At 72.1% G+C, this 56,533-nt stretch carries 49 protein-coding genes (1 of these 49 cut by a window edge); 24 read left to right on the top strand and 25 right to left on the bottom strand.

Going from position 1 to position 56,533, the window contains the following annotated elements; genetic code table 11:
- The 3 genes in view from ACXR8F_RS20285 to ACXR8F_RS20275 are tightly spaced (each overlapping or abutting the next) and all read right to left on the bottom strand, a layout consistent with a single transcriptional unit that may run on beyond the window.
- Window positions 1–863 carry the 5' portion of a glycosyltransferase gene (locus ACXR8F_RS20285; protein ID WP_458803265.1) on the bottom strand. The gene continues 433 nt to the left of window position 1, outside the view, so 863 of the gene's 1,296 nt are visible here — the first part of the coding sequence; it begins with the start codon at window positions 861–863; its stop codon lies off the left edge, out of view.
- Window positions 860–2,668, bottom strand: coding sequence for an ABC transporter ATP-binding protein (locus tag ACXR8F_RS20280; protein ID WP_458803263.1), 1,809 nt, complete (start codon window positions 2,666–2,668; stop codon window positions 860–862). Before ACXR8F_RS20280 ends, ACXR8F_RS20285 begins: the two co-directional genes overlap by 4 nt.
- The gene (locus tag ACXR8F_RS20275) at window positions 2,665–3,783 is read right to left on the bottom strand and encodes a glycosyltransferase family protein (RefSeq protein ID WP_458803261.1); all 1,119 of its coding nucleotides are present in this window, start codon (window positions 3,781–3,783) and stop codon (window positions 2,665–2,667) included. Before ACXR8F_RS20275 ends, ACXR8F_RS20280 begins: the two co-directional genes overlap by 4 nt.
- Before the next feature lie 159 nt (window positions 3,784–3,942).
- Between ACXR8F_RS20275 and ACXR8F_RS20270 the strand changes: the two genes are divergently transcribed.
- Window positions 3,943–4,737 (top strand): SDR family NAD(P)-dependent oxidoreductase, encoded by a 795-nt coding sequence (locus ACXR8F_RS20270; protein ID WP_458803260.1) that lies wholly within the window; start codon window positions 3,943–3,945, stop codon window positions 4,735–4,737.
- 4 nt (window positions 4,738–4,741) lie between these two features.
- On the opposite strand, the gene ACXR8F_RS20265 is transcribed toward ACXR8F_RS20270, so the two are convergent.
- On the bottom strand, window positions 4,742–5,227 hold the full coding sequence (locus tag ACXR8F_RS20265) for a hypothetical protein (RefSeq protein ID WP_458803258.1): 486 nt from the start codon (window positions 5,225–5,227) through the stop codon (window positions 4,742–4,744).
- Window positions 5,224–5,766: an acyl-CoA thioesterase gene (locus ACXR8F_RS20260; protein ID WP_458803256.1), complete on the bottom strand. Its 543-nt coding sequence runs from the start codon at window positions 5,764–5,766 to the stop codon at window positions 5,224–5,226. Before ACXR8F_RS20260 ends, ACXR8F_RS20265 begins: the two co-directional genes overlap by 4 nt.
- A gap of 68 nt (window positions 5,767–5,834) precedes the next feature.
- Here ACXR8F_RS20260 and ACXR8F_RS20255 point away from each other — a divergent pair, with 68 nt between their 5' ends.
- The 3 genes from ACXR8F_RS20255 (at window position 5,835) to ACXR8F_RS20245 (ending at window position 10,555) form a co-directional block, all read left to right on the top strand.
- Window positions 5,835–9,278 carry a DEAD/DEAH box helicase gene (locus tag ACXR8F_RS20255; protein WP_458803254.1) on the top strand — a complete coding sequence of 1,148 codons (3,444 nt, stop codon included), beginning with the start codon at window positions 5,835–5,837 and terminating at the stop codon, window positions 9,276–9,278.
- A 33-nt stretch (window positions 9,279–9,311) separates the two neighbouring features.
- The gene (locus ACXR8F_RS20250; protein WP_458803252.1) at window positions 9,312–9,782 is read left to right on the top strand and encodes a heme-degrading domain-containing protein; all 471 of its coding nucleotides are present in this window, start codon (window positions 9,312–9,314) and stop codon (window positions 9,780–9,782) included.
- A 152-nt stretch (window positions 9,783–9,934) separates the two neighbouring features.
- Window positions 9,935–10,555, top strand: coding sequence for a superoxide dismutase (locus ACXR8F_RS20245; RefSeq protein WP_458803250.1), 621 nt, complete (start codon window positions 9,935–9,937; stop codon window positions 10,553–10,555).
- Between the two features lie 57 nt (window positions 10,556–10,612).
- Here the strand turns inward: ACXR8F_RS20245 and galK are convergent, their stop codons facing one another.
- Genes galK through ACXR8F_RS20225 form a run of 4 tightly spaced genes read right to left on the bottom strand, consistent with a single transcriptional unit; the run spans window position 10,613 to window position 15,682 of the window.
- Window positions 10,613–11,770, bottom strand: a complete 1,158-nt coding sequence (gene galK / locus ACXR8F_RS20240; protein ID WP_458803282.1) for a galactokinase — start codon at window positions 11,768–11,770, stop codon at window positions 10,613–10,615.
- Window positions 11,770–12,909 carry a galactose-1-phosphate uridylyltransferase gene (gene galT / locus ACXR8F_RS20235; RefSeq protein ID WP_458803248.1) on the bottom strand — a complete coding sequence of 380 codons (1,140 nt, stop codon included), beginning with the start codon at window positions 12,907–12,909 and terminating at the stop codon, window positions 11,770–11,772. The genes galK and galT overlap by 1 nt, the downstream gene beginning before the upstream one ends.
- Window positions 12,906–13,685, bottom strand: a complete 780-nt coding sequence (locus tag ACXR8F_RS20230; RefSeq protein ID WP_458803246.1) for a DeoR/GlpR family DNA-binding transcription regulator — start codon at window positions 13,683–13,685, stop codon at window positions 12,906–12,908. The genes galT and ACXR8F_RS20230 overlap by 4 nt, the downstream gene beginning before the upstream one ends.
- Window positions 13,686–13,687: 2 nt before the next feature.
- Window positions 13,688–15,682, bottom strand: coding sequence for a beta-galactosidase (locus tag ACXR8F_RS20225; protein WP_458803244.1), 1,995 nt, complete (start codon window positions 15,680–15,682; stop codon window positions 13,688–13,690).
- 336 nt (window positions 15,683–16,018) lie between these two features.
- Between ACXR8F_RS20225 and ACXR8F_RS20220 the strand changes: the two genes are divergently transcribed.
- The 3 genes from ACXR8F_RS20220 (at window position 16,019) to ACXR8F_RS20210 (ending at window position 19,360) form a co-directional block, all read left to right on the top strand.
- Entirely contained in the window at window positions 16,019–17,434 is a 1,416-nt protein-coding gene (locus tag ACXR8F_RS20220; RefSeq protein ID WP_458803242.1) for an ABC transporter substrate-binding protein, read from the top strand.
- A 76-nt stretch (window positions 17,435–17,510) separates the two neighbouring features.
- Window positions 17,511–18,473 (top strand): carbohydrate ABC transporter permease, encoded by a 963-nt coding sequence (locus ACXR8F_RS20215; protein WP_082080929.1) that lies wholly within the window; start codon window positions 17,511–17,513, stop codon window positions 18,471–18,473.
- Window positions 18,470–19,360: a carbohydrate ABC transporter permease gene (locus ACXR8F_RS20210; protein WP_045191146.1), complete on the top strand. Its 891-nt coding sequence runs from the start codon at window positions 18,470–18,472 to the stop codon at window positions 19,358–19,360. Before ACXR8F_RS20215 ends, ACXR8F_RS20210 begins: the two co-directional genes overlap by 4 nt.
- A gap of 4 nt (window positions 19,361–19,364) precedes the next feature.
- Here the strand turns inward: ACXR8F_RS20210 and ACXR8F_RS20205 are convergent, their stop codons facing one another.
- Window positions 19,365–20,120: a helix-turn-helix domain-containing protein gene (locus tag ACXR8F_RS20205; RefSeq protein ID WP_458803239.1), complete on the bottom strand. Its 756-nt coding sequence runs from the start codon at window positions 20,118–20,120 to the stop codon at window positions 19,365–19,367.
- A 127-nt stretch (window positions 20,121–20,247) separates the two neighbouring features.
- Between ACXR8F_RS20205 and ACXR8F_RS20200 the strand changes: the two genes are divergently transcribed.
- Entirely contained in the window at window positions 20,248–21,147 is a 900-nt protein-coding gene (locus ACXR8F_RS20200; RefSeq protein ID WP_458803237.1) for a phytanoyl-CoA dioxygenase family protein, read from the top strand.
- Between the two features lie 48 nt (window positions 21,148–21,195).
- Window positions 21,196–23,388, top strand: coding sequence for an alpha-galactosidase (locus ACXR8F_RS20195; RefSeq protein WP_458803235.1), 2,193 nt, complete (start codon window positions 21,196–21,198; stop codon window positions 23,386–23,388).
- Window positions 23,389–23,390: 2 nt separating this feature from the next.
- Here ACXR8F_RS20195 and ACXR8F_RS20190 read toward each other — a convergent pair whose 3' ends face one another.
- The 4 genes from ACXR8F_RS20190 to ACXR8F_RS20175 are packed head-to-tail and all read right to left on the bottom strand — an operon-like array spanning window position 23,391 to window position 28,903.
- Window positions 23,391–23,867, bottom strand: coding sequence for a Fur family transcriptional regulator (locus ACXR8F_RS20190; RefSeq protein WP_045191149.1), 477 nt, complete (start codon window positions 23,865–23,867; stop codon window positions 23,391–23,393).
- 19 nt (window positions 23,868–23,886) lie between these two features.
- Entirely contained in the window at window positions 23,887–24,576 is a 690-nt protein-coding gene (locus ACXR8F_RS20185; RefSeq protein WP_458803233.1) for a response regulator transcription factor, read from the bottom strand.
- On the bottom strand, window positions 24,573–26,393 hold the full coding sequence (locus ACXR8F_RS20180; RefSeq protein WP_458803232.1) for a sensor histidine kinase: 1,821 nt from the start codon (window positions 26,391–26,393) through the stop codon (window positions 24,573–24,575). Before ACXR8F_RS20180 ends, ACXR8F_RS20185 begins: the two co-directional genes overlap by 4 nt.
- Complete coding sequence (locus ACXR8F_RS20175; protein WP_458803230.1) at window positions 26,390–28,903, bottom strand: hypothetical protein; 2,514 nt, start codon at window positions 28,901–28,903, stop codon at window positions 26,390–26,392. The genes ACXR8F_RS20180 and ACXR8F_RS20175 overlap by 4 nt, the downstream gene beginning before the upstream one ends.
- A 194-nt stretch (window positions 28,904–29,097) precedes the next feature.
- On the opposite strand from ACXR8F_RS20175, the gene tdh reads away from it, so the two are divergent.
- The gene (gene tdh / locus ACXR8F_RS20170) at window positions 29,098–30,135 is read left to right on the top strand and encodes an L-threonine 3-dehydrogenase (RefSeq protein WP_045191151.1); all 1,038 of its coding nucleotides are present in this window, start codon (window positions 29,098–29,100) and stop codon (window positions 30,133–30,135) included.
- 11 nt (window positions 30,136–30,146) lie between these two features.
- Window positions 30,147–30,818 carry an alpha/beta fold hydrolase gene (locus ACXR8F_RS20165; RefSeq protein ID WP_458803228.1) on the top strand — a complete coding sequence of 224 codons (672 nt, stop codon included), beginning with the start codon at window positions 30,147–30,149 and terminating at the stop codon, window positions 30,816–30,818.
- A gap of 7 nt (window positions 30,819–30,825) precedes the next feature.
- Here ACXR8F_RS20165 and ACXR8F_RS20160 read toward each other — a convergent pair whose 3' ends face one another.
- Entirely contained in the window at window positions 30,826–31,203 is a 378-nt protein-coding gene (locus tag ACXR8F_RS20160; RefSeq protein WP_045191153.1) for a hypothetical protein, read from the bottom strand.
- A 143-nt stretch (window positions 31,204–31,346) separates the two neighbouring features.
- On the opposite strand from ACXR8F_RS20160, the gene ACXR8F_RS20155 reads away from it, so the two are divergent.
- Window positions 31,347–31,901, top strand: coding sequence for a dihydrofolate reductase family protein (locus ACXR8F_RS20155; protein WP_458803225.1), 555 nt, complete (start codon window positions 31,347–31,349; stop codon window positions 31,899–31,901).
- Here ACXR8F_RS20155 and ACXR8F_RS20150 read toward each other — a convergent pair.
- The 3 genes from ACXR8F_RS20150 to ACXR8F_RS20140 are packed head-to-tail and all read right to left on the bottom strand — an operon-like array spanning window position 31,891 to window position 33,146.
- Entirely contained in the window at window positions 31,891–32,358 is a 468-nt protein-coding gene (locus ACXR8F_RS20150; protein WP_458803223.1) for a TIGR03668 family PPOX class F420-dependent oxidoreductase, read from the bottom strand. The genes ACXR8F_RS20155 and ACXR8F_RS20150 overlap by 11 nt on opposite strands.
- A gap of 9 nt (window positions 32,359–32,367) precedes the next feature.
- Entirely contained in the window at window positions 32,368–32,862 is a 495-nt protein-coding gene (locus tag ACXR8F_RS20145) for a pyridoxamine 5'-phosphate oxidase family protein (RefSeq protein WP_458803221.1), read from the bottom strand.
- Window positions 32,863–32,897: 35 nt separating this feature from the next.
- Complete coding sequence (locus tag ACXR8F_RS20140) at window positions 32,898–33,146, bottom strand: SCO4226 family nickel-binding protein (protein ID WP_045191157.1); 249 nt, start codon at window positions 33,144–33,146, stop codon at window positions 32,898–32,900.
- A gap of 195 nt (window positions 33,147–33,341) precedes the next feature.
- Between ACXR8F_RS20140 and ACXR8F_RS20135 the strand changes: the two genes are divergently transcribed.
- Entirely contained in the window at window positions 33,342–34,535 is a 1,194-nt protein-coding gene (locus ACXR8F_RS20135) for a glycine C-acetyltransferase (protein WP_458803219.1), read from the top strand.
- Between the two features lie 44 nt (window positions 34,536–34,579).
- Here the strand turns inward: ACXR8F_RS20135 and ACXR8F_RS20130 are convergent, their stop codons facing one another.
- The gene (locus ACXR8F_RS20130; protein ID WP_045191159.1) at window positions 34,580–35,038 is read right to left on the bottom strand and encodes a pyridoxamine 5'-phosphate oxidase family protein; all 459 of its coding nucleotides are present in this window, start codon (window positions 35,036–35,038) and stop codon (window positions 34,580–34,582) included.
- Window positions 35,039–35,184: 146 nt separating this feature from the next.
- On the opposite strand from ACXR8F_RS20130, the gene ACXR8F_RS20125 reads away from it, so the two are divergent.
- Window positions 35,185–37,227 carry an NAD(+) synthase gene (locus tag ACXR8F_RS20125; RefSeq protein ID WP_458803217.1) on the top strand — a complete coding sequence of 681 codons (2,043 nt, stop codon included), beginning with the start codon at window positions 35,185–35,187 and terminating at the stop codon, window positions 37,225–37,227.
- Between the two features lie 10 nt (window positions 37,228–37,237).
- The gene (locus ACXR8F_RS20120; RefSeq protein ID WP_458803215.1) at window positions 37,238–37,738 is read left to right on the top strand and encodes an N-acetyltransferase family protein; all 501 of its coding nucleotides are present in this window, start codon (window positions 37,238–37,240) and stop codon (window positions 37,736–37,738) included.
- Window positions 37,739–37,759: 21 nt separating this feature from the next.
- On the opposite strand, the gene ACXR8F_RS20115 is transcribed toward ACXR8F_RS20120, so the two are convergent.
- From ACXR8F_RS20115 to ACXR8F_RS20105, 3 genes are all read right to left on the bottom strand, one after another.
- Window positions 37,760–38,800 (bottom strand): zinc-dependent alcohol dehydrogenase family protein, encoded by a 1,041-nt coding sequence (locus ACXR8F_RS20115; protein WP_045191290.1) that lies wholly within the window; start codon window positions 38,798–38,800, stop codon window positions 37,760–37,762.
- A gap of 97 nt (window positions 38,801–38,897) precedes the next feature.
- The gene (locus ACXR8F_RS20110; protein ID WP_045191162.1) at window positions 38,898–41,051 is read right to left on the bottom strand and encodes a DEAD/DEAH box helicase; all 2,154 of its coding nucleotides are present in this window, start codon (window positions 41,049–41,051) and stop codon (window positions 38,898–38,900) included.
- 265 nt (window positions 41,052–41,316) lie between these two features.
- The gene (locus ACXR8F_RS20105) at window positions 41,317–42,042 is read right to left on the bottom strand and encodes a VIT1/CCC1 transporter family protein (RefSeq protein WP_045191163.1); all 726 of its coding nucleotides are present in this window, start codon (window positions 42,040–42,042) and stop codon (window positions 41,317–41,319) included.
- Between the two features lie 93 nt (window positions 42,043–42,135).
- Between ACXR8F_RS20105 and ACXR8F_RS20100 the strand changes: the two genes are divergently transcribed.
- A complete protein-coding gene (locus ACXR8F_RS20100) occupies window positions 42,136–45,366 on the top strand; it encodes a response regulator (RefSeq protein ID WP_458803213.1) in 3,231 nt (1,076 codons plus the stop codon).
- A gap of 23 nt (window positions 45,367–45,389) precedes the next feature.
- Here the strand turns inward: ACXR8F_RS20100 and ACXR8F_RS20095 are convergent, their stop codons facing one another.
- The gene (locus ACXR8F_RS20095; protein ID WP_458803211.1) at window positions 45,390–46,043 is read right to left on the bottom strand and encodes a hypothetical protein; all 654 of its coding nucleotides are present in this window, start codon (window positions 46,041–46,043) and stop codon (window positions 45,390–45,392) included.
- A gap of 140 nt (window positions 46,044–46,183) precedes the next feature.
- On the opposite strand from ACXR8F_RS20095, the gene ACXR8F_RS20090 reads away from it, so the two are divergent.
- The 4 genes from ACXR8F_RS20090 to ACXR8F_RS20075 all read left to right on the top strand — a co-directional run bounded on the left by ACXR8F_RS20090 (window position 46,184) and on the right by ACXR8F_RS20075 (window position 51,229).
- Window positions 46,184–46,921 carry a response regulator transcription factor gene (locus ACXR8F_RS20090; protein ID WP_045191165.1) on the top strand — a complete coding sequence of 246 codons (738 nt, stop codon included), beginning with the start codon at window positions 46,184–46,186 and terminating at the stop codon, window positions 46,919–46,921.
- Window positions 46,899–48,656 (top strand): sensor histidine kinase, encoded by a 1,758-nt coding sequence (locus ACXR8F_RS20085; RefSeq protein ID WP_458803210.1) that lies wholly within the window; start codon window positions 46,899–46,901, stop codon window positions 48,654–48,656. The genes ACXR8F_RS20090 and ACXR8F_RS20085 overlap by 23 nt, the downstream gene beginning before the upstream one ends.
- A 90-nt stretch (window positions 48,657–48,746) precedes the next feature.
- Entirely contained in the window at window positions 48,747–50,750 is a 2,004-nt protein-coding gene (locus ACXR8F_RS20080) for an ArnT family glycosyltransferase (protein ID WP_458803208.1), read from the top strand.
- 8 nt (window positions 50,751–50,758) lie between these two features.
- Window positions 50,759–51,229: a GtrA family protein gene (locus ACXR8F_RS20075; protein WP_458803207.1), complete on the top strand. Its 471-nt coding sequence runs from the start codon at window positions 50,759–50,761 to the stop codon at window positions 51,227–51,229.
- Between the two features lie 8 nt (window positions 51,230–51,237).
- On the opposite strand, the gene ACXR8F_RS20070 is transcribed toward ACXR8F_RS20075, so the two are convergent.
- Window positions 51,238–52,335, bottom strand: a complete 1,098-nt coding sequence (locus ACXR8F_RS20070) for an MBL fold metallo-hydrolase (protein ID WP_458803205.1) — start codon at window positions 52,333–52,335, stop codon at window positions 51,238–51,240.
- A gap of 125 nt (window positions 52,336–52,460) precedes the next feature.
- Window positions 52,461–53,777, bottom strand: a complete 1,317-nt coding sequence (locus ACXR8F_RS20065) for an MBL fold metallo-hydrolase (protein ID WP_458803203.1) — start codon at window positions 53,775–53,777, stop codon at window positions 52,461–52,463.
- A 117-nt stretch (window positions 53,778–53,894) separates the two neighbouring features.
- Here ACXR8F_RS20065 and ACXR8F_RS20060 point away from each other — a divergent pair, with 117 nt between their 5' ends.
- The 4 genes from ACXR8F_RS20060 to ACXR8F_RS20045 all read left to right on the top strand — a co-directional run bounded on the left by ACXR8F_RS20060 (window position 53,895) and on the right by ACXR8F_RS20045 (window position 56,417).
- On the top strand, window positions 53,895–54,452 hold the full coding sequence (locus ACXR8F_RS20060) for a toxin-antitoxin system HicB family antitoxin (protein WP_458803202.1): 558 nt from the start codon (window positions 53,895–53,897) through the stop codon (window positions 54,450–54,452).
- A gap of 76 nt (window positions 54,453–54,528) precedes the next feature.
- Entirely contained in the window at window positions 54,529–55,395 is an 867-nt protein-coding gene (locus ACXR8F_RS20055; RefSeq protein ID WP_045191170.1) for a DUF4097 family beta strand repeat-containing protein, read from the top strand.
- Window positions 55,392–55,706 carry a hypothetical protein gene (locus ACXR8F_RS20050; protein WP_458803201.1) on the top strand — a complete coding sequence of 105 codons (315 nt, stop codon included), beginning with the start codon at window positions 55,392–55,394 and terminating at the stop codon, window positions 55,704–55,706. The genes ACXR8F_RS20055 and ACXR8F_RS20050 overlap by 4 nt, the downstream gene beginning before the upstream one ends.
- Window positions 55,707–55,793: 87 nt before the next feature.
- Window positions 55,794–56,417 carry an FMN-binding negative transcriptional regulator gene (locus ACXR8F_RS20045; RefSeq protein WP_458803200.1) on the top strand — a complete coding sequence of 208 codons (624 nt, stop codon included), beginning with the start codon at window positions 55,794–55,796 and terminating at the stop codon, window positions 56,415–56,417.
- Window positions 56,418–56,533 lie beyond the last annotated feature (116 nt).

Raw genomic sequence — 56,533 nt, 5'->3', positions numbered from 1 at the left:
GAGGCCAGCTCGGGCCGCAGTGGCCCGTCGCCGATGACGTCGACGACGAGGCCCGGGTGCCTCTCGGTGAGAAGCGCGGCCGCGCGGACGAGCAGGTCGACGCCCTTCTTCGGCACCAGCCGTGCCACGCACAGCAGTGACGTGCTGGCTGCCGGGTCGGCGACCGGTCCGACGCCGACGCCGTTGGCGACGTGCCGCACTGAGGCCCGTATGCCGCCCTCCCGCACGACCGACTCGAGGTGGGTGACGTTGTGGCCCGAGACCGTGACGACGGTGTCGACCCTCGACAGCCGCCGGGCCAGGTGAGGTGCGTTGTCGTGGTGGTAGATGTCCTTCGCGTGGGCCGTCACCGAGCAGGTCACTCCGGCAAGGGCGGCCGCGACGACGGCGACCTCCGACGACGCGGTGGCGAAGTGCGCGTGCACGTGGGTCACGCCCTCACGGCATACGCGGTCGGCGACGATGCCGCCCTGGACGAAACGCCGCCACGTGCCGTCACGTCGCGCCCGCAGCGCCAGCGTCGACCACCGCACGGGGCGCCGGAGCGCCAGCCCGAGGTGGGCGCGCAGGGTCGCGGGGTCGCGCAACCGGGCGTGCCTCGGCACGTACCGCACCTCGGCGCGGACGGCTTCGAGCTCGGGGTGGGTCGGGGAGTCCTCCGGCGGCAGCAGCGCGTCGACGAGCACCCGGACCCCGGCGGCCTCCAGACCGAGAACCTCGCGGAGCACGAACGTCTCCGACAGCCGCGGAAACCGCTTGAGCACGTAGAGGACCGGGCCGACGGGGGCGGAGGGGCCAGGTGCCGCGGCCACCCACCCGGCCGCGGGGGCGGCGACCGGGGTGGTGACTGCTGCCTGGCTCATCGCCGACCCCCGTCGGCCGGTAGTGCGGTGTCGGTGACGAACAGCCCCTCGCCGGCTCCGGCGAGCCGGGCGAAGTGTCCACCACCACGCAGGAGCCACTCGGGGGCTCCCTGTTCGACGAGACGTCCGCTCTCCATGACGGCAACCCGGTCGGCGCGGCGCACCGTCGAGAGCCGGTGCGCGATGACGAGCATCGTGCGGTCGCGCGGCAGGCCCTCGAGGGCCTGCACGATGAGCTGCTCCGACTGGACGTCGAGGGCGCTCGTGGGTTCGTCGAGAACGAGGACCGGGGTGTCGCGCAGGATCGCCCGGGCGATGGCGATGCGCTGGCGCTGGCCGCCGGAGAGCATCACGCCGCGTTCGCCGACCGGGGTGTCGAGGCCGCGGGGCAGCCGGTGCGCGAACTCGTCGACGAGCGCGAGCTTCGCCGCGCGCATCACCTCGGTCTGGGTCGCGCCCGGCCGGCCGCACGCGATGTTGTCGTAGAGGGTGCCGTGGAGCAGCACGCAGTCCTGGAGCACCAGCGAGACCTGGGACCGGAGGCTCGCGAGCTCGAGCGAGCGCACGTCGCGTCCGTCGTGCATGACCCGGCCCGACTGCACGTCCATGAGACGCGGCACGAGTGCAGCCACCGTGCTCTTGCCGGCACCCGTGCGCCCGACGAGCGCGAGCGTCTCGCCGGCGTCGACGTGCAGGGTCAGGTCGCGCAGCACCGGCTCGCGGCCGTAGCTGAAGGTCACGTCGACGAGGTCGATGCGGCCGGTGAGCCGCCCGGCAAGGACGGCGTCGGGGGCGCTCCGCACCGCCGGGACGAGGCTGAGCACGTCGGCCACCCGCTCGGCGGCCGCGGTGCCCTTCGAGGTGATGGTCGACAGCTTGGCGAGGGCCTTGAGCGGCTTGTAGAGGCTGGAGACGTAGCCGAGGAAGACGAGCAGCACCGCGACGCCGAGCCGCCCCTCGAGCACCCGCCACGAGCCGACGGCGAGGACGACCGCGATGGACGCTGCGCTCGCCACGTCGACGACCGGGCTGAACCGGGCCTGCAGTCGCGTCGCCTCGAGGCCCTGGTGCAGGCTCGTCTCGGACAGCGACTCCATGCGGTCGCGCATCCGCTCCTCGAGCGCCGACGCCTGCACGAGCGGCATGACGGACAGGCCCTCCGCGGCGGCTGCTGCCACCTGTCCGTCAGCCGTCCGAGCCCTGCGCGCCGCGGACTTGAGCGCCCGCGTCGACCGGAAGACCACGTACGCCAGCACCGGGGTCGCGAGGAAGGCGACGAGGGCGAAGGTCGGGTCGAGCAGCACCATGACGGTCGCCATGCCGACGACGAGCATCGAGTTCGGCAGCAGCACCGCGAGCGTCTGCACGAGCAGGTCCTGCATGCGGTCGACGTCGGAGGTGACGCGGGAGGTGAGGTCCCCGACGCGCTGGTGGGCGTGGTACTGCAGCGACTGCCGCTGCAGATGGGTGTAGACGTCGACCCGCACGTCCGCGGCCATCCGCAGCCCGGTCGACGAGAGCAGCCGAGTCGACCAGTAGTCGACGACGGCGGCGAGCACGTGGACGACGACGAGGGAGGCGACACCCAGGGCGACGGCGACCGCGGGGGAGAGGCCGCGGGCGATGCCCGAGGTGCCTCCCGAGCCGTCGGCCGCGCGGGTGAGCACGTCGCCGACGAGCAGCGACACCGGCCACGGCTGGGCCAGCCCGACGAGCACCTCGACCACGGCGAGCAGCGCACCGAGGGCGAGAGCGCGACGGTGCCGGGCGGCATACGGCCGCAGCAGACGGAGGGTCTGGATCATGCGACGGCCTCCAGCGCGCGGGAGGTCACGGCCCTGGCGGCCATGGCCGCTCCGTCGAAGGAGATGCCGGCCCGGGCACAGGCGGCCGGGGCGAGCCGCCGGGGCTGGTCGAGCAGCCAGGCGACCTCCTCCGGGGTGGCCGTCTCGTCGAGCACGTCGGCGAGGCCCAGCGACGCCAGTCGGCCGGCGCGGATGGCCTGCTCGCGGCGTGGGGCGCGGCGGGGCACGAGGACGGCCCGCTGACCGGCCGCCAGGGCCTCGACGGTGCTGTTGTAGCCGCACATCTGCACGACGGCGCCCGCGCCGGCGAAGAGGTCGACCGTCGAGCCGCCCCCGTGACGCACCTCGAGCCGGGCCTCCAGCTCGCGGTCGTCACCGACGATCCGGCGCAGCCAGTCACCGGCGTACGGGCCCGCCGTCACCACGCCGCGCAGGCCCGGGCGGCGCCGCAGCGCCTCGACCCCCAGGCGGAAGAGGGTCTCTCCGTCACCGCCCCCACCAGCGCTGACGACGACCAGGTCCTTGTCGCGGACGCGGCGGGACGGGCGCTCGACCACCCACCCGCAGTAGCGGACCGGGAACGGCAGACCGTAGTCGCGCTCGTGGTCGCACAGCAGCGGGCTGCCGAAGACGAGCAGCTCGTCGTAGACGTCGCGCACGCCCCTCCAGCCGGGGCCGTCGAGCTCACGGCGGACGGTCGGGGTGTCGTCGAGCACGTCGCGCAGGCCGAGGAGGATCGTGGCGCCCTGCCGGCGGGCCTCGGCCAGACCGGGTCGCAGCTCGCCGGCGGTCCCGAAGGGGTGCCGGTCGACGACCACGACGTCGGGCCGCAGGTCCGCGACGAGAGAGCCGAAGACGCGGGCCCGCTCGGCGACCGCCGCCTCGAGTCCCATGCCGTCGCAGCCGTAGCGCCCGGTCTGGTCCTTGAGGAGGGACGGGACACGCACGACGGAGAACCGCGGGTCGTCGAGCCACTCCGGCAGGCGCTGCACCCCGGTGACGAGGACGATCTCGGCGGTCGGGTCGAGCCGGGCGACCTCGCGGGCGATGAGCGCGTTGCGGCGGGTGTGCCCCAGGCCGAACCCGTCATGCGACGAGAACACGTAGCGACCCATGATGCCTCCTTGCCGACGGGGGAACGCGAGGTGAACGGCTGAAGAACGTGCGCGCCAGTCTCATCGCGGCTCGGACGTAGCGACCATCGGACGTTGGTGCTAGTACCGGTTCGCGGGCACCGGTGGGCGTGCCGGAGCGCACCCCCTAGGGTCGGCCGTATGCCGTCTCGCCCTCCCCGTCGCGTCCTCGTCACCGGTGCCGCTTCCGGTCTCGGACTCTCGCTCGTGCGCGCCCTCGTCGCCCGCGGTGACCACGTGCTCGCGACCGACGTGCAGCCCGAGCGGCCCGCGGTGCTGCCGGCAGCCGCCGACTACCTCGCGCTCGACGTGCGCAGCGACGACGCGTGGGCCGCGGCACTCGCCCACGTGCGCGAGACGTGGGGCGGCCTCGACCTGCTCGTCAACAACGCCGGTGTCGCCGCCGGCGGCCGCATCGACGTCGCGAGCATGGACGAGTGGCACTGGATCGTCGACATCAACCTGCTCGGCGTCGTGCGCGGCTGCCGCACGTTCACGCCGCTCTTCAAGGAGCAGCACAGCGGCCACATCGTCAACACCGCCTCGCTCGCCGGGCTCGTGCACGCGCCCGGCATGTCGGCCTACAACACGGTCAAGGCCGGCGTCGTCGCGCTGAGCGAGACCCTGTCGCACGAGCTGGCGCCGCACGGTGTCACGGTCTCGGTCGTCTGCCCGTCGTTCTTCCGGACCAACCTCGGGACGTCCTTCCAGGGCGCCGACACCGAGATGGAGGACGCCGGCAAGAAGATGGTGAGCGGCTCGAACCGCTCGGCCGACGAGGTCGCGGCCACGGTGGGGCGCGGCATCGACGCGCGCAAGGAGATCATCCTCACCGACCGCGACGGTCAGATCGCTTGGCGGGCAAAGCGATTCGCGCGACCGGCCTACACCGCGGTCATGAAACGGGCGGCTCGTCGCGTCGCCCGGGGACGGTGACGCGCTAGCGCCGGGTCGCGCGCCGGACGTCGACCTCTGCCGGTGAGCCGGCACCCAGCACGCCCTCGAGGCTCGCCCGGAGCAGCTGCGCCGCGGCGAGGCCGTCCACGTCGAACGTGCGGCTGAGGTCCGGCTCGTCGTCGAGCTCCCAGCCGAGTGCGAGGAGGGCCTGCTGCTGCTCGCCCGTCAGGTCGGTGAGCCCCTCGAACTGCGTGTCGGCGATGCACTCCAGCGCGATGACCGACCCGAGGCGCCGGGCCTGCACGAAGACGTCGGGGACGTGGGCCGGGTGGTCGGCCGGCGGGCGCGTGCGTCGCCACCCGCGGTGACGCGCAGGGGCCCGCTCGGCGGCATACGCACTCGAGGCGCGCGACTGCACGTGGACGGTGAACGTCACCCAGTCCTCGTCGGCGAGGGCGGCGAGGTCGGCGGCGACGCGGGCGGTCCACGCCTCCCACGTCTCGTCGAGGGGGTCCAGCGGGTCGCTCATGCCGGCACCGGCACCACCGCCGTCTCCATGAGGCGGCGCAGGTGGTCGGGGATCGGGGTCGAGCGACGCGTCACGGAGTCGATCTCGACGTGCACCCAGTGGCCGAGGGCCTTGATGGCCGGGTCTGACGTCTCGGGGCCGCTCGTGCCGGCCCGGTGCGGGGCGTCGGGGTCGACGAAGAGACCGAGCTGGTAGGTGACGCTGCTCGTGCCGATGCGCGTCACCCGGATGCCGACGACGAGCGGGGTCGGGAAGGCGACCTCGGCGTAGAAGGCGCACCCCGACTCGGCGACGACGCCCTGCGTCGCGTCGGTGAGCGGGTCGACCGTCACGTGCTCGGCCTGCCAGCCGTTGATGGCCGAGTCGAACAGCTCGTAGTACACGGCGTTGTTGAGGTGGCCGTACATGTCGTTGTCGGACCACCGCGTCGTGACCCGACGGTGGACGGGGAAGTCCGCGAGGGTCAGGTCCCGTGGGTCCTGCGGGTCGTGCGGGACTCGTGGGTCTTCGGGGCCGCTCAGGTCGGGAGTGCCGGGCATGGGGCCCATCCTGCCCGAGCCTGTGGACGAGGCCCGGCGGTGTCGGCGCCCGAACGTAGAGTTCAGAGGTGGCGTGGAGCGTGGGGCGGGCGACGTGGGTCGGTGAGGTCACCGACCCCGACATCTCGCAGCAGGTCGGCACGCGCACCTTCGACCGCGGCCTGGCCTACGCCGCCGAGCGCCGGGTGCGCTCGCTCGCCACGCGCCCCGACGGACTGATGCTCCTCGGCACCATCGAGGGCAGCGCGTCCGACACCTACCAGACGATCATCGAGGCGCGGCCGCATCCCAAGGGCCGCGCCCACCTCTGGCACGGTCGGTGCAGCTGCCCGGTGGGCACCGACTGCAAGCACGTCGTCGCGCTGATGCTGACCGCCCGCGACGTCGCGCGCGGCGTCACGCTCGGCCCGCCCGACGAGGACGACACAGCGGCGGCCGGTGACGCAGCGGCAGCGGTGCAGGCGGTCAGCTCTCCCGGTCTCGTCGTGCCGCCCCACTGGGCCGACGTGCTCGGGCACATCCGGCCTCGCCCGGCCGAGGTCGCCCCCACCGCGTCGCGCCCCGAGCCGCGCGGCGACCTCATGCCCGCCGGGCTCTTCGTCGACACGGTCTACCGCGACCAGCGGGGGCGCCGCGGGGTGCCCGAGCTGAGCTACGGGCTGCGCCCCACGCGGTGGACCCGCGCCGGCACGTGGCACCGCACCCTGTCCTGGCACGACGCCCTGCCGCAGTGGCGGCCGGGCATCCGCTTCCTGCCCGAGCACGAGCGCATCATGGGCCGGCTGCACGACGTCGCCCGGCACGGCTCGGGCGGCACGACGTACTTCTCCGCGACGCCGCCGCTCTCGCTCGACGCGAGCGCCGAGGTGTGGCCGCTGCTGCGCGAGGCCCGCGCCGTGGGCATCGAGATCCTGCCGGGCGAGGGCGTCACGGGGCCGGTCCACGTCGTCGACGAGCCCGCCACCCTCGTGCTCCACGTGAGGCGAGCCGCCGACGGCACGGGCGACCTCGACCTCGACGTCGAGCTCGACGGGTTGCCACCCGAAGCGACCGGCGAGCGGCTGCTGCTCGGCGACCCGGTGCACGCCGTGGCCGTCGAGTCCGACGACGGTGCCCTGTCGTTCGTGCCGCTCGACCAGGAGCTCGACCTCGGGCCGGCCGCCCTCGAGTCGGCGCTCGCCGGCCTGCGCGTGCCCGCCGACGAGCGGGCCCGCTTCCTGCGGTCCGTCGTGCCCGGCCTGCGGCAGCGGCTGCGCATCCGGTCCGAGGTGCCGCTGCCGGCGCCCGAGGTGGCCGAGGCCGCCGCCCCCGAGCGAGTCACCGTGCACGTGCGCGTCGTCAGCGACGTGCCCGGCGAGGTGCGCCTCGACCTGGGCCACGCCTACGACGGGCGCCCGCGCCCCTTCACGACCGCCCGGTTCGGCACGGTGGGAGGTCGCGACCGCGACGCCGAGGCCGCCGCGGTGCGGGCGGCGACCTCGCTGCGCCGGGTGCCGGGGGCGTTGCGCTCCGACCTCGGCGGTCACCCGTACCTCGTGCCGCGAGTCGTGCTGACCGGGCTTCACGCCGCGCGCTTCGTCGGCGACACCCTCGCCGAGCTCGAGTCCGACGAGCACGTCACCGTCGAGGTCGACGGCGAGCTGCCGCCCTACGAGGAGGTCACCTCCGCGCCGGTCGTGCGCCTCGGCACGGGCGAGCGGCAGCGGGCCCCCGAGCAGGAGCGGGGCTCCGACGCCGGCGACTGGTTCGACCTGCACGTCTCGGTCGAGGTCGACGGCGAGGAGGTGCCGTTCGAGCCGCTCTTCGCCGCGATCGCCCGCGGCGACGAGATCATGCTCCTCGACTCCGGCTCCTTCTTCCGCCTCGACCGCCCCGAGCTGCTGCGGCTGCGCGACCTCATCGAGGAGGCCCGCGAGATCGCCGACCCCGAGACGGGCGAGCTGCGGCTCAGCGCCCACCACGCCGACCTCTGGGACGAGCTGGTCGCGCTCGGCGTCGTCGACGAGCAGAGCGCCCGGTGGGCCGCGAGCGTCGAGGCCCTCGGATCGCTCGAGTCGGGCCCGGTCGCAGAGGTGCCGCCCGACCTCAGGGCGACCCTCCGGCCCTACCAGCTCGACGGCTTCCGCTGGCTCTCCCGCCTCTGGGACGCCCGCATCGGCGGCATCCTCGCCGACGACATGGGCCTCGGCAAGACGCTGCAGGTCATCGCGACGCTGGTGCGGGCCCACGACCGCGGCGAGCTCGGGTCGGCGGGCGCCGACGCCCGCGGGCCGGTGCTCGTCGTCGCGCCCACGAGCGTCGTCGGCACGTGGATGGGCGAGCTCGAGACGTTCGCGCCGCACCTCGCGGCCGTGGCCGTCACCGCCACCGAGCGCAAGCGCGGGGTGCCGCTCGCCGACGTCGTCGCGGGCACCGAGGTCGTCATCACCTCGTATGCCGTCCTGCGCCTCGACGAGGAGGCGTTCCGGGGTGTGCGGTGGGGCGGCGTCGTGCTCGACGAGGCCCAGTTCGTCAAGAACCGCCAGGCCAAGACCCACGTCGCCGCGCGACGCCTCGGCGCCCCGTTCACCATCGCGGTCACCGGCACGCCGCTCGAGAACTCCCTCATGGACCTCTGGTCACTGCTGTCCCTCACGGCCCCGGGCCTCTACCCGCGCCCCGACGTCTTCACGAAGAGCTACCGCAAGCCCATCGAGTCGGGTGAACGGCCCGAGCTGCTCGACCTGCTGCGCCGGCGCATCCGGCCGCTGATGCTCCGCCGCACCAAGGAGCAGGTCGCGATCGACCTGCCGCCCAAGCAGATCCAGGTCGTGGCGCTCGACCCGCACCCGGTCCACCGGCACATCTACGACCAGCACCTGCAGCGCGAGCGGCAGCGCGTGCTCGGCCTGCTCGACGACCCCGACGCCAACCGCGTCGCGATCCTCGCGGCCCTCACCCGACTGCGGCAGCTCGCCCTCGACCCCGTGCTCGTCGACGAGGTGCACGCCGGCAAGGGCACCGCGTCGAAGATCGAGTTCCTCGTCGACCAGCTGCGCGAGCTCGCCGCCGAGGGGCACCGGGCGCTCGTCTTCAGCCAGTTCACGGGCTTCCTGCGCATCGTCGAGAGCGCGCTGACCCGGGCAGGCATCGACACGGCCTACCTCGACGGGTCGACGACCGACCGGCAGGCCGTCGTGCGCGGCTTCCGCGAGGGCGACGCGACGGCGTTCCTCATCAGCCTCAAGGCAGGGGGTTTCGGGCTCACCCTCACCGAGGCCGACTACGTCTACGTGCTCGACCCGTGGTGGAACCCTGCCGCCGAGGCCCAGGCCATCGACCGGGCCCACCGCATCGGCCAGAACCGCCCCGTCACCGTCTACCGCCTCGTGTCGGCGGCGACCATCGAGGAGAAGGTCGTCGCCCTGCAGGAGCGCAAGCGCGACCTCTTCCAGCGCGTCGTCGACGAGGGTGGCTCCCTCTCCGGTGCCATCACCGCCGACGACGTGCGCGACCTGCTCGGCCTGCCCTGACCCGGCTGCCGGCGAGCGTGGAGAATGGGGCTCGTGACCCAGAACTTCACCCTCGACGAGCTGGCCGCCCACGAGTCCGAGCTCGTCTTCGACCGGTTCGACGACGACACGGCCTGGCGCGTCGGTGTCGCCCTGCGCGAGGCGGCCCGTTCGGCGGGTCACCCCGTCGCGATCTCGATCCGCCGCAACGGCCAGCGCCTCTTCCATGCCGCCCTGCCCGGAGCCTCTGCCGACAACGACGGCTGGCTCGAGCGCAAGAGCGCGGTGGTCGACCGCTACGGCCAGTCGTCGCTGCGTGTCGGCGAGGGTTTCCGCGCGAGGGGCAAGTCGTTCGAGGGCGACTCGCGCCTCGACCCGATGACGCATGCCGCCCACGGCGGGGCCTTCCCCGTGACGGTGCGCGACGTCGGCTGCGTCGGAACGATCGCCGTCTCGGGCCTGCCGCAGGTCGAGGACCACCGCCTCGTCGTCGACGTGCTGCGCGCGTTCCTCGAGAACGGTTGAGCCGCAAGGATTTGACCTCAAGCAGGGTTGAGGTCTGAGAGTGGCGGAGTGGGTACGTGACCCACAGCCCGTGCCCACGGACACCCTGTCGACGGCGGTTTGCCCCGGCATAGAGTGGGCGGAGCCGGATGGTCTCCAGAAAGGAACGACAAGTGGCTTACACGCTTCCCGATCTCGACTACGACTACGCAGCCCTCGAGCCCCACATCAGCGCTCGCATCATGGAGCTGCACCACAGCAAGCACCACAAGGCCTACGTCGACGGTGCGAACGCCGCGGTCGCCAAGCTCGAGGAGCTTCGCGAGTCGGGTGACTACGCCTCCGTCAACGGCGTCGAGAAGAACCTCGCCTTCCACCTCGGCGGTCACACGAACCACTCCGTCTTCTGGAAGAACATGAGCCCCGACGGCGGTGGCCAGCCCGAGGGTGAGGTCAAGGCCGCGATCGACGAGTACTTCGGCGGCTTCGAGAAGTTCCAGGCGCACTTCAACGCCAACGCCAACGCGATCCAGGGCTCCGGCTGGTCCATCTGGGCCTGGGACACCATCGCGCAGCGGCCGCACATCATGCAGCTGTTCGACCAGCAGGGCAACATTCCCGTCGGCCAGATCCCGCTGCTCCAGCTCGACATGTGGGAGCACGCGTTCTACCTGCAGTACGAGAACGTCAAGGCCGACTACGTCAAGGCCTGGTGGAACGTCGTCAACTGGGAGGACGTCGCCGCCCGCCTCGAGCGCGCGAAGGCCACCACGGGCCTCATCATCCCGGCCTGAGCACGACACACCTGAGGAGGGCGGTCACCCCGGTGGGGTGGCCGCCCTCCGTCGTGCTCAGGCGTCGCGGTGTGCGGGGCCGGAGGCGGTCACCGTGAAGGACTGCGGCGCGGTGAAACCCGCGTCGGCGAACGCCACCTCGATGGCCGACGCGACGGTGTCGGCGTCGTGGGCCGGGACGATGGCGATGCACGACCCGCCGAACCCTCCGCCGGTCATCCGGGCGCCGAGCGCCCCGTGGGCGCGGGCCGTCTCGGTGGCGACGTCGAGCTCCTCGCACGACACCTCGTAGTCGTCGCGCAAGGAGGCGTGCGAGGCGTCGAACAGGCGACCGACCTCGCGGAGGTCGTCGGACTCGAGGGCGCGGACCGCGGCCTCCACGCGCTCGATCTCCGTGACGACGTGGCGCACTCGGCGGCGCACCTCGTCGGAGTCGAGCCGCGCGAGCGCATCGTCGAGCCCCGACGGGTCGATCTCACGCAACGTGTCGACACCGAGCTCGCGGGCGGCCTGCTCGCACGCCTCCCGCCGGGCGGCGTACTGGCCGTCCACGAGAGCGTGCTCGGCGCGGGTGTCGGTGACGAGCAGCACGTGCCCCTCGCCGCCGAGGTCGAACGGCACCTGGCGGGTGTCGCCCGAGCGACAGTCGAGCAGCAGCGCCGACCGCTCGTCGCAGAGCAGCGACGCCGACTGGTCCATGCCACCGGTGGGTGCGCCCGCGATGGTGTTCTCCGCCTCGACGCAGCGCGCCGCGAGGCGGGCCCGGCCCTCCGCCGACTCGAGCAGCCCGAGCGCGAAGAGGTCGCTGGCCGCAGCGGCCACGGCGCACTCGAGGGCGGCCGAGCTGGAGAGCCCCGCCCCGAGCGGCACCGTCGAGTCGACGAGGACGTCGAGGCCGCCGACCTCGTGGCCCTCCTTCGCGAGAGCCCACAGCACGCCGGCGACGTACGCGCTCCAGCCGCCGGGGCGCTCGGGCGAGATCTCGTCGAGCGATACCTCGACGAGCCCGTCCTGCTGCGCCGACGCCATGCGGAGCACGCCGTCGTCGCGACGGGACACGGCGGCATACGTTCTCTGCGGCAAGGCGATCGGCAGGCACAGGCCACCGTTGTAGTCGGTGTGCTCACCGATGAGGTTGACCCTGCCGGGCGCCGACCAGACGCCGGTCGGGGCCGCGCCGAAGGTGTGCTCGAACGCTGCCGTCAGCTCGTCGATCACGACGCCACCTCGCGCAGTCGGGCCGCCGCCCGCTCGGGTGCGACGTCGTTGACCCAGCCACCGACGCCCGACTCGGAGCCGGCGAGGTACTTCAGCCGGCCCGGTCCGCGGAGCACCGACATCAGCTGCAGGTGCAGGCGCGACACGTCACGACCCGTCTTGGCCGGGGCCTGCTGCCACGCCGCGATGTAGGGCAGCGTGACCGGCGACCCGTCCTCGGCGACGTAGTAGCGGTCGAGCCGGCCGAGCAGGTCGCGGTAGACGACGGCGAGCTCGTCGCGCTCCTCGTCGTCGAGCGCCACGAGGTCGGGCACGTCGCGGTGCGGTGCGAGGTGCACCTCGACGGGCCAGCGGGCCGCGAAGGGCACGTAGGCCGTCCAGTGCTTGCCCGAGCTGACCACCCTGGAGCCGTCGGCCTGCTCGGCGGCGAGGATGTCGGCCCCGAGCAGCCGGCCGGTGCGCTCGTGGTGGCGGCGGGCCGCCTCGAGCAGCGCCTTGGTGCGGTCGGGCACGTAGGGGTAGGCGTAGATCTGGCCGTGCGGGTGCGGGAGCGTCACGCCGATCTCACGGCCGCGGTTCTCGAACGCGAAGACCTGCTCCACCTCGGGGATGGCGCCGAGCGCCTCGGTGCGCTGCGCCCACGTGTCGATGACCGTGCGCACCCGTTCGACGGGCAGGTCCTTGAACGACGCCTCGTGGTCGCTCGTGAAGCAGACGACCTCGCAGCGTCCGACGGCAGGGCGGGTCCCGAAGATGCCGGACGGGTCGGGCACGTCGGCACCGAGTGAGGTGACGGCATACGACGGGAAGCGGTTCTCGAAGACGACGACCTGGTAGTCGCTCTCGGGGATCTCCGACGGCACCGAGCCGTGCCCGGCGGGGCAGAGCGGGCACTCGTCCTTGGGCGGCATGAAGGTGCGGTGCTGGCGGTGCGCCGCGACGGCGACCCAGTCGTCGACCAGGGCGTCGTGGCGCACCTCGCCCGACTGCACCCGCGGCTCCACCGGACGCTGGTCGTCGGCCGTGCGCTCGGGGGTGCCCGGCTCGTCGACGTAGATGATCTCGCGGCCGTCGGCGAGGTGCCTCGTCGTCATGCGGCTCCTCGTGCTGCTCGGGGCGCGGCTCGGGGTGGTCATGATGCCTCCACGGTCTCGAGGGAGCCGACCGACTCGCGCAGGGTCTCGCGGGCCCGTCCGGGCAGCCCCACGTCGGTCACGAACAGGTCGACCTCGGTGAGGTCGGCGAAGGTGCTGAGGCCCACGGTGCCCCACTTCGACGAGTCGGCGAGCACGCAGACGTGCCGGGCGGACGAGACGAGCGCCCGGTTGGTCTCGGACTCGACGAGGTTCGGGGTGGTCAGGCCGCTGCGGTCGTCGACGCCGTGGGCGCCGAGGAAGAGCAGGTCGACGTGGAGCGAGCGCAGCGCCGCGACGGCGACGGGTCCGACGAGCGCGTCGGACGGCGTGCGCACGCCGCCGGTGAGGATGACGGTCTGGCCGGGAGCGCCGGACTCGTGGAGCAGCTGAGCGACGGGCACTGAGTTCGTGACGACGGTCAGCTGCGGCACGTCCTTGACGGCGCGGGCCAGCTCGTACGTCGTGGTGCCGGCCGAGATCCCGATCGCGCTGCCGGCCTCGACACGCCGGGCCGCGGCCCTGGCGATCGCCTGCTTCTGCGCGAGCTGGAGCAGCGACTTGGCGGAGAACCCGGGCTCCTCGCTGCTCCGCGAGTCGTTGAGGGCGAGCGCACCGCCGTGCACGCGCTCGAGGAGCCCGTCGCTCGACAGCCGTTCGATGTCGCGGCGGATCGTCATGTCGGAGACGCCCAGGCGTTCGACGAGGTCGGAGACCTTGACCGCCCCCGACTCCTCGACGAGCTCGAGGATGACCGAGCGGCGTTGACTGGCAAGCATGTTCACTCCTGCCTGATGACGGCGGTGGCGCCGGCGGCGAGCCGGACGGAGCCGTCGACGACGGCCCCGGTGACGAGGTCGTACCCACTGGCCGACACGACCTGCTCGACGTCGGTGTGGTTGAGCAGGAAGAGCCAGGACCGCGAGCCGTCGCTGCGCCGGACCGCCTCGACACCACGGGGGAGGCCTGCCACGGCCGGGTCGACGGAGGCTGCTGCCAGGACGTTGTCGAGCAGCCGCCCGAGGGTGGCGTCGTCCGGCAGCGTGCTGAGGTACCAGGCAGCGCCGCCGCCGTCGACGTCGCGACGCGTGACCGCCGGTCGTCCCGCGAGCGGTCCGGCGGCATACGTGGTCAGCACCTCGGTGCCCTCGAGCGCCGTGACGTCCTCGCTCCACCACGTCCCCGTTCCGTCGGCGAGGGCGACCTCGCCACCGGGACCCAGCGGGAAGAACTCCTCGACCCTCACGCCGAGCAGGTCGCGGAACGCGCCGGGGTAGCCGCCGAGGCGCACGTGGTCGTTCTCGTCGCTGATGCCGGAGAAGTACGTGACGACGACCTGGGCGCCTGCCTCCGCGGCAGCGGCCACGGCGGCTGCGTGCGCGTCGGTGACGAGGTAGAGCTGCGGCACCACCACGACGGAGTATGCCGTCAGGTCGGCCGACGGGTGCACGACGTCAGCCGTCACGCCGCGGTCGTGGAGCAGGCGGTGGATCGTGGACGCCGCCTGCAGCGCGTCGAGCTCGGAGCTCGGCATGCACGGGCCCTCCGCGGCCCAGATCGCCTGGTAGTCATGGAGAACCGCGACCCTGGCCTCGACTCGGCTGCCGACGAGCTCACCGAGACGGCCGGCGATGCGGCCGAGCTCCTCGACCTCGCGGAACCGGGCGCTGTCGGCGCCGGCGTGGGGCACGACCGCGCTGTGGAACTTCTCGGACCCGGCCCGGGACTGGCGCCACTGGAACCAGCCGATGGTGTCGGCGCCGCGCGCGACGTGGGCGACGGCGTCGCGGATCGTCTGCCCGGGAGCCTTGGCGTGGTTGGTCGGCTGCCAGTTCACGGCGCTCGTCGAGTGCTCCATGAGCATCCACGGCGCGCCGCCGGCGAGGCCGCGGGTCAGGTCACCGCTGTACGCGAGCTCGGACCGCGGGTGCTCGAGGGCGTCGACGATGTAGTGGTCGGTGCTGACGACGTCGACCAGCGGGGTCCACTGCGAGTAGTCGAGGTGGCGGAAGTGGTCGAGCGTCATGAAGTTGGTCGTCACGGGAACGCCCGGCGACAGCTCGGCGAGCACGCTCGTCTCGGCGCGCAGGTGGTCGAGCAGCGCATCGGAGGAGAAGCGCTTGTAGTCGAGCACGTGGGTCGGGTTGTTGAAGGTCGTCGAGCGGCGCGGCGGCAGCACCTGGTCCCACGCCGTGTAGCGCTGGCTCCAGAAGGCCGTCCCCCAGGCGTCGTTGAGCGCGTCGAGGCTCGTGTAGCGGCGCTCGAGCCAGGTGCGGAAGTGGCGCGCGCACTCGTCGCAGTAGCAGGGCAGGTTGTGGCACGCGTACTCGTTGGAGACGTGCCACATCGCCAGCGCCGGGTGGTCGTGGTAGCGCGTCGCCATCTGCCGGGTCAGGGCGACGGCGTACTCGCGGAAGACCGGCGACGTGGGGCACCACGCCTGCCGGCTGCCCGGCCACAGCGTTTGGCCGTCGACGTCGACGGGCAGGATCTCGGGGTGCGCGGCCGAGAGCCACGGGGGAGGGGTGGCCGTAGCGGTCGCGAGGTCGACGGCGATGCCACCCGCGTGCAGCTTGTCCATGACGGTGTCGAGCCACTCGAACTCGTACTCGCCCTTGGCGGGCTCGAGCCAGCTCCACGAGAAGATCCCGAGGCTGACGAACGAGATGTTCGCGCGCTGCATGAGCTCCACGTCCTCGTCCCACACGGATCTGGGCCACTGCTCGGGGTTGTAGTCGCCACCGAGTGCGAGGGTCTTCGTCGGCCATGAGCGCATGGCACACAGAGTGTCGGCCCGCGACGCCCGATGTCAACAATTTCGAACACCCCGACCAGTGGCCAATCCGGTCGTGCCCAGAGGCGGGTTGCGCCTGATTGGGGCGCTTCGTCCTGGTCGGCCGTGCTCCTCGAATCCCTTTACAACGGTGTAAAATTGCACGTCAGACGGCTTTTCGGGGTCTCGGTTCCATCTCGGATGCCGCGACCCTGAACCGATCCCTTGACACGGCGCTGTCCAGTGGACATCCTCTGTTTGTTGTTGGAGGTTTCTGGTCGGCGTTGTTCGAAACCGTCACCTCCGGCACATCCCGGCACTGTGTCAAAGGAGACCGCAATGATCCACCCCCGCCGTGGGCCCTCACCGGCCCAGCAGGTGACCCCGTCCACCCCCCGAGGCCGCCGCCGCGTCGTGCGACTTGCGGCCCTTCTCGTCGCGCCGGCCATGCTCGCCGCGGCGTGCTCCAGCAGCAGCGGATCCGACTCCGGCTCGACGGGCGCGGGCGCCGGCGGCCAGACCAGCGCGGCAGCCTGCGCACCCACGGGTGGCAAGGTCTCCCTCCAGTTCTGGACCTGGGTCCCCGGCATGGACGCGGTCGTGGCCAAGTGGAACGCCAAGAACCCCGACATCCAGGTGGCGGTCAAGAACACGCCGGCCGGCAACGCCGGTACGTACCAGAACATGTTCAACTCGCTCAAGGCCGGAACAGCCCCCGACCTCGGCCAGGTCGAGTACGACACGCTGTCGAGCTTCCGCCTGCAGGACGGTCTCAAGGACATCAGCGGCTGCCCGGGTGTCTCCGACGCCAAGGCCAACTTCGTCGACTGGTCCTGGGCCCAGGCCCAGGTCGGCGGACCCGGCGTCTACGCCATCCCGCAGGACACCGGCCCGATGGCGCTCTTCTACCGCAAGGACATCTTCGAGGCCAACGGCATCTCCGTCCCCACGACGTGGGACGAGTACGCGGCCGCAGCGGCCAAGCTCAAGGCCAAGGGCATCGCCATCACGCACTTCCCGCAGCAGGACGCGAACTGGTTCGACGGCCTGCTCTGGCAGGCGGGCGCGAAGCTCTTCGACACCTCGGGTGACCAGGTCAAGGTCTCGCTGACCGACGCCAAGGCCAAGCAGGTCGCCGACTACTGGCAGAAGCTGATCGACGGCAAGCTCGTCGCGACCAACCTCCAGGGCTTCTCGCCCGACCTCTACAAGGCCTGGAACGAGGGCAAGGTCGCGACCTGGATCTCGGCGGCCTGGGGCTACTCGACGATCCGCGACAACGCCAAGGCCACCGCCGGCAAGTGGGCCGTGGCGCCCATGCCGCAGTGGAGCGCAGGCAGCAAGGCAGCCGGCAACTGGGGCGGTTCGACGACCGCCGTCCTCTCCTCGAGCAAGCACCCTGCCGAGGCCGCCAAGTTCGCCCTGTGGCTCAACAGCGACCCCGAGGCGCTGGCCCTCGCCAACGAGAAGGGCGGCCTCTACCCCGCCAACAAGGCCGGCCTCGAGCTGCCCGCCCTCACGAAGGGCGTGGACTTCTACGGCGGCCAGAAGGTGTTCGACGTGTTCAAGGAGGCCTCCGGCAACGTCGACACCAACTTCACCTGGGGCCCGATCATGACCGACACCAACCGGTTCCTCAGCGACGGGTTCACCAAGGCGCTCAACGGCCAGGGCACCCTCGGCCAGACGCTGGACTCCGCCCAGACGCAGACCGTGTCCGCTCTCAAGTCGCAGGGCATCAACGTCGCCCCGTGACCGCCCGGCCGTGGGCGTCGCTCCGGCGGCGCCCACGGCCCCGCGCCCCTTCTCTCGAGCGTGACCGGAGGCTCCCATGTCCACCCCGTCAGCAACCGACGCCATCGAGACCGGCAGCGGTGACCGAACACCAGCCCGACTGGAGACCGACCCGGGCAAGGCGCGGCAGCGCCGTCCATGGCTCTGGTTCCTGCTGCCCTTCCTCGTGCCCTTCGTGCTCTTCTACCTGCTGCCCATCGGGTACGCGGTCTACCAGAGCCTGTTCAAGATCCAGCGGACCGGCGGCCTGTTCGGCAAGAGCGAGCAGGTCTTCGCCGGGTTCGCCCAGTACGCCGACGTCTTCGCCGACGAGACCTTCCGGCAGGGTGTGCTCCGCGTCCTGCTCTTCGGCATCGTCCAGGTGCCGGTGATGCTCGGGCTCGCCCTCCTCACGGCGCTGCTGCTCGACTCCGCGGTGGCGCGGCTCAAGCGCTTCTTCCGCATCGCGTTCTTCGTGCCCTACGGCATACCCGGGGTCATCGCGGCACTGATGTGGGCCTTCCTCTACAGCCCGCAGCTCTCGCCGATCGTCTCGTTGCTCAACGACGTCGGCACCGCTCCCGACTTCCTCGGCAGCAGCCTCATCCTGTGGTCCATGGCGAACGTCACGACGTGGACCTACACGGGCTACAACATGCTCATCATCTTCGCCGCGTTGCAGGCGCTGCCCCAGGAGATCTTCGAGGCGAGCCGCATCGACGGGGCCGGAGGCGTCCGGACGGCGGTGTCGATCAAGATCCCGCTCGTCTTCCCGGCGCTGGTGCTCACGACGGTGTTCTCCATCATCGGAACCCTCCAGCTGTTCACCGAGCCGGTCGTCTTCCAGACCATCTCGACGAACGTGACCAGCGGCTACACGCCGAACATGCAGGCGTATGCCGTCGCCGCCTCGAACAACTACTCCTTCTCCGCAGCCCTGTCGGTCGTGCTCGCCGTGGCGACCTTCATCCTGTCCTTCGGGTTCCTGCGGTTCACCCAGCGACGAGGGGAGGCGCTGTGAGCGCTTCGACGCACACCGGTTCCCGACCAGCCAGCACGCGCGGTCCGCGTGAGGTCTCCCGGCTCTCGGTCGTCATCGCCATGGTCTTCCTCGTGGCGCTCGCCGTGTACTTCCTGCTGCCGGTCTACTGGCTCGTCGTCAACGCGACGAAGACCCAGAGCGACCTCGTGACGAGCAACGGCTTCTGGTTCGCCGACTGGGCGCTGTGGGACAACCTCAAGGGACTCTTCACGCGCGACGACGGCGTCTTCATCCGCTGGGTCCTCAACTCGGTGCTGTACGCCGGCATCGGCGCCGCGGTCGGCACGCTCCTGGCGGCCATGGCCGGGTTCGCCCTCGCCAAGTACCGTTTCCGCGGTCGCGAGGCGATCTTCTCGGTGATCCTCGGGGGCGTCCTCGTGCCGGCGACCGCCCTGGCACTGCCGCTCTTCCTGCTGTTTGCGAAGGCGTCGCAGACCGACACCATCTGGGCGGTGTTCCTCCCGAGCATCGTGAGCCCGTTCGGCGTCTACCTGTCGCGCATCTTCGCGGCGTCGGCGGTGCCGGACGAGATCATCGAGGCGGCCCGCATCGACGGGGCGACCGAGCGGCGCATCTTCTTCGGCATCGCCGCGCGGCTCATGGCCCCTGCTCTCGTGACGATCTTCCTGTTCCAGTTCATCGCCATCTGGAACAACTTCCTCCTGCCGAGGGTCATGCTCAACGACGCGAAGCTGTACCCGCTGACCTACGGGCTCTTCTACTGGCAGACGCAGATCTCGCGCGACCCGCAGCTGCAGACGCTCGTCATCGTCGGGTCCCTCGTGTCGGTGGTGCCGCTCATCGTGGTCTTCCTCAGCCTCCAGCGGTTCTGGCAGGCCGGCCTGGCTGCCGGGTCCGTCAAGTAGGTCGTCAGCGCATCCGCCGGCGGTACGCCGCCGGCGGCATGCCGACGTCCTGGACGAACCGCGCGTAGAACCGGCTCGTCGACCCGAAGCCGGCTCGCACGGCGACCTCGTCGGTGGTCAGGTCGCTCGACATCAGCAGGCGCTGCGCCTCGGCCGTCCGGCACTGGGCGAGGTACTCCGTGATGGTGACCCCGAGCTCGCGCCGGAAGGCCGCACGAGCAGTGCTGGGGTGCAGGTGGGCGACGGCCGCGACGTCTGCGACGGCGACGGGCTCGCGGAAGTGCCGGGCGACCCACGAGGCCATCGTTCGGGCGGACCGCGAACCGGGTTCCGGCGCCCGCCCGCCCGCTGCGGCCCGGGCGCCGTGGGCGGCCCGCAGCAGCCACGCCTCGGCTTCACGCCGAGCCGCGGCCCTCGGCACCGGTCCGGCGTCGATCTCCTCGGCCAGCAACGACATCGCCGGCGCGATCGTGGGCGGCGCGGCGAACGTGGCGACGGTGCCCCGGAGCAGCTGCGAGACGAAGTCGGGCGGCACGCTGCTCCACGACAGCACGTCGACGAGCGGGACCGTCAGCCAGGCGACGGCGGTCCCGGCCTCCTCCTGCCGCCCGACCTCGGCGAGCCGGTGGGGCACCCCTGCCCAGAAGACGGCACACCGGCCTTCGTCGACGGCATACGGGGTGCCGGCCACCTCCATGACCGCCGAGCCCCCGCGCGGGAGTGCAAGCTCGACGTCGTCGTGCCGGTGGGCGCGTGCCATGACCGGCAACATGCTCAGTCCGCAGGCGAAGCCGAAGTTCTCCACCAGCGGACGGCTCGCTCGGATAGAGGAAGAACCGGCGCTCATGTCGGAAGTATGCCGGGATACGCGTCCCTAGGCTCGCTGCATGACCACGCAGACCGTCTCTCCCTGGTCGCTCAGCGACGAACAGATCCGCTTCTTCGACGAGCACGGCTACCTCGTGCTCCGGGGGCGCATCGCCCCAGACCGCCTAGAGAGGCTCCGCCGCGCGTCGGAGCAGTGGATGGCCGACGGGCTCGACCCCGACCGTGAGCGCCCGGGCGACTGGCTCTTCGCCGACCGCCCGTCCGGCCGGGTCATGTACCGGGTCGACTACCTCCACGACAAGGGCCAGCCGGCCTCGCTCGAGCTGCTCGGCTCACCGGAGGTGCTCGGGATCGCCGAGAGCCTCGCCGGCCCGGACTTCGTGCCGACCTACGAGTCGATGGTGTTCAAGTCCGCCGGGGACGGCGCGCCGATCCCGTGGCACCAGGACGCGGTCCACAGCCGCCGGCACCGCATCTTCAACGTCGACGTCTACCTCGACGCCTCGCTCTCGGGGCACGGGGCGCTCTTCGTCGTGCCCGGTTCGCAGGGCCGACGCACGGACGCCTGTGCGCTGGCCGACGTCCACGGCTGGCAGCTGCCCGGCGCCATCGAGGTCGAGATGCAGCCCGGCGACGTGCTCGTCCACGACGACATGGTCGTCCACGGCTCACCGCCGTCTGTCGGCAACGCCCTCCGGCGCACGATCTACTTCGAGTTCCGCTCTGCCCAGAGCGTTTTCGAGGACGGTCCGTGGTCTCGGGACTGGGTCGAGCGGCGTCTGCGTCTGGTTCCGTTGGCGCTCGACGCGCACGCTCGCTGGGCTGCTCCGGCGGACCGCTTCGACTGGCGGGTGCCTGCCGACCTGCGTCCGGCGCCGAGCTCGGACGTGGAGTCGGAGCTGCGCATCGTGCACGAGGTGCACACCCCTGGCGAGTGGTGCAGCCCGGGGGTCGGCTGACCCGTGGACGAGCCGACGACGACCCCTCCCGGCTGGCAGGATCTTCACATGGCCCACCACCCCGTGCACCCACCGATCGTCGTCGAGTCCGCCGGGACCGCGCTCGTGCTGCAACCGCGCGCCGACGGCTCGGGACTCCCCGAGGTGCTGCACTGGGGGCCCGCCCTCCCCGGCGGCGGCGACACGTATGCCGTCCTGGCCCAGGTCACCGCGCCGCCCGCCCCGCCGAGCGCCCTCGACGAGCCGTGGCCGCTCACGCTGCTCCCGGGCGAGGCCGACGGCTGGGCGGGCACACCCGGCTGGGCAGGACACCGAGCGGGCGGTTCTGGCGCGGTGCGCTGGGTCGACGTCACGTGCGAGGCGGAGGGCGCGACGGCCGTCACCCGCGCGACCTCGCCTGACGGCATACGCCTCGAGCTGCGGCACGCCCTCGACGAGCACGGGGTACTGCGCGTCGACGCCTCTGTCACAAGCGTTTCGCACGACGCGGCGCCGCTCGACGTGGCCGCCCTGCGCGCGATCCTGCCCCTGCCGCTGCGCGCCGACGAGGTGCTCGACCTCACCGGGCGGTGGTGCCGGGAGCGGTCGCCGCAGCGCAGCCGGCTCGACCACGGCACCCACCTGCGGGCCTCACGCCGCGGCCGCACCGGTCACGACGCGACCCTGCTGATGATGGCCGGGACGCGCGGGTTCGACTGGCGCACAGGCGAGGTCTGGGCCGTGCACACCGCGTGGAGCGGCAACCACGAGCACCTCGTCGAGTCGCTGCCCGAGGGCGCCGGTCGCCACCACGCCGTGATCGGCGGCGGCGAGCTGCTCGCGCCCGGCGAGGTGCGGCTGGCCGCGGGCGAGACGTATGCCGCCCCGACGGTCGTCTTCGTCCACTCGACCGAGGGCCTCGACGGGCTCTCGCGCCGCCTCCATCGCAGCCTGCGCGCCCGCGCCGGGCACCCGTCGCGACCGCGGCCGGTGGTTCTCAACACGTGGGAAGCCGTCTACTTCGACACCGACCTCGACCACCTGAAGTCCTTGGCCGACACGGCTGCTCGCATCGGAGTCGAGCGCTTCGTCCTCGACGACGGCTGGTTCGGGGGCCGCCGCCACGACCGTGCCGGACTCGGCGACTGGGTGGTCTCGCGTGACGTCTGGCCCGACGGCATGGCACCGCTCGTCGACCACGTCAAGGGCCTCGGCCTCGAGTTCGGCCTGTGGTTCGAGCCCGAGATGGTCAACGAGGACAGCGACCTCGTGCGCGAGCACCCCGAGTGGGTGCTGGGGCCGGCCCAAGGAGCGCCCCGCGAGTGGCGCTGGCAGCAGCTGCTCGACCTCACGAACGACGCGGCATACGGGCAGCTGCTCGAGCGCATCAGCACACTCGTCGCGGAGTACGGCATCGACTACATCAAGTGGGACCACAACCGCGACCTCCTCGAGGCCGTGCACACGGTGGACTCCGGCGCCGGCCGGCGCGTCGACGCCCCTGCGGTCCACGAGCACACGCTCGCCTACTACCGGCTGCTCGACGACCTGCGCGGCCGTCACCCCGGGCTGGAGATCGAGTCGTGCAGCAGCGGCGGCGCGCGCGTCGACCTCGAGGTGCTCGACCACACCGACCGCATCTGGACGAGCGACTGCAACGACGCGCTCGAGCGGGCGAGCATCCAGCGCTGGACGAGCCTGCTCGTGCCGGCGGAGCTGATGGGCACACACATCGGTCCGGCCGGTGCGCACACGACGCACCGCACGGTCGACCTCGGTTTCCGCATGCTCACCGCGCTGCAGGGCCACCCCGGGCTCGAGTGGGACATCACGAAGTGCTCCGACGACGAGCTCGAGGCGCTGACGCGCTGGACGGCCCTCGCCCGTGAGCTGCGAGCGCTGCTGCACTCGGGCGACCTCGTGCGTTCCGAGACGCCGGACGGCACGGTGCTCGTCACGGGAACCGTCGACGCCGAGCGCGGCCGCGCGGCCTACTCGGTGGCACGGCTCGTGACCGGTCGTGACGCGGTGACCGGGTCGGTGCCGCTGCCGGGGCTCGACCCCGAGCGCACGTATGCCGTCCGCGTCCGCCCCGAGGCCGGCCTGCCTGCGGTCGTGCAGAACACCTACCCGGCCTGGTGGGAGCGGGCGCTCGACGGCGACGGCCTCACCGTGCCGGGCGCGGTGCTCACCGAGGTCGGGCTGCCGGTGCCGGTGATCGGCCCCGCCCAGGGCTACCTCCTCGACGTCCGCGCCGTCTGACGTCAGGGGGTCGTGGCGCAGTCGCGGCAGGTGCCGAGCAGGGCCGCGTGGCCGGTGTCGAGGACGAAGCCGAGGTCGGTCCGCAGCCTGGCGGCCACCTCGTCGAAGACGTCGGGCGGCACGTCCAGCACCGTGCCGCACACGTGGCACTGGACGTGCGCGTGGTGCCCGTGCTGGTGCACCGCGGCCGTCTCGGCGGTGAGGTGGTAGACGGTCGCTGCGCCGCCGAGGTGCACGTGGGAGAGCACACCGGAGTCGACGAGCGAGGTGAGCGTGCGGTAGACGGTGGCGCGGTGCACGGCCGGCTCGAGGTCGGCGACGCGGGCGCCGATGTCGTCGGCCGTGAGGTGCTCGTCCGTTCGGTCAGCGGCGTCGACGACCCGCAGGACGGCATACCTCGCCGGGGTGAGGCGCTCGCCGGCAGCGCGCAGCCGCTCGACGGCGTGCTCGACGCGCGCGCTGTCGGGTGGGTTCGTCACGGTCACATCCTCGCAGCGGTCAGCTCTCGCCCGCGCCGCTGCGCAGGAAGGCGAGCACGGCGAGCACCCGCCGGTTCGTCGTGTTGTCGTCGGACTCGAGCGGCAGCTTGCTGAAGATCGCCGCGATGTGGGCCTCGACGGTGCGCGGCGAGAGGAAGAGGCGCTCGCCGATGCCCACGTTCGACCGGCCCTCCGCCATGAGGGCCAGCACGTCGCGCTCGCGCTCGGTCAACGGGTCGAGCACGGACGTCTGGCGCCGGGTGGTGCTCATCAGCCGGTCGACGACCTCGGGGTCGACCACCGTGCCGCCGCGCGCCACCGCATGGATGCCGTCGACGAGCGAGTCGACGTCGTCGACCCGGTCCTTGAGCAGGTAGCCGAGACCGGACGAGCCGTCGCGGAAGAGCTGCTGGGCCCATGTCGACTCGACGTAGGTGCTGAGCACGAGCACGCCCACGTCGGCGTGCGCGGCCCGAGTCGCGAGGGCCGCCCGGATTCCCTCGTCGCTGTGGTCGGGCGGCAGCCGCACGTCCTGGACGACGACATGGGGACGGTGCTGCTCGATGGCCGCCGCGAGCCCGGTCGCGTCGGGCAGCTCGGCCACGACCTCGAGCCCGCAGGCCGCGAGCAGGGCGGCCAGCCCGCTGCGGAAGAGGGCCGAGTCGTCGACGAGCACCACGCGCAGCGGCCCGTCGGCCGGGGCCGTCATCGCGCCTGCTCCTCGTCGAGCGGGATCCGCGCCACGACCTCGCTGCCGTGCCGGTCTGGGTGCTCTGGGCACGGGTCGCTGTGCACCTCGAGCGAGCCGTGGAGCGCCGTGAGCCGGTCGCGCAGCCCGACCAGTCCGCCCCCGGGCGCCAGGCGTGCGCCGCCCACGCCGTCGTCGCCGACCCTCACGACGAGGGAGCCGTCACGCCGACGTATGCCGACGCGTACGCGGGTCGCGCGCGCGTGCTTCGCGGCGTTGGCGAGGGCCTCGGCGGTGGCGAAGTAGGCGGCCGCCTCGACCGCAGCCCCCGGTCGGGTCGCGGCCGTCACCTCGTCGACGTCGAGGTCGACCCGGAAGGGTGCCGCTTCGCGCAGCGTGTGGACCGCGGGCACCAGGCCGCCCTGGGCGAGAGCCGCCGGATGGATGCCGTGTGCGAGCCGACGCAGCTCGGCGAGCGCGTCGCGCAGCTGGTGACGGGCCTCGCCGATGATGGTGCGGGCCTCGACCGTCTCGACGAGGTCGGCGCGCGCGAGCAGCGCTGCGACGGCGAGGAACTGCTGCTGGGCGCCGTCATGAAGGTTGCGCTCCATTCGCCGGCGCTCGTCGAGGGTGGCGGTGACGATGCGCGCGTTGGCCTCGGTGAGGGCGGCGAGGTTGGCGCGCAGCTCGGCGTTGAGGCGGGTGTTCTCGAGTCCGACGCGCGAGGCCTCGAGGGCAGAGCGCAGCAGGGCCTCGTCGCCGATCGCCCTGGGGTTGTAGTCGACCCGGATGAGGGCGCGGCCGGCGTCGTCGGTCACGACCGCCCGGGCCCGGTCGGCTGACGGCTGTTCGGCGGGGCGCGGGCCCGGCTCCTCGGGCAGGCCGACGACGAGTGAGGGGTCGGCGAGCGCGCTGCGCAGGGCCGACTGGAGCTCCAGGGAGTCACCGGAGCGGGCAGCGGCGACGACGCGTTCGGCGATGATCGTTCCGGCGGTGCGACGGCGGAGCAGGTCGGCGAGCAGCGCCACGGGGATCATCGCCGCGCTGAGGTCGCGGGCGAGGGCTGCGTTGGTGTCGGGGATGAGCTGCGCCCAGTAGGCCTGGTCGAACGCCGCGGCGAACGAGCAGATGGCGGTGACGACGGCCAGCGGCGCGATCGACTGGCGGTTGAGGCCGATGGAGCTCGCCGCCCGCCACATGAGGATCACGCCGGTGAGCACCAGCAGGGCGGCGATGGCGCCCCGCCCGGCACGCACGAACACGACGTCGTGCCAGAACGGGTCGAGCGCCAGGGTCGGGAACCCGTCGGGCCGGTGGAACCCGTCCTTGACCACCCCGGCGGTGAACATCGCTCCGGCCCGGCTGACGACGGTCGCCGCGAGCATCAGGAGCACGACGACCCGCTCGCGGCTGCGCAGCCGGCGCCGCGGGTAGCGCAGCACCAGGGCGACGGCCGCCGGCAGGTAGACGGGCTCGAGGAGGAAGCCGAGCGGCGACCAGCCGGACTGCGCGAAGTGCGGGTCGTTGAGGTCGCCCGGCACGATCGCCCAGGCGACGACCAGGCAGGCCCAACCGTTGACGCGGGGCAGGCCCGACGACAGCAGCGTCAGCCCGATGACGACGAACGAGAGCGTCGTCAGCCAGGTGATCGCGACGGCCGGCGCCTCGGTCGAGAGCCGCGGCGCGGACGTGGCGATCTTGACGACGAGGGCGGTCGTGCCGAAGAGCACCGCTCGCGTCGGTGTGAGCCGCAGGTACACGAGCGATTGTCCCGCGCGGCGCAGCGCAGGGCCACCGACTTCAGGCAGTCTCGCCGAGATGAGCACGACCGCGTTCACGGGCGGGGGCTCGTTCGCCGGATGTCGTGCATCGCCCGTCGCGCCACGAGGTCACCCAGCTCCCGGTAGGCCTCGAAGTCGAACTCGTCGAACATCTCGAACCGTTGGAGGGTGGAGGGATAGTCGGGGTTGCGCAGCTTGAACGACGTCAGGTCCCACGACGACTGCGCCGGCAGCACGCAGCGCAGGTACACGATCTGCGTGGACTCGGTGCCCTCGTCCCCGTAGCGCGCCTTTCCGACGATGTGACTCTCACGCGGGTGGTCACGGTCCCCCCGGCACAACGGCGCCGGGTTGAGGTCCACCGTCACGTTCTGGTCCATGCGCGCGGTCGCGATGACGTCGCCGAGCACCGGGAACTGGTCCTCGGCGTCGCCCGTGCCGTCGAGCACGATGATCTGCTTCGGACGAAGGCGCAGGCACTCGGCCAGGCCGAGGTTGTCGTAGTGGCCGCCGTCGCTGACGTAGAGGAACGGGAAGTAGATGGACACCCGTCCCCAGGCCTCGTTGACCACGTTGAGAGCGTTCGGGTGATCGAGAGCCATGTTGGCCCTCGCGAGCGCTCGGGGCTTCTCGAACGCGCCGGGCGCGACATCTTGCCGACGGAACCCCTCGTACTTCGGGTTGCGGACCCACGCGCCAAGTCGGACGTTCGCGAATGCCAGAAGGAGACGATAGGCGCCGATCCGCTTGGACTCCCGACCCGCCGTCGGCGCAACTGCTGCGCCGGAGAGGGCGATGGCGCCCGCCAGGGTGAGCCGCCTTCTGCCGACGTGCCGGTACTGCCTGACGTCCACCAGCGCCGCGCCTCCGGGCAGCTGCGAGGAGGTCAGGCCGACCTGCCGTCCGAGCACGAACGGCGTCCCGCCACGACCGGAGGGCAGCACGTCACCCTCCTGCACGTTGGCCGTCGCGACGAGGGTGAGCCCGGGCCACTGTCCCTCGGCGCCCCTGGCCACGGTCTGGAGCCGGACATCGCAACGAGCTCGAACCGGCATGTCCTGCCAGTGGTCGAGGTAGGCATACGCCAGGCGGTCCTCGTAGAAACGACGGGTCGTCGGCGATCCGGACGACCCACGGAGGCGGAGCACGACGATTCCGAGAACGGCGCCCCCGACCCAGAACGGCTGGTGGTTGTTCTGGAGCGCAGCCGTGAGGAACCAGGTGGCCACGATCGAGGTGACGGCGACCACGACGACGACGAAGAGGAGAACTGCCAGGAAGGGCGCGACCGCACGCCGGAAGGTTTCGAGGGCTCGTCCACCGGTCGTCGTCGGGTTCTTGGGCAAGGCAATTCCCTTCACCGTGCTCCCGACGAGGCCCCACAGCGAGCCGAGGGTGCCGCCGCCGGCGGCCCAGATGGCAGGCACGGTGAACTGCGGCTCCTCCCCGGCGACGAACCAGTTGTGGAGCAGCACCGCACCGGCGGGCATGACGACCGAGAAGGCGAAGACCGCTGCGCCGAGGGCGATGAGTCGCGAGGGGAGGTTCTCCAGGGCAGAGGTCCTCGTCACCGGCGCGACGCCGACGAACACACGGTAGAGACGCCGCCCCCATCCGTACTCGACCAGCGGCCTGACCGAGAGGGTGAGCAGCGGCAGCGCGCAGGCGACCGCGATGAGCACCACCACGGCAGCAGGGACGAGGAGGGCGCTGCTGCCGGACCAGTCGGCGAAGACACGAGCCCAGGCGACTGTCGGTCCGGGCTGCGAGGAGTGCGTGCGGCCGTCCTCGGTCTCTGCCCGGACCATGCCGGTCAGGGCCATGTGCTGGCCGAGCAGCCACGCGACGACGACCACGGCTGCACCCAGGATGAGGACGTTGAGTGCGATACCGGCCAGCAGCGAGACGACCAGGTCGAAGCGGGTTCGACCTGGCTGCCCGATGTAGTTGGTCCGTCTCCTCAGCTCCGCGAGCTCCTTGCTGTCCGGGGCGAAGGGCGTGGTCTCGGTGTCGTGCAGGAACGTGCGTCGCCGGTAGGCCATCGCGGCGAACGCTGCGGCGGCGTAGCCGCCTCCGCTGACTGCGACGACGTCGCGCGCCTTCGAGTACACGCCCTCCCGATGCAGCACCTGGAGGGCACCCATGCAGAACGACGCGGACTTGATCCCTCCGCCCGAGCAGCAGATGACGGTTCCCTCGAGTGGCGGGACTGGGGCGGACTCCTCGTGGGCGCGCTTCGCGGCAGCGCCCGCGGTGTCTTCGTGCTCGCGCACCCGGTTGGCGACGCCGCGACGCCGGACGCCGTAGTTGAGCAGCGTGAGCCCCGCCAGGACGTAGAGCACCACCGCCTCGGGGGACGTGAAGAACGGCCAGACCGGAGCGTGCGACGACGGTCGGAAACCGTCCCAGAAGGGGTTGGCCGGGCGCCGGAACAGGAAGTCCAGGAAGAGCACGGGAATCGTGACGAGGGCGACGAGGGCGAGCATCAGCGCGTGCGCGCACCGGATCACCGAACCCTGGGCGGCGAACGGCAGCTCCTCCGCGGACATCCCCTGCCTGCCGGTCATGTCACCCTCCGAACGCCCGACCCCCGGCCCCTACGTCCTCGCCGCGCGTGCCCTGCGTGCCACGCGGCGAGGACCCCTTCATCAGAGTGTTGCGCCCCGGGGGCCTCCCGCATCCGTGTTTTCCCGTAATGACCCCAGGCGACCCGGCGCCGCCCCCGGGACCCCGCCCGGCGGCATACGGCAGACTCTCCTCCGTGCGTGCACTCACCAAGCTGTCCGCAGGCCCCGGCCTGGAGCTCGTCGACCGTCCCGAGCCCGCGTGCGGGCCCGCCGACGTCAAGATCCGCGTGCTGCGGGCCGGCATCTGCGGCACGGACCTGCACCTCGCGGGCTGGGACGACTGGGCCGAGTCGGTCGTGAAGCCCCCGCTCGTCATCGGTCACGAGTTCTACGGCGAGGTCGTGGAGGTCGGCGAGGACGTCACCGACGTCAAGGTCGGCGACCGGGCTTCGGGCGAGGGCCACATCGTGTGCGGCACGTGCCGCAACTGCCGCGCCGGCCGTCGGCACCTGTGCATCCGGACGAAGGGCATCGGCGTCAACCGCGACGGCGCCTTCGCCGACTACGTCGTCATCCCGGCGAGCAACGCCTGGGTGCAGCCGGCCGACCTCGACCCCGACCTCGGCGCCGTCTTCGACCCGCTGGGCAACGCCACCCACACGGCGCTGCAGTGGCCGATGGTCGGCGAGGACGTCGTCATCACCGGCGGCGGGCCGATCGGTGTCATGGCGGCCGCGATCGCGCGGCACGCGGGGGCCCGGTACGTCGTCGTCAGCGACGCGAGCGACTACCGCCTGTCGCTCGCCGAGGCGGCCGGCGCCGACCTCACGATCAACGTCACCCGCGAGAGCCTGGCCGACGCGCAGCACCACCTCGGCATGAAGGAGGGCTTCGACATCGGTCTCGAGATGTCGGGCGCCGCCCCCGCCGTGACCGACCTCATCGCGAACATGAACCACGGCGGGCGCATCGCGCTCCTCGGCCTGCCGCACCAGTCCTACGACCTCGACTGGGGCAAGGTGATCACCCACATGATCACGCTCAAGGGCATCTACGGCCGCGAGATGTACGACACCTGGTACGCCATGTCGCAGATGATCGCGACGTCCGAGCGCTTCCGTGCCGCCGTCGCCCAGGTCATCACGCACCGGTTCAAGGCGGAGCAGTGGGAGGAGGCCTTCGAGACCGCGCGGTCCGGCCAGTGCGGCAAGGTCGTCCTCGACTGGAGCTGAGAGGCTTGCGTATGCCGTCCGCCGAAGACCCGAGCGCACGTCCCCGGCCACTCGTCCTCCTGCACGGGCTGGGCCAGTCGCCCATCGCGTGGCAGGACTTCGTGTCGGCGTTCGGCGCGGGGCGGCCGATGAGCGCCCCGTGGATGCGGGGCCTCAAGCCCAAGGACCCGGTCGGCTTCGACCTCGCGGCCGCGGCCGCCGGGGTGGCCGACGAGCTAGAGCTGCAGGGCGTCAAGCAGGCCGACTTCGTCGGGGTCTCGGTGGGCGCGAGCGTCGCGCTGCGCCTCGCTGTCGAACGGCCCGAGCTGGTCGGCCGGCTGGTGCTCGGCGGCGCACTCGTGCGTCCGTCGAAGGGCGCGCTGCGCATGCAGCGGCTGGCGATGCGGCTCGTGCCCGAGAGCAAGCTCGTCGACGCTGGCGTCTCGCGCCCGCGGATGCTGGCGGTGCTCGATGCCCTCAAGGGCTTCGACGGCACCGAGTCGCTGCGCCAGGTGACGGCAGCGACGCTCGTCGTCGCCGGCTCCAAGGACAAGGCGGGGGTCGTTGCAGCGCAGCAGCTCTCGCAGCAGCTGCCGACGGCGCGCGTGCACGTCGTCGACGGTGCCGGGCCCCTGCTCAACACCGAGTCGGCGCGCGAGCTGGCCGACCTGACGCACGCCTTCCTCGACGAGCCGAACGGCTGAGCGCGCGTCAGCAGAGGTTGATGCCGCCGGCGTCGAGCAGCTTCGAGACGACCTTCTCGTCCGTGATGGCCGGCACGATCCAGTCCTTGCCGGCCACGGACTTGACGCCCCTCGTGCACTCGAACGTGCTGACCCGCCGGTCGAGCTGCACGGCCTCGTCGTAGAAGGCCGCCTCGCGCGGCTTGCCGCCCGACGTGCAGGTGATCTTGTGCTCCGCGAGCGAGCCGTCCGAGTCACCGCTCGGCGGGCAGACGAGCTCGGCGACGACGGCCCAGCCGGGGTGGGTGGCCGCCTCGGGCGACTGGCTCGGTGGGGTGCCACCGCAGGCGGCCAGGGCCAGGGCGCAGGCCGCAGCGGCGCAGGCAGGAGTCAGACGTCGGAGCACAGAGCGTTCCCTGAGGGTGGGGGATGGAGGGAGGGGTCGAGCGGGGTCACCGCGTCGAAAACCCGGTCAACTCTAGTCCGGCCCACGCTCGCGCCCCAGTCGAGAACGTGCTCCCGAGCGTGGGCGAGTGACACAGTCAACACATGGCGCGACTGCTCTACACCACCATCGCCTCGCTCGACGGCTACGTGGCCGACTCCTCGGGCGGTTTCGAGTGGGCGGCCCCGGACGCCGAGGTCCATGCCTTCGTCAACGACCTCGAGCGCGACGTCGGCACCTACCTCTGTGGCCGCCGGCTCTACGAGGTCATGGCCTACTGGGAGACCGCACCCACCGACGGCGACGACGTCGAGCACGACTACGCGCGCATCTGGCAGGCGGCCGCCAAGGTCGTCTACTCGCGGACGCTGGTGGAGGTGAGGTCCGCGCGCACCACCCTCGAGCGGGAGTTCGACGCGGCCGCCGTCGCGAGGTTCGTGGCCGGTTCGGACCGTGACGTCAGCATCGGCGGCCCCACCCTCGCGGTGCACGCCCTGCGGGCCGGCATCGTCGACGAGGTGGCTCTCCTGAGGGTCCCCGTCGTGGTCGGGGGCGGCACGGCGAGCCTGCCCGACGGCATACGGCTCGACCTCGACCTGCTCGACTGCCGCCGCTTCGCCGGCGGGACCACCTACGCGAGGTATGCCGTCAGGCGGTGACGGTGCCCCCGGCGTCGTGCTGCCACGACGACCACCGTGCGACGTGCACCCGCACGAACGGACCCAGCGGCGGATCGGCCGCGTACTGCGGGTACTTCGCGGCGAGGGCGTCGAGCACGTCGCCGAGCACGTCGTCGGGCACGTCGTCGGGCACGGCGTCGGTGCCGGACGAGCCGCCCTCCACAACGGTCGCCCGGCCGTCTGCCCGTACCCACCAGAGCCGGGTCCACTCGTCGTCGTAGTGGTCGACGAGAAGGCTGACCTGCGGGTTGGCTCGGATGTTGCGCAGGCGCCGGAGCTCCCGGGTCGACTTCGGCTTGTGGTCGACGGCGCTCCACACCTCGTCGCCGAGCACGACGAACACGACGGGCACCAGGTGCGGGAAGCCGTCAGGACCCACCGTCGCCAAGCGGGCGACGCGAGCCGCCGCGAAGCGGTCACGCCGCTCTGGTCCCATTCCCCGACGCTACTGCGCCCCCGCAGCCTGCTCCATGGCGCGCTCGATCGCGCTGGGGAAGCGCGTCTCGAAGTCGATGATCCCCACCCAGTCCGGGGTCAGGTACACCCGGGCCATGTCGGTCGTCATGGCCCTCAGGTTGGTGAGCCACGCCGCCCCCTGCTCGGCGCCCAGGCAACGCATCGTCATCGCCTCGTACTCGGGAGCGACGCCCTCGACCACGTCGGTGCGGACGGTGCCGCGAATCAGCAGAACCTTGTAGGGCATCTCGCCGGTGTCGATGGTGGCAGCAACTCGCATGCCGTCACGCAGCGCCCGCATCTTGGGTGCGTCCGTCGGCGTTCCGAACACGAGCTCCTCCCCGTTCCAGTGGAACCCGATCGGCACCACCCGCGGCGTCCCGTCGGTCCAGGTGTACGCCAGCCGGGCCGGCAGCGGTGACTGCAGCAGCCGCTGGGCCACCTCGTCCTCGAGCAGGGCGAGGCTTCCCTGTCGCGTCGTCATGGCCTCACTCCTTCCTCCGGCCCCGGTCGGCGGGGTCAGGCGGTGACGGTGATCTCGTGGATCTCGTCGGCGGGGTGGCCGGTGCGCTCGTGGATGCGCTTCACGGCATCCGCGCTCGGGCCCTCCGACAGGCAGAAGACGTGACCCGTGTTGGGATCGGCCCAGGCGTGCTTGAAGTTCACGCCCTCCTCGTCCTGGATGTCGAGGTCGGCCTGGTGCGCTGCCATCAGCGCCTCCGTGGTCACCCCGGGCATGTTGGTGTGCACGTCCATGAACTCAGGCATGTTCCCGCCTCACTGGCTGTGGTCCCCCGAGGAATCAGGTGTCGACCACGCTACGCCGGGTGAACGGGCTCCACGGCGGCTTCCCCGAAGTCCGTCCGAGGGGCACCCGGTGGGGGTGTCGGGTCCTCCGGGGCGGCATACGCTGGGTGCCGCCACACGCGCCCCCGCCACCCGACCGACCCGCGAAGGACACCGATGTACGGCTCAGTGAAGGACGAGATCACCGCGACGCTCCAGGAGATCCGCGACGCCGGCCTCTACAAGAACGAGCGCGAGCTGACCTCGCCGCAGTCGGCTCACGTGACGACGCTCAAGGCCGAGGCGCTGAACTTCTGCGCCAACAACTACCTCGGGCTCGCCAACGACCCCGGTGTCGTCGAGGCCTCGAAGAAGGCTCTCGACCAGTGGGGCTTCGGCATGGCCTCGGTGCGCTTCATCTGCGGCACCCAGACGCTGCACACCGCGCTCGAGGCACGCATCAGCGAGTTCCTCGGCACGGAGGCGACGATCCTCTACTCCTCGTGCTTCGACGCCAACGGCGGTGTCTTCGAGGTGCTCTTCGGCGCCGAGGACGCGATCATCAGCGACGAGCTCAACCACGCGTCGATCATCGACGGCATCCGCCTGAGCAAGGCGATGCGCTACCGCTACAAGAACGCCGACATGACCGACCTGCGCAGCCAGCTCGAGGCGGCCCGGGCGGCGGGCGCCAAGCGCAAGGTCGTCGTCACCGACGGCGTCTTCTCGATGGACGGCTCGTACGCGCCGCTCGACGAGATCTGCGACCTGGCCGAGGAGTTCGGCGCCATGGTGTTCGTCGACGACTCCCACGCCGTCGGCTTCGTCGGCGACGGTGGCCGCGGCACACCCGAGCTCTTCGGCGTCATGGACCGCGTCGACATCATCACCGGGACCCTCGGCAAGGCGCTCGGCGGCGCGAGCGGCGGCTACGTGTCGAGCCACCGAGAGGTCGTCGACCTGCTGCGCCAGCGCTCGCGGCCCTACCTCTTCAGCAACTCCGTGGCGCCGTCGGTCGTGGCCGGCTCCATGGCGGCCCTCGAGCTCGTCGAGAGCTCGGCCGAGAAGCGCGAGACGCTCAAGGCCAACACGCAGCTGTTCCACACGCTGATGACCGAGGCGGGCTTCGAGCTGCTGCCGGGCACGCACCCCATCCGGCCGGTCATGTTCCCCGGTGAGGACGGCGCCCGCCGGGCCGCCGAGATCGCCGACCACATGCTCGGCAACGGCGTCTACGTCATCGCCTTCAGCTTCCCGGTCGTTCCGCGCGGCAAGGCCCGCATCCGGGTGCAGCTGTCGGCGGCGCACTCGGAGGCCGACGTGCGCGCCTGCGTGGACGCCTTCGTCGCCGCCCGCGACGCGGTCGGCTGAGCCGGCGGTCCGGACACCCGGTGGGGTGCCCGGCGCAGCAGGTGTCAGACGGGCGGGTCGGCCGGCAGGTCCCGCAGCCAGGGCCGGCTCAGGGTGAAGCGGCGGCCGGAGATCTCGTCGACCTGGATCGCGACGACGACGGTCTTGGGTGTGCCGACCCAGGGCCGCACCGGCAGCCGCTCGGCGACGTAGGCGGCCTGCCCCTCGAGGACGTGGGCCCGGCCGCGGCAGATCACGCTCGTCGCGTGGTCACCCTTGACCTCGTCGACCTCGAAGGCGACGTCGTTGTTGGACGTCACGCCGAAGAGCTTGCTGCCCTCGGCCGTCATGAAGACGAGGCGCTCGCCGTCGACCGCGTAGTTGATCGGCACGATGTGGACCTCGCCCACGAGGTGGAAGGCGAGCCGCCCGAACTCGCGCTCGCGCAGGAAGCCCCACGACTGCTCCGGGTGCAGCTCCTGGACCAGGTTGCTGTACGGGTCGGTGTGCGTGGTGTCGGACATGGTGGCCTCCTCCGGGTCGCATCGGGCGAGAGCTCGACTACTACGAATTGTAGGAGGTCTGGACCCGTCGTGCCCAGCGTCGGGCCCACCCTCGTGGCGAGGCTCGCGTCACACGCCGCGCGCACCGCGTGCGATTGACTGTGGCCATGGACTTCTACAGCTCCTACGCCCAGGGGTTCGCCCGCGTCGCCGCCTGCACCCTGCCGATCGTCGCCGTCGACCCCGAGCGCAACGCCGACGCCGTGATCGCCGAGGCCCGTGACCTCGCCGACGAGGGCGTGGCGTTGGCGATCTTCCCCGAGCTGTGCCTCTCCGGCTACGCCATCGACGACCTCTTCCTGCAGGACCCCCTCCTCGACGCCGTCGACGACGCCCTGGCCCGCATCGCCGAGGCCACCGCCGACCTCACGACGGTGCTCGTCGTCGGCGCGCCGCTGGAGAAGGGCTCGCGCGTCTACAACTGCGCAGTCGTCATCCACGCCGGGCGCATCGTCGGCGTCGCGCCCAAGTCCTACCTGCCCACCTACCGCGAGTTCTACGAACGGCGGCACTTCGCGCCCGGTGACGACCAGCGCGGCCAGACGATCGACGTCGCGGGCGACCGGGCGCCCTTCGGGCCCGACCTGCTCTTCAAGGCCACCGACGTGCCCGGCTTCGTGCTGCACGTGGAGGTCTGCGAGGACATGTGGGTGCCCGTGCCGCCGAGCCACGAGGCCGCCCTGGCCGGCGCGACCGTGCTCACCAACCTGTCCGGGTCGCCGATCACCGTGAGCCGCGCAGAGGACCGCCACCTGCTCGCCCGCAGCGCCTCGGCCCGCTGCCTCGCCGCCTACCTCTACGCCGCCGCCGGTGAGGGCGAGAGCTCGACCGACCTGTCGTGGGACGGCATGACGATGGTCTACGAGAACGGCGCGCTGCTCGCCGAGAGCGAGCGGTTCCCCGAGGGGCCGCGCCGGTCAGTCGCCGACATCGACCTCGACCTGCTGCGCCAGGAACGGCAGCGGCAGGGCACCTTCGACGACAACCGGCGCACGCTCGCCGGCCGCACGGGCGAGTTCCGCACCGTCGAGATCGAGCTGTCGCCGCCCGCCGGCGACATCGGCCTGCTCCGCAAGGTCGACCGCTTCCCCTTCGTGCCCGACGACGAGGCACGGCTCGCGCTCGACTGCTACGAGGCGTACAACATCCAGGTCTCCGGCCTCGAGCAGCGGCTGCGAGCGATCGGCCAGCCGAAGGTCGTCATCGGCGTCAGCGGCGGCCTCGACTCGACCCACGCGCTCATCGTCGCGGCCAAGGCCATGGACCGGCTCGACCGCCCCCGCAGCGACATCCTCGCCTTCACGATGCCCGGCTTCGCGACGAGCGACCACACGAAGAGCAACGCCATCGCCCTGATGGAGTCGCTCGACGTCACGTGGGAGGAGCTCGACATCCGCCCGGCCGCCACGCAGATGCTCTCGGCGATGGGCCACCCGTTCGGCCGGGGCGAGGAGGTCTACGACGTCACCTTCGAGAACGTGCAGGCCGGGCTGCGCACCGACTACCTCTTCCGCATCGCCAACCAGCGCGGCGGCATCGTGCTGGGCACGGGCGACCTCTCGGAGCTGGCCCTCGGCTGGTGCACCTACGGCGTGGGCGACCAGATGAGCCACTACGGCGTGAACTCCGGCGTGCCGAAGACGTTGATGCAGCACCTCATCCGGTGGGTCGTCTCCTCCCGCCAGTTCGACGAGGAGGTCGCCGGCACGCTGACCTCGATCCTGGACACCGAGATCAGCCCCGAGCTCGTGCCGGCCAGGGACGGCGACAAGCCACAGAGCACTCAGGCCATGATCGGGCCCTACGCCCTGCAGGACTTCACGCTCTTCCACATGCTGCGCCGCGGCTACCGGCCGTCCAAGATCGCCTACCTCGCGTGGAACGCGTGGCGTGACAGCGAGGCGGGGGAGTGGCCCGCCGGCTACCCGCAGGCCGAGCGGACGGCATACGACCTCGCGACGATCCGGCACTGGCTGGAGGTCTTCGTCAAGCGCTACTTCGCCAACCAGTTCAAGCGTTCGGCGCTGCCGAACGGGCCCAAGGTCGTCGCCGGGGGCTCGCTCTCGCCGCGCGGCGACTGGCGTATGCCGTCCGACGCGACCTCGGTGACGTGGTTGAGTGAGCTCGACGCGAATGTGCCTGAGAGATGAGGAAACCCGAGTGGCAAGTGCAGTGACGGTCCGTGACTACGCCGACGCGGACTGGGCGCAGGTGTGGCCCATCATCGAGCAGGTCGTGCGGGCTGGAGACACCTTCCCGTTCCCCGTCGACCTGTCCGAGTCGGACGCCCGGGCCATCTGGCTCGAGAACGGCCCCGGCGGGCGGGCGAGCGTCGCGGTCGACGGCGACCGCGTGCTCGGCACTGCCAAGATGGGGCGCAACCGTCCGGGCCCGGGTGCGCACGTCTCGACGGCCAGCTACATGGTCGCCCCGGACGCCCGTGGTCTCGGCGTCGGCCGAGCGCTCGTCGTCGACTCGATCGAGTGGGCACGCCGGTCCGGTTTCGCCGCAATGCAGTTCAACGCCGTGGTGGCGACGAACAAGAGCGCGGTGCGGCTCTACGAGAGCCTCGGTTTCACCGTGATCGGCACGGTGCCGAGGGCCCACCAGCTGCCGGACGGCGAGCGGGTGGGCCTCAGCATCATGCACCTCGACCTCTGAGCCGGCGCGTGCGGCAGGGACTCAGCCGGTCAGCACGACCTTGAGCGCGCCGGTCTCGGCCGCGCGGGCGAACGTGTCGTAGGCGTCGAGGAAGTCGGCCATCGCGAAGCGGTGCGTCACGAACCGCGCCAGGTCGACCTGGTGCGTCGCCAGCAGCCGCAGCAGGGTCGGCGTCGAGTAGGTGTCGACGAGGCCCGTCGTGATGGTCACGTTCTTGATCCAGAGCTCCTCCAGGTGCAGGCTGGCCGGACCGCCGTGGACGCCCACGTTCGCGACCGTGCCGCCGGGGCGCACGAGGGCGGTGCACTGCTCGAACGTGGCCGCCACCCCGACCGCCTCGATCGCCACGTCGGCGCCCAGTCCCTGCGTCAGGGCCCGGACCACAGAGACGGCGTCCTCGTGGGAGGGGTTCACCGTGACGTCGGCCCCGAACTGCTTGGCCGCCTCCAGCCGGGCGTCGGCCAGGTCGATGGCCACGACGTGCGCGGGGCTGAAGAGCTTGGCGCCCATGATGGCGGAGAGCCCGACCGGGCCGGCGCCCACGACGGCCACGACGTCGCCGGGACGCACCCGGCCGTTGAGCACCCCGACCTCGTAGCCCGTGGGCCCGATGTCGGCCAGCATGAGCACCTCCTCGTCGGTCACACCCTCGGGGACGGCGTACGTCGACGTGTCCGCGAACGGGACCCTGACGTACTCCGCCTGCGTGCCGTCGATCTTGTGGCCGAGGATCCAGCCGCCACCGCCGATGCACTGGCCGTAGCTGCCGTCGCGGCAGTAGCGGCACGCACCGCACGCGGTGATGCAGGAGACGAGCACGCGGTCGCCCGGCTTGACGTTCTTGACGCCCGGCCCCACCTCTTCCACCGTGCCGACCGCCTCGTGCCCGAGGATCCGGCCGTCGGTGACGGCGGCGACGTCGCCCTTGAGGATGTGCAGGTCGGTGCCGCAGATGGTCACGGTGTCGACCTTGACGACGGCGTCGGTGTCGGCCTGGACGGTCGGCTTCGGCACCTCTTCCCAGGCCTTGTGGCCCGGGCCGTGGTAGACGATCGCGTGCATGGTGGTGCTCATGTCTCCTCCTCGAGGCCGCGGGGTAGCGGCACGTCACCAGTCCATCGCCGGGACCGGTGCGGAGGTAGGGCCGTACGTCCCGGAGTCAGACCTCGGCGAGCGAACGTCGCAGCAGCTCGACGAGCGCGTCGAGCTGGACCGTGTCGCCGCTCGCCACGTCGACGTCCGAGCCGTCGAGCGCGCGCGCCGCGAGGCCCTGCTTGGCGTCGATGAGCTCGGCGATGCGCGAGTCGATGGTGCCGGCGGCGAGCAGGCGCCAGGCGGTGACCGGCTCGTCCTGCCCGATGCGGTGCACACGGTCGATCGCCTGCTGCTGCTCGGCAGCCGTCCACGACAGCTCGGCGAGCACGACGTTGGACGCGGCGTGGAGGTTGATGCCGACGCCGGCCGCGAGCAGCGAGCAGACCGCGACGGAGACCTCGGGGTCGTTCTGGAAGCCGTCGATGGCGTCGGTGCGCTGCTTCGTCGTCTGCTCGCCGCGGATCGACACCGTGCGCAGACCCGCCTCGGCGAGCACGTGCTCGGCGGTGTCCATGACGTCGATGTGCTTGGCGAAGAGCACGACCTTGCCGACCGAGTGAGACAGCTGCGCCGCGTAGTCGGCCGCGAGGCGGGCCTTGGCCTGTCCGATGCGGCGCACGAGGCTGAAGACGCTCTCGGTGCTCTTGCCGTCGGACTTCTCGCCGGAGCCGGCACGCAGCTCGCCCGCGGCGACCCGGCGCATGAGCGCCTCGTCGGGCTCGCCCGGGATCTCGGTCGCGTTGGCCTCGGCCAGGAAGGCGCGGTAGCGGCGGGCGAGCTTGTCGCCCAAGGCCTTCTCCGCCGCGCGGATCGAGCGACCGAGGTCGTCGTCGAGCTCGACGGTGATGTCGGCGATGCGCTTGTCGGGCAGGTCCTTCGCCACGTCGACCTTGCGGCGGCGCACGATGCCCTGGTCGATGACGACCTGGCGCGCCTCGGGGTAGAAGCCGCGGTCGGCGGGGGTGAGGCCGATGCCGTCGAGCTCGCGCACGATCTCGGGGGCCGGCTTGCCGTCCTTGATCCAGCCGAGGAAGCGCCAGATCGCGTCGAAGTCCTTGACGTCGTTGATGAGCGGCGTGCCGGTGAGGGCGATGAGCAGCGGGTTGCCGCCGGGTGTCGTGGCTCGCAGCCGGTCGCCGAGGGCGAGCACCTGCTGCGACCGCTGCGAACCGAGGTTCTTGATGAAGTGGGCCTCGTCGACGACCATCGAGCGGAAGCCGAAGCTCGACAGCCAGCCGAAGTGCCGGTCGAGGATCTCGTAGTTGACGACGAAGACGTCGGCGAACGCGTCGACGTCGTTGCCGTCGCCGTGGATGACCGTGACCCGGCGCTGCGGCGTCCACCGCTCGACCTCGCGGGCCCAGTTGATCTTCACGACGTTGGGCACCACCGCGAGCATCGGGTAGGCGTTCGCGATCGAGGCGGCCATCACCGACTGCGCCGTCTTGCCGAGGCCCGGCTCGTCGGCGAGCAGGAAGGTGCGGTGGCCCTCCTGCACGCTCTGGAGGAAGCGCGACTGGTGGACCATGAGCTGCGAACCGGGCGGTGAGAACCGGTCGATCTGCGGCGTCGGCGGCAGCTCCATCGAGGCGGCCTCGCCGCCGGCGCCCTGCTCGAAGGCGCGGTAGAGCGGGCTGAGCAGGTCCCAACCGGCGAGGCGGCCGGGCAGGTACTCCTGCTGAGCCCGGCCGAGGTCGGGCGTGAGGAACGGGTTGGCGAGGGCGCGCGACGGCACCGACTGGGGCGTGACCTGGCGGGCGGCGATCTGCGGGGGCACGACGGGCCGCGGCGGCTCCGGCGCCTGGATGACGAGGTCCTCCTCGGCGAGCTCGGCGCCCGACTCGAGCAGCCAGTCGCGGCGCATCTGCTGGGCCGCGGGCCCCGGCTTGGCGTTCGCGTCGAGCAGCGTCAGCAGGCTCGTGTCGCGCGCTGCGATCTGGGCGAGGATCGTCGCGATGCCGTCGAGGCGCTTGAGCAGGTCGGCGCGGGTGCCGCCGGGGATCGTCGCGTCGTCGCGCACCCGGGCCCGCTCGGAGCGCATGAGCAGGGCGACCACCAGGAACTTGGTGCGGTTCGTCGGGCTGGCCTTGCCCTTGCTCGACACCCGGGACTCGACCTCGCGCACCCTGCGGGCGAGCACGGGGATGAGCGGTGCGGGGTCGTCCTTGCGCTGGTTCTGGCCCTGGCCGTCGGGTCGGCGGCGGACGCGCGTTGCCATGTTCCTCCTGATGACGCGGCGGACGCGGGTCCGATGCCCGGAACGGCACCCTCACCCCAAGTCGAACGGGTGACGCGGTGTCGGCGGCGGACTCGGCCCGAGTCCCGGTGGACGCGCCGTCGCGCGCCCGACGTCCCCGGCCGGCATACGGCATCGGCCCAAGAACGGGCCGCTGGAGACAGATCGACTCTACAGCCCGCCGGGCGTGGTCGGTGCCGTATGCCGCGTGCGTCGTCCCAGCGGAGCCGTCGGGGGACGGGCTCGCTCAGCCCAGGCTGACCCCGACGAGCGCGCCGATGGCGTACGTGACCGCCATGGCGGCGAGCCCGCCGGCCACGTTGCGCGCGATGGCGCGCGGCACCGGGCTGCGGCCGAGCCGGGCGCTGACCCAGCCGGTCAGCGCGAGGGCAGCTGCCACGCTGATGACGGTGACGTGGATGCGGACGCTCTCGGGGCTGAAGGTGATCGTCAGCAGCGGCAGGAGCGCGCCGACGACGAACGCCACCATCGAGGCGCCGGCGGCGTGCCACGGGCTCGTGAGGTTGTCGGGGTCGATGCCGAGCTCGGCCTCGGCGTGCGCCGCCAGGGCGTCGTGCGCGGTGAGCTCGCGCGCCACCTCGACCGCCAGCCCCCGGCTCATGCCCTTGGCCTCGTAGAGCTGGGTCAGCTCCTCGAGCTCGCCGTCAGGGTCGTCGTGCAGCTCCTGCTTCTCGAGCTTAATGAGCGCGCGCTCGGAGTCGCGCTGGGTGCTGACGGAGACGTACTCGCCGGCAGCCATCGACATCGCGCCCGCCGCCAGGGCGGCGATGCCGGCCAGGATGATCGCCGCCCGGTCGTCGCTCGCGCTGGCGAAGCCGACGACGACGCCGGCCGTCGAGACGATGCCGTCGTTGGCGCCGAGCACACCGGCCCGCAGCCAGTTGAGGCGGGCGCCGACGCTGTCGTCGTGCGGCTCTTCGCGGGCGTCGAGGTCGCCGGGAGGCTGGGTCACGCGGGCTCCGATCGGAGAGGAGAGGTCGACCCGATCGTAGGTGCGCGGCGTGACTTCCGGGCGAGCGGCCCCGGAATGGGCGAGGATCTGGGCATGTCGGGAATTCCGGACGAAGACGCCACGGTGGGGGAGGAGCTCTTCCGCTGGATGGTCGCCGCGTCCCCCGACGGGCTGTGGGTCTTCGACGAGGACGGCCGCACGCTCTTCGCCAACGCCCGGATGGCTCAGCTGCTCGGTCGCGACCCCGATGAGATGGTGGGCTTCTCGGTCTTCGAGGCCGTCGACGACGTCGGCAAGGTGCAGTTCCGCCGGCACCTCGACGAGCTCGCGACGCGCGGCGAACCGGGCGACAACCTCGAGTGCAGCCTGCTCGACTCCCGCGGCGAGCGGTTCTGGGCCCTGGTGTCGCACACGCCGCTCGTCGACGAGTCGGGCCGCCGGCGCGGCTGGATGCACCGGGTCAGCGAGCACAGCGCCCAGCGCAAGCTGCTCGACCAGCTCGCCGAGGCGCAGGCCATCGCGAAGATCGGCAGCTGGGAGTGGGACGTCGGCAGCGACCGCGTGTCGTGGTCCGACGAGCTCTACCGCATCTACGGCATGGACCGCAGCGAGCTCGCGCCCACCTACGAGGGCTTCCTCGCCCGCATCCACCCCGACGACCGCGACCACGTCGCCGCGACGGTCGGTGCGGCCGTCACCTCCGAGGACTCCTTCGAGTTCGACGCGCGGGTGCTGCGCACGGGCGGCGAGACCGGTTGGATCCGCGGCCGCGGGCTCGTCACGCGCGACCCCGAGGGCAACGCGATCCGGATGGGTGGCACCGCGCACGACATCACCGAGCAGAAGGACGCCGAGCAGGCCCTCGGCCTGGTCACGGCACTCGCGACCGCAGCCAACGAGTCGGCGACGCTCGACGAGGCACTGCCCGCCGTTCTCGTCGAGGTGGCCCGGCACACGACGTGGCGGCCGGTGCTCGCGACGGTCCTCGACGCGGGAGGTGCGCTCGGGTCGCCGATCGTCGCGCCCGACGGCACCGAGGTGAGCACGCTGCAGGTCGAGGTCGGCATGGAGTTCGCGGCGCGGGCCGCCGCCGACCGCACCGTCGTCGCCGACGCGTCGCCCGCGGGGTCGGTCATCGTGGCCGTGCCGGTCATCGCCGAGGACCGCGTCGCCTGCGTCGTCGTGCTCGACATGCGCAGCACCGCGCCGCCCGTCGCGTCCGACGCCGCGACGATCACGCAGCTCACCGCCCTCTTCGCCCGGGTCGCCGACCGCGAGTGGACGGCGCAGCGGCTCGCCGACGCCCGCGACGCCGCCATGGAGGCCTCGCGCGCGAAGTCCGAGTTCCTCGCGACGATGAGCCACGAGATCCGCACGCCCCTCAACGGCGTCATCGGCCTCTCCGAGCTGCTCGGCCGCACCGAGCTGACCCCGCACCAGCGGCGCCTCTCCGACGGCATCGACCAGGCGGGACGCGTCCTGCTCGAGCTCGTCAACGACATCCTCGACCTCTCCAAGATCGAGGCCGGGCGGCTCGAGCTCGAAGCGGTCGACTTCGACCCGGCCGCGGTGCTCGAGCGTGGGGTGGCGCTGCTCGCCGAACGGGCCCGCGCCAAGTCGCTCAACCTGTCGGTGACCCACTCCGCCGACGTGCCGCTGATGGTCTCGGGCGACCCGGTGCGCTTCGGGCAGGTCATCGCCAACCTCACCACCAACGCCGTCAAGTTCACCGACACGGGCAGCGTCTCGGCGCACCTGTCGCTCGAGCGCCAGACGGCCGCCGGTCCGGTCCTGCGCGTCGAGGTCACCGACACCGGGCCCGGCATCTCGCCCGAGGTGCGCTCGCGGCTCTTCGAGTCCTTCTCGCAGGGCGACTCGTCGACGACGCGCGAGTACGGCGGCACCGGTCTCGGTCTGGCCATCAGCCGGCAGATCGTGACGGCCTTCGGGGGCGAGATCGGCGTCGTCAGCGAGCCGGGCCGGGGCAGCACGTTCTGGTTCACCGCCGCCTTCGCCACCCGGACGACAGGTGGCCTCGGCCGCACCGAGTCGCAGGTCGCGGCCGTGTCGGGCCTGCGTGCGCTCGTCGTGGGCGCCAACGCGGACCACCGCCGACGCGTCGAGGAGCAGCTGGCCGCCTGGTCGATGTCGGTGACGGCCGCGAGCACGGGTGTCGACGGGCTCGTCGAGCTCGACCGGGCCGAGCGAGGCGGCTCGCCGGTCGACGTCGTGGTGCTGGACGACCCCGGCACGGGCGTCGGGGGGCTCGAGGTCGCGCGGCTGATCCGCTCCGACGAGCGCTTCGCGGGCGTACGCGTCGTGCTCGTGTGTGCCCACGTGCCACCACCCGATGCGACGACCCTGACGGACTCGGGCGTCGACTCGACGCTCACCGCGCCGGTCATGCCGTCGGCGCTCTTCGACACCATGTCCGACGTCGCCGGTCGCGACCTGGTGCTCCCCGACGACGTCGGACACGGTGTCGGGGTCGCGGGTGCCACCGCCGTCGTGGTGCCGTCCGGGGCCGACGGACCCCTCGGAACCGTCCTCGTCGTCGAGGACAACGAGATCAACCAGCTCGTCGCCAAGGGCATCCTCGAAAGCCTCGGGTATGCCGTGGTGCTCGCCGGCAACGGCGTCGAGGGGGTGGCCGCCCACCGACACCACGGCGAAGAGCTCGCGGCCGTGCTCATGGACTGCCAGATGCCGCAGATGGACGGCTACGAGGCGACGCGCGAGATCCGCGCGCAGGAGCCGGACGGCCGGCGGCTGCCCGTCATCGCGATGACGGCGTCGGCGATCGCCGGAGAGCGCGAGCGGTGCCTGCAGGCCGGCATGGACGACTTCCTGACCAAGCCGATCGACGTCGCCCTGCTCGCCTCGACGCTGCAACGCTGGACCGGTGGGGCACACCGGGCCCAGCCGCAGACGCCCGTGACCCCGGCCGTGCCGGAACCTTCGACACCCCCGGTGCTCGACGACCGGAGGCTCGCCGAGCTGCGCGACCTCGAGCCCGGTGACCCGTCGCTGCTGCTGCGGTTCATCGACCGCTTCGGCGAGGGAGCCCGCCAGCGCGTCACCGACCTGCGCGCCGCGCACGCCGAGGGTGACGCGGAGAGCCAGGGCCGGATCGCGCACGGGCTGAAAGGGTCCGCCTCCAACCTCGGCGCCGCGGTGCTCGCCGACGTGTGCAAGCAGGTCGAGGACCTCGGAGCTGCCGGGCGCCTCGCCGACGAAGCCCTCGTCGCCCGGGTCGAGGACGAGGTCGGCCGGGCGACGAGGGCGCTCGAGGGTTACGCCGCGGGGCTGCGCGCGACGCGCTGAGCCGTCCAGTGCCCATGCGGGGGTCAGGTGGTCTTGCTGCCTCCGGCGGTGCCGTCGTCGTCGGGGTCACTGCGCGAGAACGGGTCGACGCCGGGGTCGAGCTGGTCGAGCTGGTCGAGCTGGTCGAGCTGGTCCAGCTGGTCGAGCAGGTCCTGCGGGTCGAGCTGGCTCAGCTGGTTCGGGTCCATGCCGCTCAGGCCCCCACCCGGCACGCCGTTCTGGAGGTTGGGCAGCTGCTGGTTCGGCCCGCCGAAGCCGCCCTGGCCGTTGCCACCGGGCAGCTGGAAGCTGCGGCCACCGCCCGGACCCCGGAACGAGTCCCCGCCCGACGACCCCGCGGGCATGGCTGCAGCAGCGCCGATCGCGCCGGCCGAGGCCAGCACGAGCGCGAGACCGGCGGTCACGGCGGTCTTCTTCGCGCTCCAGCGGCCCGCAGGGTCGGTCCGCGGCTGCAGACCGGTGGCCGCCGTCGGGACGGACGGGCCCGCGATGGGGGAGGGGCCCTCGGGAGCGGGCATGCCGGCATACGCGTAGGGGGTGCTCGGCGGCGTCACGGGGAGCTCGCTCGTCGGCGGGGACGCCGGAAGGACCTGGGTGTCCGGCCCCTTCGGGTCGAACTGCGGCAGGCTCGGCCGCGGCTGTTCGGCCGGGCCCGGCGTGGTGGACTCGTTGCTCATGACAGCCACGGTCGAACCACTGCCTGTGCAGGCGCTGTGGCTGACCCGTCGGGGTGCTGGGACTTCGGGACAGACGCTCCACAGGATTCGCACAGGGATGTGCTGGTCACCGCACAGCCCCACAGGTTTCACTGGATGACATGAGCGAGAAGACCAAGCCCGCAGCGGCCCGCCTCCAGCGCCTCGACGGCTCCCCGGTGCGGGTGCTCGTCGTCGACGACGAGGCCAACCTCACCGAGCTGCTCGGCATGGCCCTGCGCTACGAGGGGTGGGACGTGCGGGCCGCAGGCACCGGCATGGAGGCCGTGCGCGCCGCTCGGGAGTTCGACCCCGACGCGGTGGTCCTCGACATGATGCTGCCGGACTTCGACGGGCTCGAGGTGCTGCGCCGCATGCGCGCCGACAACAGCAACGTTCCGGTCCTCTTCCTCACCGCCAAGGACGCCGTCGAGGACCGCGTTTCGGGCCTCACCGCCGGCGGCGACGACTACGTCACCAAGCCCTTCTCGCTCGAGGAGGTCGTGGCCCGCGTCCGCGCCCTCATGCGGCGCACCACGGTCGCGGTCTCGTCGTCCGACTCGGTGCTCGTCGTCGGTGACCTCACGCTCGACGAGGACAGCCACGAGGTCATGCGCGCCGGTGACGAGATCCACCTGACCGCAACGGAGTTCGAGCTGCTGCGCTACCTGATGCGCAACCCCAAGCGGGTGCTGTCCAAGGCCCAGATCCTCGACCGTGTCTGGAACTACGACTTCGGCGGGCAGGCCAACGTCGTCGAGCTCTACATCTCGTACCTCCGCAAGAAGATCGACGCGGGTCGCGAGCCGATGATCCACACGATGCGAGGGGCTGGTTATGTCCTCAAGCCGGCCGTCTGACGCGCCCGTCGAGAAGTTCGACCGACCCGAGCGCCCGGACCTTCCCGACCCCGCCGACCTGCCCGACGCCGACGGCGCGCCCGCCCCTGACCTCCGGGGCCCGGAGGTCGGTTTCACCGACGAGCCCGCCGACCAGCGCACCGACGACACGCGCACGTATGCCGTCCCCCTCGCTCCCGCGGCCGGCTTCCCTTCCGGTGCTGCCTCCGAAGAGCCCGCAGAGGACCAGCGCACCCTGCGGGAGCGCCTCGCCGACGCCCAGGACCGGGTGCGGCCGTGGTCGGCTTGGACGCTCCGCGCCAAGCTCGTGGCGTCGACCCTCGCGCTCTTCGCCGTGCTCAGCTCTGCCATCGGTGCCTTCACCGTCGTTGCGCTCGACCGGCAGCTGACCGGCCAGGTCGACGACCAGCTGAACACCGCGATCCAGCAGATCTTCGTCGACCGTCGCGGGATCGAGTTCGATGCCACCGAGCACGGGCCACGGGGCCCCGGCGACGAGGGACTGGTGGCCTTCATCCCGTCGAGCCCGACGGACGACTACCCGATCCCTCTCGGCCGGGTGTCGGTCGAGCGGGAGTGGAAGGTCCTGACGTCGTCCCAGCTGACGGCGCTCAACATGGCGGCACTGGGCCGGGACCCGGAGAACGTCACGTTGACGGGCCTGGGCACCTATCGGCTTCGCTCGCTGTCCGCGGGTCTGCAGGCGAGTCCATCGAGTCCCGTGACTCCCGGCGCGCTCGTCGTGGGCCTGCCCATCGAGCCGGTGCAGCGCACCATCCAGCAGATGGTGGTCGTCGTGGTGATGGCAGTCGGGGCCGGCATCATCCTCGTCGCCGTCCTCGGGACCTGGCTCGTGCGGCGCAACCTCGAGCCGCTGCGTCGGGTGGCTGCGACCGCGACGAAGGTCTCGCGCATGCCGCTGCACTCGGGCAAGGTGGCGCTCGCCGAGCGCGTCGACGCCGCCGACACCGACACGCGCACCGAGGTCGGCCAGGTCGGAGCAGCGTTCAACGAGATGCTCGACCACGTCGACGAGGCCCTCAACGCGCGCCACCAGAGCGAGCAGCGGGTGCGCCAGTTTGTCGCCGACGCCTCGCACGAGCTGCGCACGCCGCTCGCGTCGATCAAGGGCTACGCGGAGCTGTCGCGCCGCGAGCCGAACGCCGTGCCGCAGACCGTCACCCACGCCATGGGCCGCATCGAGTCCGAGGCGAACCGGATGAGCTCGCTCGTCGAGGACCTCCTGCTCCTCGCGCGACTGGACGCCGGCCGCCCGCTCGAGGAGGCACCGGTCGACGTGTCGATGCTCGTCATCAACGCCGTCAGCGACGCCCACGCCGCCTCGCCGGGCCACCGGTGGGACCTCGACCTGCCGCCCGATCCGGTGGAGGTCCGGGGTGACGCGGCACGCCTGCACCAGGTCGTCGCCAACCTCCTCGGCAACGCCCGCACGCACACCCCCGACGGCACCCGTGTCACGACGTCCGTGCGCCCGGAGGGGGAGTGGGTTCGCGTGGCGGTCCACGACGACGGTCCTGGTGTGCCGGAGACCTTGCAGCCCAACGTCTTCGAGCGTTTCGCCCGCGGTGACGACGCGCGCGTGAGGGCCGGCGGAAGCACCGGCCTCGGCCTGTCGATCGTGGCCGCGGTGAGCAAGGCCCACGGCGGTCGCGTCGAGCTCGAGAGCAAGCCGGGCGACACGACGTTCAGCCTGCTCCTCCCCGCCGCCGTCTGAGGTCCCGCCAGGGCCCGGGCCACGGGTGCTCATTCCCGCACCAAAGTCGGGTCATAGCAACGGCACAGCCGCGGGCCCGAGCGTTGAGCCATGGACACCATGACCCTCACGACCACGGGCACGGCGGGCAGCTCCGCACCGGCGCCCTCGGGGCCGGCCGACCCGCGCCCCCGGACCCACTCGACGCCCGCCGCCGCCCGTGCGGGTCGTCCCAACCGCTTCCAGCGCCTGTGGCGCGGGCCCGACGCAGACCCCGTCTGGGCGCGTCCGGCGCTGCTCGGCCTGCTCGTTGCGACACTCGTGCTCTACACGTGGAACCTCACGGCGAGCGGCTACGCGAACTCGTTCTACTCCGCGGCCGTCCAGGCCGGCGCCGACAGCTGGAAGGCCTTCTTCTTCGGCAGCTCCGACGCGGCCGGCTCGATCACCGTCGACAAGCCCCCGGCCTCCCTCTGGGTGATGGCCCTGTCGGTGCGGGTGCTCGGCCTCAGCTCCTTCGCGATCCTCCTCCCGCAGGCCCTCATGGGCGTCGCGACGGTGGGGGTCGTCTACGCGACGGTCAAGCGCCAGTTCGGTGCCGCCGCGGGTCTCATCGGTGGCGCCGTCGTCGCGCTCACGCCGGTCGCGGCCCTGATGTTCACCTTCAACAACCCGGACGCCCTCCTCACCCTGCTCATGGCGCTCGGCGCGTGGGCGACGGTGAAGGCCATCGAGCAGGCATCCCCGAAGTGGATGATGGTCGTCGGCGTCTTCATCGGCCTGGGCTTCCTCACCAAGACTCTCCAGGTTCTCCTCGTCGTGCCGTTCTTCGGCCTCGCCTACCTCGTCGCGGCGCCCACGACCCTGCGGAGGCGGATCGTCCACTCCCTGCTCGCCGTCGGCGCGATGGTGCTGTCGGCCGGCTGGTGGGTCGCGATCGTCGAGCTGATTCCCGCGTCTGCCCGCCCCTACATCGGTGGCAGCCAGACGAACTCGTTCCTCGAGCTGACCTTCGGCTACAACGGTCTCGGCCGCATCAACGGTGACGAGACCGGCTCCGTCGGTGGCGGTGGCGGCGGCAACTGGGGTGCGACCGGACTGTTCCGGATGTTCTCCTCGAGCGTCGGCGACCAGGTCTCGTGGCTCATCCCGAGCGCGCTGGTGCTGCTCGCGGCCGGCCTGTGGTTCCGGGGCCGGCGCCCGCGCACCGACCTGCGCCGCGCGGCCTACCTCGTCTGGGGCGGCTGGCTCGTCGTCACGATGCTCGTCTTCTCGTTCATGGCCGGCATCTTCCACGAGTACTACACGGTGGCCCTGGCCCCCGCGATCGGCGCGCTTGTCGGCATGGGCGCGGTCGAGGCCTGGCAGCGCCGCGCCAGCGGTGCCGGCACGGTCGTCCTCGCGCTCGCGACCGCGGCGGCGGCGACCTGGAGCTTCATCCTCCTGTCCCGCACGACGGCATACGGCGACTGGCTGCGCGTCTCGGTGCTCGCGGTCGGCATGGCGGCGGCCCTGCTCATCCTCGCGACGCGCTGGCTGCACGTGCGCGCCGTGCCGCTCGTCGTCGCCGGTGCGCTCGTCGCGGGACTCGCCGGCCCGGGGGCGTATGCCGTGTCGACGACGGCCCAGGGCCACTCCGGGTCGATCGTCACCGCGGGTCCCGCCGGCTCCAGCCGCGGCCCGGGTGGCGGCGGCGGATTCCCGGGTGGGCCGCAGGGCGGAGGGGGCGCCATGGGTGGCCTGCTCAACGCCGAGACGCCCAGCACCGCCGTCGTCGCGGCCCTGTCGGCCAACGCCGACCAGTACACGTGGGTCGCCGCGGCCATCGGCTCACAGACCGCGGCCGGCCTCCAACTCGGCACGCAGCTGCCGGTCATGGCGATCGGCGGGTTCAACGGCTCCGACCCGAGCCCGACCCTGGCCCAGTTCCAGCAGTACGTCGCCGACGGCAAGATCCACTACTTCGCCGGTGGTGGGCGCGGCTTCGGCAACCAGAACGGTGGCAGCAGCGCCTCGTCCGAGATCAGCGCCTGGGTGCAGGCGAACTTCACCTCGGTCGAGATCGACGGCTCCACCTTCTACGACCTGACCCAGCCCGTGTCGTCGGCTCAGTGAGCGCGGCCATGACCGACTTCCGCACCGGCGGGGCCACGCACGTGGCCTCGCCGGTGGCGCGGATCCGTTTGTCCCGACAGGTGATCCGGTTCGCCGGGGTCGGTGTGCTCTCGACTGCCCTGCACCTCGGCCTCTTCGCGGCGCTCGAGCACGCCGGCCTCGGGTCGCAGCTCGCCAACGGCGTCGCGCTCGTCGTCGCGACGATCGTCAACACCGCGGCCAACCGGGCGTGGACCTTCGGCGTGACCGGCCGCGAGCGCATGGTGTCGCACCACGGCCAGGCCCTCGTCATCTTCGCGATCACGTATGCCGCCACGACCCTCGCGCTCGCCGTGCTCGGTCGCGTCGCGCCCGAGTCCGGCACAGCGGTGCAGACCGCGGTCGTCGCCGTCGCGAACGTGCTGTCGACGGCCGTGCGGTTCGTCGCCATGAAGCGCTGGATCTTCCGGCCCACGGAGAGCGCCGCCGCAGACACCTGAGGGAGAGGTCAGTCGCGGTCGGCGTCTGCGGCGCAGGCCTCCCACCAAGGGTCCTGGTGGGCGGCGACGACCTCGTCGATGTCGTTGCCGCTCAGCTCGATCCGCGTGCCGACCTTGGGTGCGACCAGGCGGACTCCGCTCTCGGCAGCGGCGCGGCGGGCCCAGCGGATCGGCTCGCTCCACCAGTGCGTGGCGAGGTTGAAGGTCGCCCAGTGGATCGGCAGCATGACCGAGTCGGTCTCGCCCTTGTTGAGGTCGAGGTGTGCCTCGATGGCCTGGGCGGGGTCGAGGTGGATGTCGGGCCAGTGCACGCTGTAGGCGCCGATGGGGATGATCGTCAGGTCGAACGGCCCGAGGTCGGCGCCGATGTCGGCGTAGCGGTGGGTCGGGCCGGAGTCGCCGCCGAAGAACACCGAGTGCTGCGGCCCGTGCAGCGACCAGGCCGCCCACAGCGTCTGGTTGCGCACGAAGCCGCGACCGGAGAAGTGGCGCGCCTCGCAGCAGGTGATGCGGATGCCGGCGACCTCGGTCTCCTCGCGCCAGTCCAGGCTCGTGATGCGTCCCGTCGGCACGCCCCAGGAGCGCAGGTGCTCGTCGACGCCCAGCGGCACGACGTAGTGCGGCCGGTGGGTGCGCTCGAGCTGCCGGATCGACGGCTCGTCGAGGTGGTCGTAGTGGTCGTGGCTGATGACGACGGCGTCGAGGTGCGGCAGCTCGGCGATGGGTCCGGGCACGGGGTACAGCCGCTTCGGTCCGGCGACGACCGACGGCGAGGCACGGTTGCCGAAGACGGGGTCGAGCAGGAAGCGGCGGCCGTCGAGCTCGACGACGCTCGTCGCGTGGCCGTACCACGTGACGGCGAGGTCGGCGGGCTCGTGCGGGTGGCGCGGCCGGACGAGGGGCACGGTGCCGCGGGGGCGTCCACGGCCGAACTCGCGCACCATCGTCATGAGCATGCTGCCGGGACCCTCGGCCTCGGACGTGGCGACGACGTGCGTCGGCTCGTGGGAACGGAACTCACCGTCGCGGTAGTTCGGCGAGCCGGCGGCGCGGCTGCGCTGCGTCGCGGTCGGGGCGCCCATCCGGCGCAGGATCGGGAGCTGCACTGGCTTCTCCTGCCTGTCGTGCAATCACGGTCGGCGGCCCCGGGAAGGGCCACCGTCATTCTCGTCCAGCGACGGGGGAGTCGCCCGAGTTCCCCCGTGGAGATCGGGTGACGGCCGTGTGAACGTCAGTCGCGGTCCTCGGCCGCCGAGCAGACCTCCCACCACGGGTCGGAGTGCGCCTTGGCGACGGAGCGCGCGTCGTCACCGGCGAGGTCGACGCGCTGGCCGACGCGGGGGAAGGCGACGGGCACGCCGGCCTCGGCAGCAGCACGGCGCAACCGGCGTACGGGCTCGGCCCACCAGTGCATCGACAGGTTGAACGTGGCCCAGTGCACCGGCACGAGCAGCGACTCGCGCGCGGCGGTGCGCACCGTGCGGGTCGTCTCGGTGGGCTCGCCCTCCTCGTGCGCCCCGCCGGGGGTGTCGATGCGCTGGTCGCCGGCGATGAACCCGTCCGCCACGCCGGCGTCGTCGGCCACGAGCGCCTCGGCGTCGTCGCCGATGCGGTTGACGTCGCGGTGGGCGGCGAGGGCCTGCTCGGGGTCCATGTGGATGTCGGGCCAGAACGAGTCGTAGGCGCCGACCGGCATGAGCGTGAGGTCGAAGGGGCCGAGGTCGGCGCCGATGCTCGCGAAGCGCTTCGACGTGCCGGAGTCGCCGGGGAAGTAGGCCGAGTGCGCGGGGCCGTGGAGGGCCCAGCCGGCCCACAGGGTCTGGCTGTCGACGAGGCCGCGACCCGAGTTGTGGCGGGCCTCGGTGCAGGTCAGCCGGATGCCGGCCACCTCGGTCTCGCCGCGCCAGTCGAGGGCGGTGATGCGCTCTTCGGGCACGCCCCACGCGAGCAGGTGCGCGTTGACGCCGAGCGGCACGACATAGTGCGGCCGGTGGGTCTGCTCGAGCCGGACGATCGAGGGCTGGTCGAGGTGGTCGTAGTGGTCGTGGCTGATGAGCACCGCGTCGATGCTGGGCAGGTCGGCGATCGAGCCGGGCACCTCGTGCAGGCGCTTCGGGCCGGCGTGTCGGATCGGTGACACCCGCTCGCTGAACACCGGGTCGACGAGGAAGCGCGCGCCGTCGATCTCGATGACCGTCGTGGCGTGGCCGTACCACGTGACGGCGAGCTCGCCCGGCTGCTGCGGCGGCTCGGCCGCGACGACGGGCACGGTGCCGACCGGCTCGCCCCGGCCGTGCACGCGGATGGCGGCGAGCAGGGCGCTCGTCTGGGCCTTGATGCGGGGCCGGAGCGAGGGCTCCTCGCCCTCGAAGCGCCGTCCCTTGAAGTTCGGGGACTCCCTGACGATCGGCAGGATGGCTGCGGGGGAGGCGCCCATCCGGTGCATGACCCGGACGAACTGCCGCGACCGGGTGCGGGACGAGACCTTCTCGATGGCGTGGGAGAGGGCCCGGACGGAGGGACGGTCGGAGGTGCCGAGGCTGCGCATCGGTGACCTTTCGAGGGCTGGGCGAGGGGTGGAGAGGGGCTCTCGGAACGTACCCGCGTCAGCCTCTGCGTCGGCATGGTGTTGACGTGACACCATGCTGGTGTCATAGTGATGCGCATGGACATCACGGAGTACGTCGACGCACTGCGTCGGGATCTCGCCCAGGCGGCCAGGGCGATGGGTCCGGAGACCGAGCAGGCCGCCGAGCGCATCGGCTTCGCCCTCGACTCGTCGGCGCGGCTGGCCCTTATGGACGCCTTGTCGCACGCTGCGGCCGAGATCACCAACGAGCTCGACGGCACGTCCGTCGAGGTTCGGCTCCAGGGCCGCGAGCCCGTCTTCGTCGTCGTCGGCGCCGGCCCGGCCGCCCTCGCCGAGGACACCCAGAGCGTGCGCACCGATGACACCACTGCGGTGTCAGCCGAGGATGAAGGGCCCGAGACCGCCCGCATCACCCTCCGCCTGCCCGAGGTCCTCAAGGCCCGTGCCGAAGAGCTCGCCACGAGCCGGGGCCAGTCGCTCAACACCTGGATCGTCAATGCCGTGCGGGCGGCGACGGCAGCCCCGGGGCCCGCGCCCGGCTTCCCGCCGATGCCCCCCGGCCCCCAGTTCGGTCCCGGCGCGCCAGGGCGCAACCGCTCCTCGAACAAGCGGGTCCAGGGCTGGGTGCGCTGACCCGCCCCACGGCGACGCACCCGCCCTCACGCACCCGCCACACGGCATACGCACTCTTCGAGACAAAGGACATCCCATGAGCACCAACCTCGAGACCCGCTTCGACACCACGGGTCCGATCAACCTCAAGGTCGAGCTCCTCGTCGGCGACGTCACGCTGACGGCGGGCGAGGCGCCGACCACGACCGTCCGGCTCGTCCCCCGCGGCAAGAGCGGCGCCGAGATGGCCGAGAAGTTCACCGTCGAGGCGCACGGCAACGACGTCGTCGTCATCGCCCCCAAGCGCGAGAGCTTCTTCGCCTTCGGCTCCAAGGGCTCGGTCGACGTCGAGATCGAGCTGCCGACGAGCAGCACGGTCGAGGCCAAGACGGGCGCTGGCGACGTCGCCGCCACCGGCCTGCTCGGTGACGTGCGGGTCAGCACCGGCGCGGGCGACCTCACCTTCCACGAGGTCGGCTCCGCGCACCTCAAGTCCGGCTCGGGCGACCTCACCCTGCAGTCGAGCCGCGGTGACGTCAACGCCAAGACCGGGTCGGGTGACGTCTCCATCGGATCGGCCGGCGGCCGACTCGACCTCGTCTCGGGCAGCGGCGACATCTCGATCCGGCGCACCGACGCCGGCGTCAAGGCCCGCACCGGCTCGGGCGACCTCCACATCGACGCGAGCACCGGCGACCTCGAGCTGATGACCGGCACCGGCGACGTCGTGCTCGGCGCGGTGCACGGGGGCCAGGTCCAGGCCAAGACCGGCACCGGCGACGTCAGCATCGGCATCGCGAACGGCGTCGCGACCTACCTGGACCTCAACAGCGTCACGGGCGACGTCGACGTCGACCTCGAGAGCACCGACGGCCCCGGGGACTCCGAGGCCCGAGCCGGCCTCTCCGTCCACTCCGGCAGCGGCGACATCCGCGTCAAGCGAGCGAAAGTGAGCCTGTCATGAGCACCTACAGCGGCACGTACGGCAGCGGCAGCACGGTCGGCCTCTCGCTCCAGGAGGCGCTCGCCCGCGAGCTGATCCACCAGCGGGTCGCCGAGCGACACCACGCGCCCAAGCCCACCCGAGTGCGACGCGGCGTCCGGGCCGCGCACCTCCTGCGCAGCATCGCCGAGCGCCTCGACCCGGCAGCTGCGGCCCAGACCACCCCGGCAGGGGCTCCGGCGACGGCCGTGTCGCCGCCCGCCGGCAGCCCCCGACCGTGGTCGGCCCAGCCCCGGCCGGCCGTCCGGCGGGCGCCGCACCGCCACAGCTGAAGACCTCTCGTCGACGGAGCCCGCCGCCCCTCCCTGCGGCGGGCTCCGTGCTGCCGAGGCTCGACGGGCGCATGCGACGATCGAGGCATGTACGTCCCCAAGGCCTTCGGCATGGCCGAGTCCGACCTGCACGCCTTCCTCGAGGCACAGCCGTCCGCCCACCTCGTCACCGTCGGTCCCGACGGGGTCCCGGACGCGACGCTGCTGCCGATCGTCGTCGAGGGTGACCGGGTGCTCGGTCACCTGGGCCGCAAGAACGGGCAGTGGGAGCGCATCGTGCCCGGATCGCCGGGTCTCGTCGTCGTCACCGGTGCCGACGCCTACATCTCGCCCAGCTGGTATGCCGCCAAGGCCGAGCACGGGCGCGTCGTGCCCACGTGGAACTACAGCGAGGTCCACCTGCGTGGGGCCGTGACGGTGCACGACGACCCCGACTGGGTGCTCGACGTCGTCACCCGCCTGACCGAGCGCCACGAGGCCCATCGGGAGGGGCGGTGGCACGTGGCGGACGCCCCCGAGAAGTACCTCCGCGGGCAGCTGCTCGGGATCGTCGGCGTCGAGGTGGTCGTCGAGTCCGTCGAGGGCAAGGCGAAGCTCGGCCAGAACCGCTCGGACGCCGACCGGGTGGGTGCGGTCGCGGGACTGCGGGCCGAGCCGGGAGTGCTGCCGGGAGCCGTGGCCGACGCCATGGAGAAGGCCCTCGAGCACTGAGAGCCCTATGTCAAGCGGTCTGTTGTTGGAGGACCACCAAGCGTCCGTGTAGGTCGGGGTCGTAGGGCACGTGGTCGTGCCAGCAGCGCCAGAGGATCCTGGTCCAGCTCTGGGCG

The organism is Terrabacter sp. AAH1 (genome assembly GCF_054456855.1).
Note: the sequence above shows the minus strand (reverse complement) of the source record. Positions and strands in the feature narration are given on the sequence as shown.

Coding starts and splice junctions, on each gene's coding strand:
- ACXR8F_RS20270 (WP_458803260.1), top strand. CDS start 3,943: ATGCCGTCTCGCCCTCCCCGTCGCGTCCTCGTCACCGGTGCCGCTTCC.
- ACXR8F_RS20115 (WP_045191290.1), bottom strand. CDS start 38,800: ATGCACGCGATCGTCTACCACGGCCCGGGCCACAAGGCCTGGGAAGAG.
- ACXR8F_RS20220 (WP_458803242.1), top strand. CDS start 16,019: ATGATCCACCCCCGCCGTGGGCCCTCACCGGCCCAGCAGGTGACCCCG.
- ACXR8F_RS20150 (WP_458803223.1), bottom strand. CDS start 32,358: ATGGGACCAGAGCGGCGTGACCGCTTCGCGGCGGCTCGCGTCGCCCGC.
- ACXR8F_RS20060 (WP_458803202.1), top strand. CDS start 53,895: ATGGACATCACGGAGTACGTCGACGCACTGCGTCGGGATCTCGCCCAG.
- ACXR8F_RS20085 (WP_458803210.1), top strand. CDS start 46,899: ATGTCCTCAAGCCGGCCGTCTGACGCGCCCGTCGAGAAGTTCGACCGA.
- ACXR8F_RS20095 (WP_458803211.1), bottom strand. CDS start 46,043: ATGAGCAACGAGTCCACCACGCCGGGCCCGGCCGAACAGCCGCGGCCG.
- ACXR8F_RS20195 (WP_458803235.1), top strand. CDS start 21,196: ATGGCCCACCACCCCGTGCACCCACCGATCGTCGTCGAGTCCGCCGGG.
- ACXR8F_RS20225 (WP_458803244.1), bottom strand. CDS start 15,682: ATGCGCTCATGGCCGACGAAGACCCTCGCACTCGGTGGCGACTACAAC.
- ACXR8F_RS20045 (WP_458803200.1), top strand. CDS start 55,794: ATGTACGTCCCCAAGGCCTTCGGCATGGCCGAGTCCGACCTGCACGCC.
- ACXR8F_RS20155 (WP_458803225.1), top strand. CDS start 31,347: ATGGCGCGACTGCTCTACACCACCATCGCCTCGCTCGACGGCTACGTG.
- ACXR8F_RS20090 (WP_045191165.1), top strand. CDS start 46,184: ATGAGCGAGAAGACCAAGCCCGCAGCGGCCCGCCTCCAGCGCCTCGAC.
- ACXR8F_RS20055 (WP_045191170.1), top strand. CDS start 54,529: ATGAGCACCAACCTCGAGACCCGCTTCGACACCACGGGTCCGATCAAC.
- ACXR8F_RS20140 (WP_045191157.1), bottom strand. CDS start 33,146: ATGCCTGAGTTCATGGACGTGCACACCAACATGCCCGGGGTGACCACG.
- ACXR8F_RS20065 (WP_458803203.1), bottom strand. CDS start 53,777: ATGCGCAGCCTCGGCACCTCCGACCGTCCCTCCGTCCGGGCCCTCTCC.
- galT (WP_458803248.1), bottom strand. CDS start 12,909: ATGACCACCCCGAGCCGCGCCCCGAGCAGCACGAGGAGCCGCATGACG.
- ACXR8F_RS20200 (WP_458803237.1), top strand. CDS start 20,248: ATGACCACGCAGACCGTCTCTCCCTGGTCGCTCAGCGACGAACAGATC.
- ACXR8F_RS20215 (WP_082080929.1), top strand. CDS start 17,511: ATGTCCACCCCGTCAGCAACCGACGCCATCGAGACCGGCAGCGGTGAC.
- ACXR8F_RS20280 (WP_458803263.1), bottom strand. CDS start 2,668: ATGATCCAGACCCTCCGTCTGCTGCGGCCGTATGCCGCCCGGCACCGT.
- ACXR8F_RS20275 (WP_458803261.1), bottom strand. CDS start 3,783: ATGGGTCGCTACGTGTTCTCGTCGCATGACGGGTTCGGCCTGGGGCAC.
- ACXR8F_RS20050 (WP_458803201.1), top strand. CDS start 55,392: ATGAGCACCTACAGCGGCACGTACGGCAGCGGCAGCACGGTCGGCCTC.
- ACXR8F_RS20175 (WP_458803230.1), bottom strand. CDS start 28,903: ATGACCGGCAGGCAGGGGATGTCCGCGGAGGAGCTGCCGTTCGCCGCC.
- ACXR8F_RS20145 (WP_458803221.1), bottom strand. CDS start 32,862: ATGACGACGCGACAGGGAAGCCTCGCCCTGCTCGAGGACGAGGTGGCC.
- ACXR8F_RS20165 (WP_458803228.1), top strand. CDS start 30,147: ATGCCGTCCGCCGAAGACCCGAGCGCACGTCCCCGGCCACTCGTCCTC.
- ACXR8F_RS20130 (WP_045191159.1), bottom strand. CDS start 35,038: ATGTCCGACACCACGCACACCGACCCGTACAGCAACCTGGTCCAGGAG.
- ACXR8F_RS20135 (WP_458803219.1), top strand. CDS start 33,342: ATGTACGGCTCAGTGAAGGACGAGATCACCGCGACGCTCCAGGAGATC.
- ACXR8F_RS20265 (WP_458803258.1), bottom strand. CDS start 5,227: ATGAGCGACCCGCTGGACCCCCTCGACGAGACGTGGGAGGCGTGGACC.
- ACXR8F_RS20125 (WP_458803217.1), top strand. CDS start 35,185: ATGGACTTCTACAGCTCCTACGCCCAGGGGTTCGCCCGCGTCGCCGCC.
- ACXR8F_RS20110 (WP_045191162.1), bottom strand. CDS start 41,051: ATGGCAACGCGCGTCCGCCGCCGACCCGACGGCCAGGGCCAGAACCAG.
- ACXR8F_RS20100 (WP_458803213.1), top strand. CDS start 42,136: ATGTCGGGAATTCCGGACGAAGACGCCACGGTGGGGGAGGAGCTCTTC.
- ACXR8F_RS20185 (WP_458803233.1), bottom strand. CDS start 24,576: ATGACGGCCCCGGCCGACGGGCCGCTGCGCGTGGTGCTCGTCGACGAC.
- ACXR8F_RS20260 (WP_458803256.1), bottom strand. CDS start 5,766: ATGCCCGGCACTCCCGACCTGAGCGGCCCCGAAGACCCACGAGTCCCG.
- ACXR8F_RS20080 (WP_458803208.1), top strand. CDS start 48,747: ATGGACACCATGACCCTCACGACCACGGGCACGGCGGGCAGCTCCGCA.
- ACXR8F_RS20230 (WP_458803246.1), bottom strand. CDS start 13,685: ATGCTTGCCAGTCAACGCCGCTCGGTCATCCTCGAGCTCGTCGAGGAG.
- ACXR8F_RS20075 (WP_458803207.1), top strand. CDS start 50,759: ATGACCGACTTCCGCACCGGCGGGGCCACGCACGTGGCCTCGCCGGTG.
- ACXR8F_RS20205 (WP_458803239.1), bottom strand. CDS start 20,120: ATGGCACGCGCCCACCGGCACGACGACGTCGAGCTTGCACTCCCGCGC.